Origin of the sequence: Rhizobium sp. Root483D2 (assembly GCF_001426685.1) — a bacterium.
Classification (GTDB): domain Bacteria; phylum Pseudomonadota; class Alphaproteobacteria; order Rhizobiales; family Rhizobiaceae; genus Pararhizobium; species Pararhizobium qamdonense.
Genome location: NZ_LMFB01000009.1, coordinates 431140 through 477139 on the forward strand (window position 1 = coordinate 431140; position 46000 = coordinate 477139).

The following is a 46000-nucleotide window of genomic DNA, read 5'->3' on the forward strand; positions in this document are numbered from 1 at the left end:
ATTACAAGCCTGCGAAACCTGGTCTTTGGGGCATGCAATCCCTGCTCTCGATGGGGATCACGGCGATTATTCTGAGCGTTATCGGTGTCTTCGTTGCCCGCCAGATTGCCCGTCCCTTGCGCAGTCTCGCCATTTCGGCAGAAGCGCTGGGCCGCGGCGAGGCCATTCAGCTGTCTCCGCCGCGTGCACCAGAAGATATAAGGCAGCTTTACGAGGCCTTTGACGGCATGCAGATGAGGCTGCGCCGTTTTGTCGATGATCGCACGAAGATGCTGGCAGCCATCGGCCATGATCTGCGCACTCCGCTCACCACCCTTCGCCTTCGGGCCGAATTCGTCAGCGATCCGGAATTGCAGAGCAAGATCCTAGCGACTGTCGACGAGATGCAGGCCATGACGGAGGCAACGCTGTCCTTTGCCAAAAGCGAAGCGACGGCGGAGGAAACGCGCAAGATCGATATTGCCGCGCTTTTGGGCAGTCTCTGCGATGATCTCGCCGAACTCGGTCATGATGTCACGTTCCAGGAAAGCGAACGGATCAGCTATCGCTGCCGTCCGGATAACCTCAAGCGCGCACTTCGAAACCTGATCGAAAACGCGCTGAGATATGCCGGCAAGGCTTCGCTGAAAGTCAGCAGGCTGCCAGATTCGATCGAGATCCTCGTCGAGGACGATGGGCCGGGTATTCCTGAGGATCAGTTCGAGCAGGTTTTCATGCCGTTTTACCGGTTGGAGACATCGAGAAACCGGGAAACCGGAGGCGTCGGCCTTGGCCTGTCGATCGCCAGAGCGATCGTGCGCCACCATGGCGGAGATATCGTGCTGTCGCCCAACGATCCTGGTTTGCGGGCTGTCGTGGTCTTGCCGGTGGGGTAGGCCCGATAAGCAGCCCGGCTGGAGATGGCTTGCCGGCCTTGTCCGATCTAATGGCTATGATCTCAGCCCGGTCTGAAATCTGGATGTTCCAGTTTCAAAACATGCTGTGCGGTTTGAATATTCGTTCTAGTGACAACCGCCCTTATCTCCTATGCTTTTCGCATGGATTCGAAATTAGCGCCAAAGCTTGCCCCGCCGATCGCTACGCCCGTCATCCCCGGCTGGGTCAAGCCTTCCGGCGATATGAGCGATGCCGATGTCGCGTTCATGTCCGGGGCAGCGCTGAGCAGCTTGGATCAGCTGGTGCGGTCGGAGCCTGTCTGGTCCGGCGCCTGGCGCCAGCGTCTTGCGCTGAAATGTGCGGCCGCTGCCGTGCGGCTCAGCGGGAGAACGGAAGACGACGCAGCGCTGCGCGATGCCGTTCTGTTGCGTGCACCAGGGGGCGATGCGGGACCGGCCGGCAATATCTTCTTGGCCTATAGAAGACTATCGGCGCATCCCGCACAGGATGCCGGACTGCTTGACGAAAAAACGCTGCGCGATCTCGCGGATCTCTTCGCGATGAAGTGGGACGATACACTTGCACAGTTCTCCGGATTTGCATGCGAATTGGGACAGAATGCGCAGGCGGCACCGTTTGCCGTTGCCGGGCTGGTCACGACCGTGTGCCGTCTTCGGCCGGATGCAGAAATCCTGGCCTGGTGGCTGGCGGACTTGGTTCTGGCGAAAAAGCTCAATTGGCAAAGGCCCGTTCCTCTTTTGATGGCGCAACGATACGACGCAGCCTTTCGGATGACGGCGGGAAGAGGGCGCATCAAACCCGATGACGAGGCGTTTCCCCGGGCGGTTTGCCTCGCTCTGATCCAGGGCGTCCGGGAGGCCTTGCGCCAGGCGGTTGAAACCGAACGCCGTGCCGCGCAGTTTTTGGCCGTCGCGCCCAAAGTGCGGACCAAGGGCGCGCAAACGGTCTTCCGGCAATTGCTGGCTGAGGATGCGCTGTCGGCTTCTGCGGCCAACGGCAATCTTTCCCGCTGGGCGAGCCGCCGGTTGTTCGAGCGCTTGGAAACGCTGGGCGGCGTGCGCGAACTGTCGGGACGCTCCACCTTCCGGATTTACGGCTTGTGACCATGTCCGGATCCGATATTGCCAGCAGCGGCGGACGCAGAAAAAAGGGCGCAGGGCAGGACGCGGTGCTGTTTGATCGCGACCTGTCTTCCCTGCCGCCGGCGTTGCGCTGGCGGGAGTGGATGAACCGCATCGAGGCAGTGATTTTCGCCTCCGCCACGCCCGTTGATCGCGCCACGCTTGCCCGAGTCGTTGGTCCGGAATGCAATATCGACCTGGTCATCGATGACATTCGCGAGGAGTTGCGCGGGCGGCCCTACGATCTGGTCGCCGTCGCGGGCGGTTGGCACCATAGGACGAGATCCGCCTATGCAACGGCGATCCGGGCCTCTGGCGCGGCAACCCAGCCGATGGCAGGGTTCAGCCAGCAGGAAGCCATGATCCTGATTGCGATTGGCTATTACCAGCCGGTGACGCGCAGCGAGTTATCGACGATGTTCGGCAAGGAAGTCAGCCGCGACACGATCGCTGGCCTGCGCCAGGCAAAACTCATTACGTCCGGCCCCCGCAGCCCGACGCCCGGCGCGCCCTATACCTATGTGACCACACCTTCCTTCTTGTCCGCGTTCGGCTTCGATACGCTGCGTGATCTACCAGACATTGAAATGTTGGAGGATAGCGGACTGCTCAACCGCAAGAAAGTCGCCGATGACCTCGATATGATGGAGCCGCGGCTGGACGAAGACGATGAGGATGATTGACGTTCAGCTCTTTGCCTCGGACGCAGGTTCACAATCAGCGGCGGCCATCGCAAGGGGCCGATCGTAAGCAGGCCATTTAGGATGACAATGAAGCGCAAATTTAAGAGCACCCTGAAGCCGATCCTGTTCCTGAACTTGTTGATGGGCGGCGTTGTCCTGTTGCCGGATATGGGAAAAGCGGAATGGCAGGCGATCGAAAATGTGCAGGCCTATCCGGTTACTGGTAAGACCGGCGCCGAACTCTATGCCTCGATTGGCGAACGTGGCCCGAAAGCGGGTATCGGCCGTGCCATCGCCTTTACCAATTTCAAGCTGACCTGGACCCGGAAATACGAACCGCAGGGCAATGCCTGTGTTCTGACCGTCGCGCGGCCAAAGCTCATCATAACCTATAGGCTGCCAAAGCCTGCCGAGCGCCTGCCGGCACCTGTCCAAAAAAGCTGGGACACGTTCATCTCGGGCGTACGCCAGCACGAACGCGTGCACGGCGATCTCATCAAGGATATGGTGAAGAAGATCGAGGCGGTCTCCGTTGGCCTGACGGCCGCCGATGATCCCCAATGCCGGAAAATCCGTGTGGACCTCACCGCACGTCTCGGCGAACTGTCCCGCGCCCAGAGGCAGCAGAGCCGGGATTTCGACCGGGCCGAACTCAGCAACGGCGGCAATGTTCACCAGCTCGTCCTGGCGCTGGTCAACGGACAATAGAGGCTGCTGAAGAGCAGGCCGGTCCTTCTCCACACGCTGTCACTGACATGACAGACGGTAAATCTCGCCGCAGGTGCTCTTCGGCGCGGGCTCAAACGTGCCTTCAACTCAAGTATATTGCGGCTGCGGTTGGATCTGATCTTTTTGTGAAAGCGTGCCGCTCATCAATCACCATGAAAATCAATTTCATGAAAATGGTAATTTTGCTGATTTCGGTTGACGGTTTTGAAAATCTGCCTCAGTCTAAGAAAATAAATTACGACAATAACGGGGAACACCGGAATATGAAAGTGGGCATTATCGGGCTCGGATTCCGTCTGGGCTATCTGGGTTATGTTTTCAAAGCCATGGATGAGAGCTTCGAGATCGCCGGTTATGTCGATCCGAACCCTGCGGGTTTGCCTGGCCTGTTTGAAAAAAACATTTCTGCCGGCACGGCTTACGCGACCCCCGAAGAGCTCATTGCCAATGAGAAGCTTGATCTCCTGATGATCGGCTCGCCCAATCACCTGCATCTCGATCATATCCGTACCGGCCTTGAATCCGGCCTGAAGGTCTTCAGTGAGAAGCCGGTTGTCACCACGGTCGAGGAAAGTATCGAACTTGCCCGCCTGATGGCGAAATACGGTCATGAACGGCTGATGGTCGGTCTCGTGCTGCGCTATGCGCCGATGTACCGGGACCTGCGTGCAGCGCAGGCGGCGGGAACGCTTGGGCATATCGTCTCGATCGAGGCGTCCGAGCATATCGAGCCCTATCACGGTGCCTTCTTCATGCGCGACTGGCGCCGCTACGAACGCTATTCCGGCAGTTTCATGCTGGAAAAATGCTGCCACGATCTTGATCTTTACAATGGCATTATCGGCGCGCGGCCCGAGCGGGTGGCAAGCTTCGGCGGCCGCAAGAGCTTCATTCCCGAAAACGATCCGGCCCGCGAGGGGATCAACGATCTCGAACTTTTCCATCGCAAGCCGAGCGGCTGGATGGGCTCCGACAAGGTGTTCGACAGCGATGGCGATATCATCGATTACCAAGTGGCAATTGTCGAATATGCCAATGGCGTCGGCATGAATTTCCATACCAATCTGAATGTCCCCGATCAGTTCCGCCGTTTTTGCATCATGGGATCGCGCGGCATGGCCGAAGGAGATTTCATCCGGGGTTATTTCGATGTCCACGAGATGCTGACCGGGCAAAAAGTCGTCGAAAACAAATATGCGGCAACAGCGCTGTCACAGCATTACGGCGCTGACGAACAGATGGCCACCGACATTATCCGCCATGTCCGCGATGGGCGGGCGCTGCCAGTCTCCACGATCGATGCACTGGAGGCGGGAATCCTGGCGCTGTCCATGGACGAGGCGCGCCGCAAGCGCACCGTCGTCGATCTGCGGCCGGTCTGGGATCGCTTTGACGAGGCGCTCCACGCGCGTGCAGCATAAGGAGGGCGCGAGATGAACGTTCAACGCAGCACTCTCATCTTCGCCTGGATCCTGTTGCTGCCAGCCGTTCTCTACGTCGTCGTCATCGTTGCCTATCCGCTGGTGGACACGTTCGTCCTGTCGTTCACCGACGCCTCGTTGAAGAAAACCACCAACTGGGTTGGCTGGATCAACTACGAGAAGATCTTCAACACCACCTTTGCCGAGGTCATCATCCGCACCTTCGTGTGGACCTTCTTTTCAGTCGCGCTCAAGATGATCATCGGCGTCTTCGGCGCCTGCATGCTGAATGCCGCCGTTCCCGGCCGGGCGTTGTTTCGCGTCTTGACCATGCCGCCCTGGATCGTGCCGATGGCCATCGGCATCTTCATGTGGGGCTGGATGTATAATGGTCAGTTCGGCATGATTTCCGGTGTGCTGCAGAACTGGGGCATTATCGACGGCCCCATCGCTTTCCTCGCCCGTGGCTCGACGGCATTCTGGGCGACCATCATCACTGACGTATGGATCGGCGTGCCACTGGTGACGCTCTATATGCTGGCGGCCATGCAGGCCGTGCCGCAGGACCTTTACGAAGCCGCATGGACGGATGGGGCAGGACGGTTCTACCGCTTCCGCCGCATTACCCTGCCGCTGCTCATCCCATCGCTGATCACCATGTCAATGCTGTCGCTGATCGCCACGTTCAATTCGTTCGACATTATCTGGATCCTGACGCAGGGCGGTCCGAATGGCGAAACGACAACGATGATCATCGATACCTATCGCACAGCGATCGGTTCGAAAAAGTATGGCGAGGGTGCAGCCCGCGCGGTCTTGATCTGCATCTTCCTCTCGATTTTCTGCCTGGCCTATTTCCGGGTGACCAGCCGGCTTTCTGCGGGAGAAACCAACCGATGAGCACGCAACCTGCCATGATCAACCGTTACCGCTGGTATGAGCTGATCGCCATCTATGCCGGTATCCTGCTGTTTCTGACATTCATTCTGGCGCCGTTTGTCGAAGGGTTTCTGGTCTCGCTGAAACCTTTGGGATTGTTGTTTTCCTCGCCCTACAGGTTCTGGCCGGAAAACGGCTCGTTTGCCGCCTATCGGACGATGTGGGCCAGCGTTCCCGGCTTTGCCCGCTATATCTTCAATTCGTTCTTCATCTCGATCATCGTCACTGCGATTGTCCTCGTCCTGGTCATCCCGGCCTCCTATGCATTTGCCCGGTTCCAGTTTCGCGGCAGCGGGCTTCTGCTCGGCGCGTTTCTGGCGGTCAACATGTTTTCCGGTGCCGTCCTGCTCATCCCGCTGTTTCGCCTGATGCGCAGCTTCGGTGTGCTGAACACCTATTTCGCCATGATCGTGCCGGGGGTCGCCTTCCTGATCCCGTCGGCGATCTGGCTGCTGCGCACCTACATGATGCGCATCCCCCGCGAGCTGGACGAAGCGGCCTTTGTCGATGGTGCCAGCCATTTGTATACGCTTCGCCGGGTCATCCTCCCCATTGCCATGCCCGGCATCACCGTTGTTGCGATCACGACCTTCATCGGGTCCTACGCGCAGCAGTTCATCTTCGCGCTGACCTTCAACTCGAAGAGCGAATATATGCCGCTGCCGGTTGGGCTGTTTGCCTATTTCGGCCGGCAGGAAGTGATCTGGAACGAACTGATGGCGGCGAGCTTCGTCGGCATCGCCCCGGCCATCATCGTGATCTTCTTCCTACAGCGCTATCTCGTCAGCGGGCTGACCGCTGGCGCGGTGAAACAATAAAAGCAATCAACCACCAGAGAAACGGGAGCTTCAAACGTGTCCATTCATGTCAAGACAGGGATACTCGCCCTGGCGTTGCTCGGCTCGACCGCGCTTGGCGCCATGACCGCCCATGCGGCCGATCAGGAAATCAGCTGGATCTATTGCGGCGACGTGATGGACCCGGTCCACGAGAAATATATCAAGCAGTGGGAAGAGAAAAATCCTGGCTGGAAAGTCACACCGGAAGTCGTCGGCTGGGCCCAGTGCCAGGACAAGGCAACGACGCTTGCCGTTGCCGGAACGCCCGTCGCCATGGCCTATGTCGGCTCGCGCACGCTGAAGGAATTCGCCCAGAACGACCTGATCGTTCCCGTGCCGATGACCGAAGAGGAGAAAAAGAGCTACTATCCTCACATCGCCGACACCGTCACCTTCGACGATAACCAGTGGGGCGTGCCGGTCGCATTTTCGACCAAGGCACTCTACTGGAACAAGGACCTGTTCAAGCAGGCCGGTCTTGATCCCGAAACCCCGCCGAAGACTTGGGCCGAAGAGATCGCATTTGCCAAGCAGATCAAGGAAAAGACCGGCATTGCCGGCTACGGTCTTCCGGCCAAGACGTTCGACAATACCATGCATCAATTCATGCACTGGGTTTACACCAACAATGGCAAGGTCATCGACGGCGACAAGATAGTCATCGACAGCCCCGAGGTTCTTGCAGCCCTCCAGGCCTACAAGGACATCACGCCCTATTCGGTCGAAGGCGCCACGGCCTACGAGCAGAACGAGATGCGTGCCATCTTCCTCGATGGCAAGATCGGCATGCTCCAGGCCGGCTCGGGCGCTGCCGTCCGTCTCAAGGACACCAAGGTCAATTGGGGCGTTGCGCCTCTGCCGCTTGGCCCATCGGCCAAGGGTGAAGGCACATTGCTGATCACCGACAGCCTTGCCATCTTCAAGGGGTCCGGTGTCGAGGAAAAAGCCATCGAGTTTGCGAAATTCATCACCTCGCCAGGTCCGCAGGGTGAATACGAGTTGCAGGGCGGCGCCGGCCTGACGCCGCTGCGGCCGTCGCCGATGGTCGATGAGTTCGTCAAGAAGGATCCCTATTGGAAGCCCTTCATCGACGGCATCACGTACGGTGGTCCCGAGCCGCTTTTCACCGACTATAAGGGCTTCCAGAACGTCATCATCGAAATGGTTCAAGCTGTCGTCACAGATAAAGCTGAACCGGCGGATGCCCTGAAAAAGGCAGCTGCCGATCTCGAACAGTACAAATAAGATCATCGGACCGCGAACCGCAATAAAGTTTGCGGTCCATTCCTTTTCTGCCACGAATGGGCCGCTTTTCGCAGGCGGCCGGAGACAGTGTCTTGGGACAGCTCAATCTCAACAGGGTTCAGAAATTCTACGGAACGTTCGAGGTGCTGAAAGGCATCGAACTGGAGGTCCGCAATGGCGAATTCGTCGTCTTCGTCGGCCCCTCCGGGTGTGGTAAATCGACATTGCTGCGCATGATCGCCGGTCTCGACGAGACGAGTTCAGGTGATATCATGATCGACGGCAAGCGCGTCAACGACCTGCCGCCGGTCAAGCGTGGCATCGCCATGGTGTTCCAGAGCTATGCGCTCTATCCGCACATGACCGTGTTCGAGAACATCGCTTTTCCGCTGCGCGTCGAGAAGATGCCGGAGGACAAGCTGAAGGCAAAGGTCGAGAATGCCGCGCGCATTCTGCATCTGGACCAGCGGCTCCAGCAGAAACCCGGCCTCCTGTCCGGCGGCCAGCGCCAGCGCGTGGCAATCGGCCGGGCGATCGTACGCGAGCCGAAGATCTTTCTGTTCGATGAACCTCTGTCCAATCTCGACGCGGCGCTGCGCGCCGATATGCGGATCGAACTGGCCAAACTGCACAAGCAGTTGAAGGCGACGATGATCTACGTCACGCATGACCAGGTCGAAGCGATGACGATGGCAGACCGCATCGTCGTGCTCAATGCTGGCGAGATCTCCCAGACCGGCGCGCCGCTCGAACTCTATCACAAGCCCGCCAACATGTTTGTCGCCGGCTTTATCGGCAACCCGCGAATGAACATGCTGCCGGTGACCTGCAAAGGTGTCAGCGATGCCGGTGTCGAGGTGGATTTCAGGGGACAATCGGCGACAATACCGGTTACCGGCCGGGCCGATCTCGTAGGGCAGCCTCTGACGCTTGGTATTCGCCCCGAACACATTCAGTTCGGCAAGGCCGATCTGTCGATGACCTTGACCCCATCGGTGATCGAACGGCTCGGCGCCCAGACGGTGGCTTATGCGTCGCTGGATGGCGAGAGCGAGAATTTCTGCGCCATGCTGCCGGGCAGCGCCCCAATCCGCACCGATGAAACGGTTTCGATCGGTATCGGCGCTACGGATTGCCACCTGTTTGACGCGTCCGGGATCGCGCTTGAGCGCCGGGTGGAACTGACGGATATCGATGCCGGCCTCATGAAGATCGCCGGCGGCTGATGCTGCGCGACATTGTTGGATTCATGGAAAGCGAAAGGGCATGCGTGAATTTGCATGCCTTTTTTGTTTGTTCCGGCAGCTGACGCCCGGTTGAAGGCGCCATCCGGCCAAGCCGCTTACCGCTCGAGATCGTGCGGGTTCTCCACCATCGGCCAGATATCGCGCGGTGCCCGGCGATACGCTGTGCGGGCGGGATTGTTTGGATACGGGGTTCCGGCCGAGCAATAGAGGATATCCGCCGCGATCCGGGCAAAGGATGCGTAGAAGTGATTGGTCGATTTGATGACCAGGATTTTTTTCGATTGAGGCTCGATGCCCATGACGGAGAACAGGCTCGGGTCGAAGCTTTGCGCGCGGGTGGAGTTCAGGATGATATCGATGCAGTCGAGATGGATATGGGCGGCGTCGCCGAAGGGTGCGTAGCTTTCGCCAAAGCGCATTTCCGCGTTGCGCACCAGCTTCACGACCTTGACGATGCCGTCGATCGGATTGCCGGTTCCTGCCGCCGATTTTGCGCCAAAGCGTAGCTTGATCTCGGCACCTTCCCCGGCTGCCATGCAGATCTGCACTGCCATCGGATCCCAGATGGTGCCGACGGCCGTATCCTTGGCGCCTTGCGCCAGGAGCTCGGCCAGAAGGACAGTCGCATCACCCGCCGTACCGCCGCCGGGATTGTCCCAGACATCGGCGATCACCACGGGTCCGCTGGATGCATTGAGCGCGCGGGAAACGGCCTCTTTTTCATCGATCTGCGGCATGATGAATGTGCCGCGCTTGGCGAAGAGCTCAAGGCCCAGTGCGCGGGCAAGGGCTTCGCCCTTTTCTGGTTTATCATCGGTGACGACAAGCATTTTCGTTCCCATTTCCGGAACGTCGCCAGCCATGAAACCATGGATCACGGAGATGGACAGGATCTCCGGGTCTTCAGCTTCCATCCGCATGATCTTGTCGACGAACGAACGCATCGGCTCGCGCGAGGTCGGGTAGACGTCGATCATCCGGCAATCGAAGACCGACATCACCGGCTTGACGCGGCCGGTCAACTTGCCGAGCGCAATGCGCCAGAGATCTTCGGCGCGATCGACAAAGTCCGTGTGCGGGAATTCCTTGAAGTAGACGAAGAAATCCGCGGCCTCCCGGCGCCTGGCAGTGAGGTGGCTATGTGGATCAAGCCCGGCGCAGACGAGAATATCGGGGCCGACAATGTTGCGTACGCGCGCGAGAATATCGCCCTCGGTATCCTCGTAGCCATCGGCGACCATGGCGCCATGAAGACCAAGCACCACGGCATCCACCGGCAGTGCAGCGCAGAGTTGATCGAGAATTTCATCGCGCAGGCTTTCATAAGTGGCGCGATTGACGAGCCCGGCCGGATCGGCCCAGGTGGCCGTCCCCTCGATCAGTGTGAAACCCTCTTCTGCGGCCAGCCGGCGGCCGACGGTGATCGGCGCGGAACAGAGCGTCGGCGTTTGCGGATGCTCGCCGGGGCGGGCATAGAGCGACGCTTCGAAGGCGCGGCGATCGACGCAGATCGGTGAGAAAGTATTGGTCTCGGTCGCCAGGACGGCGGTGAAAATGCGCAATGCCTCTGCCTCGTTCTTGCCGCTTAAGCCCCACCCATCGGATTGGGCAGATATCCCGTGAAGCCGCAGATTTTCCACCGTCCCTGCTGCAGACGGCAGTAATATAAGGTCTGCCACTGGAGGCGATCGACGCTGCCATCCGCCTTCGTCAGGCTGCCGTCAAATTTCTTGCGGACAAGGGCCGTTCCGCCTTCGATCTCGATATCCTCAAGCGTCGTGGTGGTAAAAATGGCATTGCGGGTATCTTCGGCGAACGACTGCCTGGCAAAATCCTCCGCCTGGCGCAGCCATTCGGCGCGATAGGCCGCTAAGTTGGGGAAGGCCAGGCGCCATTTGTCGGGGCTTATCTCCCGTTTGGCATCGATCCCGATAAAGCCCTCCTCGATAAAATCACCAGCGACCTTGGACCAGTCGGCGGCAAGAAAAGCATCGATGTCGCGCTCGACCAGCATCTGCCAGATCGCGTGACGGGCAGTGTCGGTGGATGGAAAGGGGTTGCGGAAGGGATCGCGCACGATTGCTCCGTTTATTGAAATTCTTTTCATAAATAGTGTTTTTCTCTGGTCAAATTCCGCTTTCTATGGTCATTTGTCAACGGATCAAGAAAATAATTTGCAAGGACGGGACAAATGTCCATTACACGTTATGGCGCCGTGCAGGCCGGGGCAGGCGGCAAGCCACTGCCGTTTGCGCGCGCGGTAGAGGCCAATGGCTGGCTCTATGTGTCAGGCCAGGTTGCCATGGAAAATGGCGAGATCATCGAAGGCGGGATCATCCCACAGACGCACAGGACGATCGCCAATCTGCTGGCCATCCTGGCCGAAGCCGGTTACGGGCCGGAACACATCGTCCGCGTCGGCGTCTGGCTGGACGATCCGCGCGACTTCTGGACGTTCAACACGATTTATCAGGACTATTTCGGTGAACATCCACCGGCACGGGCCTGCGTTCAGGCATCGATGATGGTCGATTGCAAGGTCGAGATCGACTGCGTCGCCTATAAGGAAAAGACGCCCTGAGCGTCAGGCAATTTTGGAACGGGTGGACATCAGGTGAGAATCGTGTGCCGGATCGCAGCATTGCCGCGGTTTCAGGAAGCCTCTATCGGGCAGCCTGGCGATTTTATTGAAGGTGCTCACTGATGGATATTTTCTCCACGCTCCAGGACGAAAAAGGCAAGCTTTCGCAGGCCGAAAGCCGCATTGCCGAGATATTGCTGACGGATTTCGAATTTGCGGTGAATGCCTCGATCATCGAGCTGGCCGGCAAGGCTGATGTTTCTCCGCCGACCGTCACCCGCTTCTGCCGGAGGCTCGGCTGTGACAGCTTTTCAGATTTCAAGGTCCAGCTGGCGCGCACGGCCTATGTCGGCATGCGCTACCTCAAGCCTGAGCCGAAGAGCCAGGAGCCGGCCGACGTGGCGCAGGATATCGTGTCAAAGGCGCAGAATGCGCTGTTCATGCTGCATCGGAGCCTTGATCTCGTGGCGATCGAGCAGGCGACGGAAAAGCTGGCCGGTGCGGACATGATCTATGCGTTCGGTTCCGGCGGCAACTCCTCGATGATCGCCAGCGAATTGCAAAACCGTCTGTTCCGCCTTGGGCTGCGCATCACGGCAAGCTCCGATCACAGCATGCAGATGATGATGGCGGCGGCGGCACGGCCGGGCGACGTCGTCATCGGATCGTCCTTCTCCGGCCGCAATGCCGAACTTGTCCGGTCCTTCATGCTTGCCCGCGACCAGAAGATAACGACGATCGCACTGACGCAGAGCGGTAGCCCGGTTGCGCGTGCTGCGGATATCACCGTGCCTGTCGATCTGCCCGAGGGGACCAATATCTATCGACCAACCTCGACCCGCATCGCTTATCTCGCGCTCCTCGATATCCTCGCCAGTCTCGTTGCCTACCATATTCAGCCCCAGGCGATCGTGACGCTGCGGCGCATCAAGCAGCAGCTTGTCGCCCATCGCGACGGCGACGACCGCCAGCTTTTGGGGGATTGATTTCACAATGTTCACAAGGGACCCGTCATGACTTCATCTGTCGCAATCGTCACGGGGGCCGCAGGCGATATCGGCCGGGCGATTGCCCGCCGTCTTGGCGAAGACCATGATGTCGTGCTGATGCCGGATCTGGATGGTGACGCCATTGAACGTGCCGCAGCGAGCCTCGGCAATCCCGAAAAGTTCATTGCGATCACCTGTGATATTACCAATGTGGCGAGCGTCGCGCAGATGGCAGCGCGCGCGGCGGAGCTTGGCGTGGTGCGCACATTGGTCAACAATGCGGGTGCGGCGCGCGCTGTCAGCCTGCACGATACGACGCCGGAAATCTGGCGCATGGACAGTGTTCTCAATCTGGAGGCTGCTTTCCTCTGCTTTCGCGCCGTCGAGGATGCGTTGAAAGTAAGCCAGGGCTCGGTGGTCAACATCGCCTCGGTCAACGGCACCAATGTGTTCGGCCATCCCGCCTATAGCGCCGCCAAGGCCGGGCTGCTGCACCTGACGAAGCTGATTGCGGTGGAGTACGGCAAATACGGCATTCGCGCCAATGCGGTGTCGCCGGGCACGGTGCGCACGCAGGCATGGGAAGAGCGTGCGGCGGCCAATCCGAATGTGTTCGAGGACGCCCGCCGCTGGTATCCGTTGCAGCGCATCGCCAGCCCGGATGACGTGGCCAACGCCGTTGGCTTCCTGGCAAGCCCGCTGGCGCTGGCCATCACCGGCGTCTGCCTGCCGGTCGATTGCGGCCTGACCGCGGGGCAGGCGGAACTGGCCCGCACCTTTTCCCAATCCGAAAACTATTAAGCATTGAAGGAACGGACATGAAACCGGCGTCCTATCGTCTCGAAAGCGCGTGGCATCCTGAGGGTGGTCCAAATGGCCGCTTCACATTCAGTTTGTTCAATCTCTCGGATGCGCCGATCGATGGATTTACCCTCGTCTACACCTCGCTGACCCGGGTGATCGACAAGGCCGCCTGCGATAACGCCGTCTTCGTCAAGCGCGATGCCAACTATCATGAATTTGCGCCGCCGGCTGGCTTTGTGCTCGCACCCGGCGCTTCCTGGGAGTTTACGGTCAGCGGCCTGCACCGCAAGGCCGTGCATTGCACCGATGGGGCAAAATCGGCCTATGTGACGCTTGCCGATGGGCGCCATCTTGCGGTTTCCGTGTCTGATCTGCTGCTGGAGGGTCGCGTCAGTGAGCCGCCGCCGGTGCTGTTGCCGGAGGGCAGGCTCGACTTGCCATTTGCACTGCAGCCATGGCCGCGCCAGATCGATGCGATCCCGGGCAATGCCTTCCCCGTTTGTCTTTACCCGGTTGGCGCGTCGCTGGAAGACTTACAGGCGATAGATACCGTGATCGCCCTGTGCCGCCGTCTGTTTGAAGCCGGCCATGCGCCGATCAGCCTGGCACCGAACAGCCAGGGCAGGGCATTGCACTTGAAGCAGGACGCGGCGATGGCTTCGGAAGCCTATGCACTGTCCTTCTCGCTGGAGGCTGTGACGCTCAGCTATGGCGGTGCGGCGGGACGGCAATATGGATTGACGTCGCTTGCCCAGCTTGTGAACGGCGCCCGCAGCGATCCGGGCAAATTCCGGTTTCCGGTCTCCGGCACGATTTCGGATGAGCCGCGCTACAGCTGGCGCGGTTGCCATCTCGATGTCTCCCGCCAATTCTACCCGGTGGCCGATGTCGCGCGGCTCATCGATATTCTTGCCTGGTTCAAGCTCAATATCTTCCACTGGCATTTGACCGACGACGAAGCCTGGCGGCTTGAGATCAAGGCCTATCCGGAACTCACCACCACCGGCGTTGTCCGCAGTCCGGACGGTCCTTTGCTGCCGCAGCTCGGCAATGGCGCAGAGCCGGTCGGTGGTTTCTACAGTCAGGACGATGTCCGCGTGCTCGTTGCGCATGCGCTGGCGCTGAATGTGGAAGTCGTTCCGGAGATCGATATTCCCGGTCACAACGCGGCAACGCTGGTGGCGCTGCCGGATCTGACCGATGGCCAGGAAGCGCCGGACAGTTATCATTCGGTGCAGGGCTATCCCAACAATGCGCTCAATCCGGCCTTAGCCTTCACCTATGAATTCCTGGGCAAGGTTCTCGATGAAATGGTCGCGCTTTTCCCGTCCGCCTATATCCATATCGGCGGCGACGAGGTGGCGAACGGGGCCTGGCTTGCCTCGCCGCTCGCCCGCAAGCTCATGGAGAAAGAAGGCATTGAAGGCACGTTCGCGCTACAATCCTATTTCCTGAAGCTGGTCAAGGCGATGTTGACCGAGCGCGGCAAGAAGCTTGCCGGCTGGAACGAGGTCGCCCATGGCGGCGGCGTCGATACGGCCGAAACGCTGCTGATGGCCTGGGAGACGCCCGACGTCGGCATCGAGCTTGCAAGACGCGGCTTTGATGTGGTGATGACGCCGGGACAGGCCTATTATCTCGACATGGTGCAGGGTGAAGAATGGCAGGAGCCGGGCGCCAGCTGGGCAGGCACGGTGCCACCGGCCCATACCTATGCTTACGAGGCGGAAGGCACGTTTCCCGATGAGCTGAAACACCGGTTGAAGGGCGTTCAGGCCTGCATCTGGAGCGAACATTACCTGTCGCGTGGCTACTTCAACCGGCTGATCTTCCCCCGCCTTCCGGCCATCGCCGAGGCGGCGTGGACGCCGAAAGATCAGAAGGATTGGCTGCGGTTTGCAGCCATCGTGCCGCTCAGCCCGAAGCTCTAGAAAAACCGCTGGCAAGGGAAAAACAATGCGCATCGCCGTTGGTGGGATTCATACCGAATGCAGCACCTATTCACCGGTCCTGATGACGGTCGAGGATTTTCGCGTGTTGCGCGGTGCCGGCCTGCTGAATGCCGAATATTTCAATTTCCTCGATGCGGACGGGATCGCGCATGTGCCGTTGCTGCATGCGCGCGCCGTGCCGGGCGGACCGGTATCGCGCTTTGCCTATGAGGCGTTCAAGGCAGAGTTTCTCGAAAAACTGCAGGCGGCGCTGCCGATTGACGGGCTTTATCTCGCCATGCATGGCGCCATCAATGTCGAGGGCATGGACGATGCGGAGGGTGACTGGATTTCGGCTGCCCGCGCAGCCGTTGGGCCGGATTGCCCGATCGCGGCAAGCTATGATCTCCATGGCAATGTCAGCCAGCGGATCATCGATCAGCTCGACATTTTCGCAGCCTACCGCACCGCGCCGCATATCGATGTGCGGGAAACCATGGTGCGCGCCTGGTCGATGCTGGTCGAGACACTGAGGACAGGCAACCGCCCGGGCATCGCTTTTGCCAAGGTGCCGCTGCTGCTTTCGGGCGAATGCACCTCCACGGACGATGAGCCGGCCAGGTCCATCTATCTCGGCCTTCCGGCATTCGACACGAAGCCGGGCATTCTCGATGCCAATCTGATGATCGGTTATGTCTGGGCCGATGAACCACGGGCAACGGCCTGTGCCGTCGTGACCGGAACCGACAGGCAGGCCGCATTGCAAGCCGCCGAAGCGATTGCACAGCAGTATTGGAACGCCCGTGACAATTTTAAATTCGGGCCCGTCACGGGACCGCTGGACGAGATGCTCGATCGTGCCGCAGCTGCCGAAACATCCCCGGTCATCCTTGCCGATTCCGCCGATAATCCGACCGGTGGCGGGGTTGGCGACCGCGCCGATGTGCTGCGTGCGCTGATTGCCCGCAATTGGCAAGGCGCGCTTGTCGCCGGTATTACCGATCGCCCGGCTGTCGAGGCCTGTTTTGTAGCCGGGAAGGGCGCCACGGTGGTGCTTCGGATCGGCGCCAGTCTCGATCCGTCAAGCCTTCCCGCGCAGGTGACGGCGGTGGTGCTGCGGCTTGACGGCGGCGATGCGGCGGCGGACCGTCAGGCCGTTATTGGCATCGATGGCATCGAGGTCGTGCTTGCAGCGCGCCGGCGTCCCTACCACAATCTTGAGGACTTCCGGCGGCTGGGGCTCGATCCCAAGACCGTCCGGCTGCTGGTGGTCAAGTCCGGCTATCTTTCTCCGGAACTGGCCCCGATCGCCAATCCCAACCTGATGGCTTTGACCGATGGTGTCGTCAATAAGGATATCGCCAATCTCACAAGCCATCGCAGGACAAGGCCGGTCTTTCCCTTCGACCGCGATTTCGCCTTCGCGCCTGAAGCGGCACTCTCGGCGCGCTGGCGGGAGTGACGCCGGTCTAGCCAATCCGGTGCCCGCATTCCTGTCCGGATGTGCGGGTCGCCTTTAACCCTCTTTTCCGGTGCTCTCAATGACATCCACGCTGTCGATCGCCTTCCGCCACCCGGTGGTCCGGCTCAGTATGATCGCGATCTTCCTGTTCGGGTTCACCGGGGCTGCGACGGCGCCCTATCAGTCGGTGATCGGCATCACCGAGCTCGGCTTGAGCAATGGTATCTATTCGATCATGATTTTTGCCGCCGCCGCTGTCAACGTCATTGTCAGCCTCTGGGTCGGCATTCTTGCCGACCGTATCGGCAATTACCGCATCCTGCTGATGACGGTCATGTCGTTCGGTATTCTCGGTTATGGCCTTGTCTATGCGGTCCCGGTTCCCGCCAGCTTTGTCTTCTGCACGCTGGTGATGCTGCCTGTCTATAACGCGATGACTTCGCTGCTCTTTGCCAATGTCCGCGCCATTGCCAATATGGAAGGTGGCCGCGACGCGGCGGCGATCAATTCCGGTGTGCGGGCCGCAATCTCTGTCGCCTGGGTGCTGGTACCCGGCTTGGTCGCTCTGGTTCTGGCCGGACGGGGCAGCATGCTGCCGGCCTATCTGCTTGCCTGTCTCGGCTGTATCGCCAATCTGGCTCTGGTCTTCTTCAAGCTGCCTGCAACGGATGGCCCGCCACCGGCAAAAAACCACCGCCATTCCTTCGTTGCATCCTTTGGCGAAGTACTCGCGCCAAACGTCTTTGCCCGGCTGATGGCTGTCTCGCTGATCACCTCGACGCTGCATGTCAACGCGGCGGTCCAGCCGCTGATCATTACCGGGGCTGCCGGCGGCACGTTGACGGATATCGGCGTGGTCGTCGGCATCGTCGCATTTCTTGAGGTCGTGTTCATCTTCATCTGGGCCCGCATCCAGGTTCACATGCGCGCGGTGACGGCGCTCGCAATCAGCGCAGGGCTCTATGCTGTCTACCTGACACTGCTGGGTCTCGCTTCGGCTCCCTGGCATGTCTATGCCCTGACGCTGCTCAGCGCATTCGCCGCTTCCGCCCTGATCAGCATTCCCATCACCTATATCCAGGACCTCATTTCCGATCGTCCGGGCCTTGGCAGTTCGCTGATCTCGGTGAACCTGTTTTTGAGCGGCGGGATAAGCGCCATCCTGTTTGCGATCGGCACCCGCTTTTCCGATTATTCCGGCACGTCCATGCTCGGTGCGCTCGCCGGCGTGACCGGCCTTGGCCTGATGCTCTTTCTCGACGGCCGCAACGGAGGTGTACATCGGCATCGATGATGAAATGAGAAAGGGAGGATCGGCTGCCTGTCTGGTCAGAATGTCGGCGGCGTGCAGGCGCTGATGATGTCGCATGGCACCGGGCCGACGCAACGGAACCGGTGGGGGCGGCGGCTTTCGAAATAATAGGCATCCCCCGGTCCAAGGATCCGGCGCTCATCATCGACGGTGACCTCCAGCCGCCCGGACAGAACAATCCCGCCTTCCTCGCCATCATGCACCAGCGGCACTTTTCCAGTGTCTGCGCCGGGCTGGTAACATTCCTTCAGGATCTGCAGGCTGCGGCCGAAAAGATTGTCGCCGATCTGGCGGTAGGAAATCGGCCCCTTGCCGATCTCGACCAGTTCATCGGACCGGTAAAACGCTTTCTTCGGCCGATCGGGCTCGAAGGCAAAAAACTCCGCAAGGCCGATTGGAATACCGTCGAGAATGCGCTTCAGCGCGCCGACGGACGGGTTGGACGAATTGGACTCGATCAGCGAAATCGTCGAGTTGGTTACGCCGGCCCGCTTGGCCAATTCCCGCTGTGAAAGATTGTTGAGAATGCGCACATGGCGCAACCGGTTTCCGATATCCACCGACATGAGGCGATCCCGTGTTTTGCATGTTCGAAATATCGAAACATTTACAATTCAGGTCGTGCGTTTTCAATAGCTTATATCCTATCAGAAAAGGACTTGTTTCGGCATTCGAAATCATGGCGTCATCGCGACTTCACAGGAGGTCGCCATGAACCAGCACAGCAAACCAAACACCCCGGTACTCGACAGCTACTGGATGCCGTTTACCGCCAACCGGCAATTCAAGGCGGCGCCGCGCCTTCTCGCCTCGGCGGAGGGCATGTACTATACCAGCGTCGATGGGCGCAGGATCCTCGATGGGACCGCAGGTCTCTGGTGCGTCAATGCCGGCCATGGCCGCCGACAGATCGCGTCCGCCGTCGAGCGCCAATTGCTGACCCTGGATTTTGCGCCGTCTTTCCAGATGGGCCATCCCATCGCCTTCGATTTTGCCGAGCGGCTGGCGGAGATCGCGCCCGGTGGTCCCGATGAAAAACTCGATCGCGTCTTCTTCACCGGCTCCGGCTCGGAATCGGTCGATACTGCGCTGAAGATTGCCGTCGCGTATCAGCGGTCGATCGGCCAGGGCACTCGCACGCGCCTTATCGGCCGCGAGCGCGGCTATCACGGCGTCGGCTTCGGTGGTATTTCCGTTGGCGGCCTTGTCAATAACCGCCGGGTTTTCCCGCTGATCCCCGGCACGGACCATCTGCGCCACACCCATGACCCTGCGAGGAACGCCTTCGTCAAAGGACAGCCGGAGCACGGCGCGGAGCTGGCCGACGATCTCGAAAGGCTTGTCGCGCTGCATGGCGCCGAAACCATCGCGGCCTGCATTGTCGAGCCGGTGGCCGGATCGACCGGCGTGCTGGTTCCGCCGAAAGGTTATCTTGAGCGGCTGCGCAAGATCTGCACCACCCATGGCATCCTGCTGATTTTCGATGAAGTGATCACCGGTTTCGGCCGTCTCGGCGCGCCATTTGCCACCGACTATTTTGGCGTGACGCCCGATCTCGTCACCACCGCGAAGGGACTGACCAATGGCGCGATCCCGATGGGTGCCGTCTTTGCCAGCCGCAAGGTGCACGATGCGCTGATGCACGGGCCGGAGGGTCAGATCGAGCTCTTCCACGGTTACACCTATTCCGGCCATCCGGCAGCCTGCGCCGCCGGTATCGCGACGCTCGACATCTACCGCGACGAAGGCCTTTTGACGCGCGCAGCCGATCTTGAGCACGATTGGCATGAGGCGATGCATTCGCTGAAGGGACTGCCGCATATCACCGACATCCGCACGATCGGCCTGATCGCCGGCATCGAGCTTGCCTCCCGCGACGAGGCTCCCGGCGCGCGCGCCTATGATGTGTTCGTCGATTGCTTCGAACGGGGCCTGCTCATCCGCGTGACCGGCGATATCATCGCCTTCTCGCCGCCGCTGATCGCCGAGACATCCCATATCGAGGATATCATCTCGATTCTCGGAGATGCCCTGAAGCGGGTGAAATAACCTTACCTTCGATATACACCGGGCGCCTTCATCTTGAGGCGCCCGGTGCCTCCACTTGAGGCGCCCGGTGCCTTTATCTTGAGGCGCCCGGCTGTTCGTCGTAAACATGCCGGGCGTTTGATTTTCGAAAGGAGACGCACATGGATCGATTGACCGGCGGTTGTGTGTGCGGCGATGTCCGCATCGTGGCGTCCGGCGCGCCCTATCGGGTCGGGTTGTGTCATTGTCTCGATTGCCGCAAGCATCACGGCGCTCTTTTCCATGCGTCCGCCATTTACCCCGAAGATGCGGTGACGATTGAGGGCGAGACGCGCGACTATGCCGGGCGGTTTTTCTGTCCCCGCTGCGGCTCTCCTGTTTTTGGACGCAGCGGCGACGAAGTCGAAGTGAACCTTGGATCGCTCGATGCCCCAAACCAGCTGGTTCCGACCTACGAACTTTGGACCGTGCGCCGCGAAGCCTGGTTGCCGCCGTTTCCGGTGTTGAACCAATATGACCACGACCGGGATGCCACAAGCCGTTTCGAGACATAGGTCGGGCGGCCGATGCGAAAGCATCGCTACGCGGTGACAGAGATGGTTTCAGACGTCACGCAGGCAATGTGCGATCAGAGGGCGTCGCGCTCGGTGCGAAGATTGGCGACGACACGGCGGTTTTGTACCTTGCAGGACCGGTCCGTACAGTCGCGGACTTCGCGGTCCTTGCCATAACCCTTGGCCCACATGCGCTTGGTGTCCACACCTTTGGAGGCGAGATAGGCCATCGCCGCATCGGCACGCTTCTGCGACAGCGCTTCCATCGCAGATGCCGATCCGGAATCATCGGCAAATCCCTGCAGCTTGACCAGCCAGCGCGGATTGCTGTTCAGCCAGGCTGCCTGGTTGTCCAGCGTTGCCTTGGCAACGGAATCCAGCGCTGCCGAATCTTGGGTAAAATAGACCCGCCGGCCGACATTGAGGATGAAATCCTGCTCGCTGCCGACAGACACGGTTTCGAAACCGGGGGCCGGGTCGTTGGTCTGGCCTGTCATTGGGACGGCGGCAGGCTCCTCGACGGAGGCGATCTCGGTGGTGTTGCACGCGGTAAGCGTCAGAAGCATCGCTGCCGCGAAAAAGTGCCGCATATATCCGGTCTGATCAGGTATCAAGGCATATTCCTCATTCGACCGGAGTTGCGTCGCTGACCTCGGGGGCCTGATCGGCAATATGCGGCAGGACCTGCACGGCTGTGCCGATCGGGCAGCGCTGGTAGAGGTCGATGGCGTCCTCGTTGAACATACGGATGCAGCCGCTGGAAGCGTCCTTGCCGATACTGCCCGGTTCGAGCGTGCCATGAAAACGATAGCCGGTATCGACGCCATCGCGATGTAGATACATCGCGCGGGGCCCGAGCGGGTTTTTCGGCGAGCCGCCAGCGACGAATTCCGGCAGTTCGGGATGCCGTTTGCGCATGTCGGCTGGCGACGTCCAGCGCGGCCAGAGCGATTTCTGATCGACCGTAGCGCGGCCAAACCACTTGAAACCATCGCGGCCGACGCCGACGCCATAGCGGATGGCTGTCTTGTTCTCCATGATCAGATAGAGAAAATGATTTCTCGTATCGACGACAACGGTGCCGATCGGCTCGCTACTGAAATATTTGACGACCTGGCGGCGCCATCGCTTGTCGATCATGGCAAAATTGGTGGCGCGGAACGTGACGCCATTATCAATGGCCGTGCCGGCAAAATAAGACGCCGCTGCGGCGAATACCGGGTTGGACACCGTCCCGGCGCCAAGCAACGCCAGTCCACCAAGCAACACGTCTCTGCGCTTCGACACCATCGGCAATATCCCCCAAAGCCAATCTGCGAAATATTAGTAGATCATATTTTTAGATTGCCACAACAGGAAAAAAACGGTGGCCCGGCGCTTCGCCATCCGGTTTCTTGCTGGCTTACAGTCTGGAGCCGATCGAATAGCGGATCCGTGCCCGGCGATAGGCGTCCGGAATCGATAGCGCCCAGATAAACAACCCGCCCGCATGCCGTCCGATAAAGGATTGTTCCGGTGTGGTGGTCATATAGGTGAGGAATGAAAACAAAAGCACGAACAGTGCGAATGCCAGCCCACGGCGGGCTTCACCGATGGCGACGTGACCGGCCCCCGGCAGGAGGATCGCCAGAAGCAGAACGACATAAGGATTTACCGGCTTCGACATATTCGGTCCTCAAGCAACTTTTGCGACAAGGGGCATCTCTGCTTCGCAAAAGACCGTACTCAGGCCTGCGGCCAGCGCAATGGCCTGCACGATGGTTGCGGCCGGAACCGTCTCAACGGAAAACCGTGCCTGCCGCAGAAACATATGCGCCGCCCGCTCGCCTTGCGCGGCCTGATAGATCAGCCGGGTTGCCTTCGCTGTGATCACGGCTTCCTTGACCTTTGGATCGGCAAACAGTCCTTGAAAATGCCGGCCGGCATCGGCCTCCTGTCGCGCGGTGGCATGCCCGTCGCCGCGCATCAGCAGAGACATGCCGATTTCGGGCGGTTTCATCCATTCCGGAAAACTGTGAACGAGCGAATAATATTCGGAGCCGGTCGGCCGGGCGAGCGCGCCGAGCGACGGGCAGTCGCGCCTATCGCCTTCGAACAACGTCACCTTCAGCCAGAGTTGCGGCAGGCGGCGTGTCACCATCGTATCGGCGATCAGTTCAAGCCTTACCTGCCGGCCGTCGCTGGTCTGCCCGGTGACGACCGGAAACTGATCCGGCGCCAGGCTTATGCCGGGCTCAATCAGCAGCCCATGTGCTTCATCGAGCAACCGGCCGCGCTGTTGCATGGCGTCCCGGTGTCCGCGTATGGCCGCACGTATGAACCAGATGACGGCAAGGGCTGCAAAGGCGCTGAGCAGATAGGTGATCGTCAACCCGGTTCCCTCCATAATGTGGACCTGCAGCCGTTTTAAAGGCTGCAGGCTGCGTTCCTCAATACCCTTCCGGCCGGGGCCAGGGCATGGTGAACTGATCGCCACGGCGCACGAACCGGTAGCGCCGGAAGTGGAACCACAAGGATGCGATGATGTAGAAACTGACCATGGCGATCAGCTGTGTGCCATATCCGAGAAACACGGCGACATAGGCTGTAGCGCAGAGGATCAACAGCACAATCGTCGGCAGGGGATGCATCGGATGCACATAGCCGCGCTTGATCGTATCGAGCGGCCATTTCCTGCGGAACATCACCATGTTGAAGGTCATGAATGTGTAGCCCAGCAGTCCCGACAGGATCGAGAAGGTGACGACCTGATCGAGCGGCGCGCCGAGCGCGAAGATCAGGGCGATCGGCACGAGGAAGATGATCGAGCGGTAGGGTGTGCGGTAGACCGGATGCACCGCACCGAACCAGATCGGCAGATAGCGGTCACGGCCCATGGAAAACCAGGCGCGCGAGGCATCGTTGATGCAGCCGTTTGCCGAGGCAAGCGTCGAAAACATTGTGCCGATGAACAGGAGAACCATTAGCCCGCGATTGCCGGTGACGCGGGCCGCGTCAAACAGCGGTGTTCCGGCCTGGCCGAGATATTCCCACGGGATGAGCCCCGAGCAGACATACCAGGTCATGGTTGCCGCAATCAGCAGCGTCATGATGCCGGCCATGGTTCCATAGGGCAGAGAGCGGGCGGGTGAACGCACTTCTTCAGCCGCCTGGCAGGTGCCTTCGATGCCGAGATAATACCAGAGGCCGAAATGCAGCGAGGCGAGGATGCCGATCCATCCGTAGGGCATGGGGTCGGTGGTGACAGCCGAGAAATCAAGCGGCACGCTCGACACGCCGAACTGGACCGAGAGGAAGAGCGTGATGATGGCCATGAAGGCGATGGCGGTGATGACGAGATTGAATGTCAGCGTTGCCAGCACGCCGCGATAGTTCAGCCAGGCGAGGAACATCACGCAGAGCACGATGAACGGTTGCTGGTGCAGGCCGGTATGGCCCTGCATTGCGGCCACCGTATCGAGCAGGAAACCGATGGTGATGGCGTTGGCAGCCTCCAGCATCGTATAGGCCATGACCAGGAACAGACCGACGTTGAAGGCCATCAGCGGGCCGACGATATGCTTGGCCTGCGCATACTGGCCGCCGGCTGCGGCGACCGTCGATGTCACCTCGGAATCGATCATCGCCACGCAGGTATAAAGCAGGCCGGCCACCCAGCAGGCGATCAGGCCGGCAATCATGCCGCCTTTGCCGACGGCGAAATTCCAGCCCATATATTCGCCGACGAGAACGATGCCGACGCCGAGCGCCCAGATATGGGCGGGGCCAAGCACGCGCAGCAATTGCAGCCGTTCCGGCTGGGCGGTGGTGGTTTTCGTATCTACCATGATCGGCCCCTCACAGCGTGTGGCGTTCGGCTGCAGCCTCGATCTCGCCTTCGCGGGATGAGGTCAGCAGGTCGTTGTCATAGGTCGTATCGATTCGCACCATGTCGGAGAGCATCAGAACGGCAAACAGCGCCGAAAGGGCCCAGGCCGCGTATTCCAGAACAGTCCACATATCCATTGGTGCCCCCACTATTTCTTCTTGACGCCGAAGCGTTCAGCGATAACGTCGCGATATTCCCGGTCAGACAGGCGCACCACCAGCACGAAATATCCGATGACCAGGAGGGCCATGACCACAAGCGCCATCCAACTAAACGAATAGTCGAAACGGGCCGTGATGATGTCGTTTGCAGCCGCCGGATCGGTAATGCCAAGGGCTGCCCATTGCTGCTGCTCGGTGGCATTCTGGCCGAGCGCTTCCCATGTCGGGTTGTCGATGGGCGCAGGCGTCTTGGCCGCCCCTGCAAGGCCAAGATAGAGAGGCAGATAGAGCGCACCGACGGTCAGGACCAAAAGGGTGATGACGTCGAAGATCTGTCCGGCAAAGCTTTGTTTCGGTGGTTTGTAAGCCATGGTCCCCTCCTAGCGCCGCCGCCGGCGCATCTCGTCGAGATGCTTGAGGTCGAGCCCGTAAATGAAATGCTTGTCTTCGCTATAGTGCCGCAGCATCGCGATGATGGCCGCAGTGTTGAAGACCAGAACCAGGGCGCAGGCAGTGGTCAGGATGATCCGGATGGCGGGCACGGAAATATAGGGCCAGATCGTCACCAGCGCGAAAACCATCGTGCACCATAGCACCGTGATGAAGATGATCAGGCCTGCCCTGTCGCGGGAATGCATCTTGTCGATGCGCGTCGCAAGGTGCGCGTCGGCACCTGCCTCGTGGATTATCATGCGTTCCTCCCAGAATACGCTTTCAAGTCCGATATTGCCTTAAAGGCAAATTATTTTCCTCCAACGAATATTCCGACCCGGTGCTTTGGTCAAGCAGCCATGTGCCAAAATGCCGCATTTGCACAAAAAGAAGTCAACAAGGAAGTGTTCGCATGATTATGCGAAATGCAGATGATTTTTTCTTCGGCAGTTTAAGCAAACTCTCAAACGGGGTGGCATTGCGTAAAGGCCGTACTTGCCGTCGCGTCAGACGCTGTGCAGGTAGCTGGCATATTCCAGATCTGAAATATCGCGGTTGAACACGGCGAGTTCCTGGCGTTTGCAGGTCGAGAACATCTCGATGAGCTTCGGCTGAAAAATCCGTTTGACGATGTCGCTTTGCTCGAAAAGATCAAGCGCCGACGGCCATGTGGCGGGCAGCGATTTGGCGTCGCTGGCATAGGTGTTGCCGGCAGTTGGCAATGGCGGTTCTGCGCGCCTTGTGATGCCGTCAATGGCTGCGCCGAGAATGGCTGCAATCACCAGATATGGATTGGCATCGATCCCCGCGACGCGGTGTTCGATGCGGCGCGCGGCAGCGGGGCCACCGGGAATACGAATGGCGGCCGTGCGGTTTTCATAGCCCCAGGCCGCTGTGGTGGGCGCCAGGCTCTCCGGGCAAAGCCTGCGAAACGAATTCAGATGCGGCGCAAACAAAGCGGTGCAGCCGGGCATGGCTTCGATCAGTCCGGCTACGGCCTGGCGCATCAAGACAGTGCCCTCCGGACCGCCATTGTCGAACACATTGCGGCCTTGCGCATCGACGATGCTGAAATGCACATGCAACCCGCTGCCGGAATGTGCCGGATAGGGCTTGGCCATGAAGGTTGCGGCAAACCCGTGTTTGCGGGCCATATTGCGGACGATCTGCTTGAAAAAGACGGTATTGTCGGCCACCTCCAGCGCATCGGGACCATGCACGAGATTGAACTCGAACTGGCTCGGGCCGCTCTCCGAGGTCGCGGCATCGACGGCGACACCGCAGGCGGCGGCCATGGCATAGACATCGTCGAGGAAAGGGCCGACTTCGGCCAACTCCTCCAGGGAGTAGATCGTATCCTTTGCATCCGCATGGCCGGTCGGCATCCTAGTCAAGGGCTTTGCCCGTGGCGATTTGGGATCGATCAGATAGAACTCCACTTCGGTCGCGACGACCGGGGTGAGTTGCACGGCGCGGAACCGGTCGAGGATATCGGCGAGCGTCCGGCGGGGATCGCCAAAAAACGGTTCGCCGGTCTCGGCGCGCATCCACATCGGCACGAATTGCGCCTGCGTCGCCGACCAGGCCAACGGGATCGGTCCGCGCTCCGTCGGCTCGCAAATGCCATCCAGATCGCCCTGATCGAGCGTCAGGGAATTTGCGAACACATCGGTGCCCCAGATATCGACGCCGATGGAGGACATCGGCATGCGGATGCCGTTCTTCAGGATCTTGTCGAGCGATGCGGCCTCAACCCGTTTGCCGCGAAAGCAGCCGTTGAGGTCGCAGGTGGCCGCCAGAACATAGGCGCCACGTCCCTCGTTCTGTCCAGCCAAGAGACCCTTTGTATCGTTCGTCATGATCTACTCCGTAAGGGTTTGGCATCGCATGGTTGGGTGTCCTATCCAGTGCCCATCAAGCAGTTAAGTGTTGCAGGCGTCAACAAAAATACCGGGGCGGCCCTCCTTAGCCGCTGCGTCTCTCGCAAAGCGGCTTGACTCGGGGCGGGGTTTCGCCCAATCGAACGGCATGATGTCGCATATCGTGATCCACCTTCGGCGAGAGTCTAAACTCTCGAAAACCGGCACCTAGCCCGAACGTTGAAGAAGCCCTGGCTTGACGTTCGGGACGGCCAGGTTTCCGACATGATCCACTCCACCGCTTTGCGCCTGTTACAGGTTTCCGGGATTTCGATAGCCACCCGCATTTGATCGCGCTGCGCAGCTGACAGGCTGCACGGCAGCAGTCGATACGGTGTGGTTCAGCGCAGCGGCAAAACGTCCGGTATAATTCATCTTGGCTCGACAGGCATCTGACACCGGTGCGCGCGCAACCATTTGCCGTGCCCTTTCCAAACTTGGCTATTGTTCCCGCACACAGGCCGAAAAGCTGGTCACTGAGCGGCGCGTCACGCTTGGCGGGCGGGTGGTGAGCGACATCCTGACCTGGGCGGATATTCGCACCGACATCATTGCGGTCGATGGCATCCGGCTTGTTGCCCAGTCCAGCGTCTATCTCATGCTCAACAAACCACGCGGCATGGTGACGACGAGGGTCGATCCGGAGGGGCGGCCGACGGTCTTTGATTGTCTTGCGCAGATGGACAATCCCTTCCTCTCTCCCGTTGGCCGGTTGGACAAGGCAAGCGAGGGATTGCTGTTGTTTACCAACGATACGGTGCTTGCCCAGCGCCTGCTCGATCCCGTGACCAATGTCGGCAAAATCTATCATGTCCAGGTCAAAGGCATCGCGACTGACAGCGTGATCGCCCATATGCAGCGCGGCGTCTGCGAGGGTGGCGAGATGCTCAAAGCATCATCTGTTCGGATGTTACGCTCAGGTGGCAGAAACACCTGGCTTGAAGTGGAGCTGCGCGAGGGCCGCTACCGGCAGATCCGGCGAATGCTCAAAGGGCTGGACATGGAATGCCTTCGCCTGGTCCGGGTTGCTATCGACGATATCAAACTGGGCGACCTGGCAAAAGGATCGGCCCGTCCGCTGGACCGGCAGGAGATCGAGACATTGCGGCGGCGGACGCAGACCACGGCTTGAACAGGCGTCGCGGCGATTGAAATGACCAAAAAAAAGGGCCTCCGGTAAAGGGAGACCCCGAGTTTTGAAGGATCAACCTCCAGAGGGAACGGTTGAAGGCGATGGCCCGGGAGGAGAGGGATCGGAAACTTCAACCGTCGCCATTATGCTGACCGCGACGGCGAAGAACAACGAACGGCATCCTGCCGCTGCCTGGAAATTAAACAAATTGCCCAAAGTCCGATCCCAAGCCGCATTTTTTTACCCGTGGTGAAACAATCTTTCTAACGTTTACCCGTGCGGCGACCGGGAGATGCCTACCGTGTGGCGGTCTTGGTGCCACGCCGCGGCTCATGCCGGGCGGAAGGTTGACCACTTAAGTTGCCAGACGCGTTTTTCCCTCTGCTCCATGACCGTCAGCCTCGAATTTCCGCAACGGCGGTCACGAATAGTTTGCGGTTTCTTTTGTCTACTCGTTTTATAGACAATAATGCTCCCTCGGCCCTGACCGACTGTTCAAGGGATTTCGCACTGCGATGTGAGGACATGATGAGCCTGCTGAGACATTTCGACCGCCTTCAAAACATGAGGGATCAACTGGAAGCAAAATTGGATCTGAATGATGCAGGTTTATGCGGAATGGGCTACCGCGAGCGGCGTGATCTGCGCGCGCGCATCTCCGAAATTTCGGACGAAATCTCCGCGTTGGAGCGGTCACGCTCTTTCCAGAGCTGACGGTGGTGCGCGGTGAGGAGCAATGACATGATGCCTACCCTGATCTTGCCCGGATTGAACGGCTCCGATGACGGACATTGGCAGCGATATTGGCTGAAGGACGATGCGCAAAGCCGTTTGGTCGAGCAGGACGACTGGAAAGCCCCAAGGGTTGAGGCGTGGACGCAGCGCCTAGAAGAGGTGCTTGTTCAGGAAGGGCCGGCCTATATCGTTGCCCATAGCCTTGGCTGTCTGCTGGCCGCCAAATGCGTCGACCGGCCGGCGGCAAAGCTGATCAAGGGCGCCTTGCTGGTTGCACCCTGCGATCTCTCCACCACCGAAAATCTCCATCCCGGCGCCATCCACTTCGGCCGGATGCCAACCCGCGTTCTGCCTTTTCCAACAATCACGGTCGGAAGCCTGAACGATATCTATATGCCGCTCGAAAGCCTGTCACTTTACGGCCGTCTGTGGAAGACGCAGGTCAGAAATCTTGGCCCGGCCGGGCATATCAATATTGAAAGCGGGTTTGGCCGATGGACCGGAGGCTACGAATTGCTCTCGCTGTTGAAAATGAAAACCAAGGCGCGCAGACAGTATGATATTTCACAGTCTCAAGGCGGCGAAGCGCTTGCGGTCGAGGCGATTAAATCCGGCATGACGCACTGAGGCGTGTTGTTATATCTCCTGCCACGCTTGGTGCCGCAATCCCCCATTTCAGTTTCGGCTCAACGCCCGCAATTTACCCGGCCCTGGCAGGTCTTTGGCCGATAGAGCCGTTTGTAATTTCCCTCCTCAAACCGGATTCTTTGCTTGCGTTGATGTTCGAGTAGTTGGGCGGATGGTGCATGGGACTTTCCGGACACGGCCGGCCTGTCTGTCGAGCAACCCGTGGCGACAAATCCCATCGCGGCAACGATTGCAAAGGCCCGGCAGATCATCATCGTTTTTTGCATGCTTTTCCTCCCGCATTCCTCATGGTTGTAGAAAAGTGACGCCGCGTTTCATGAGCGCGGTCTGGACGAAATGCGTGCCATAGTTTTGCCTTCGAACGGCACGCTTTCCGTCGTGTTTGCTTAAAAGTTTATTAATCAGGCGTTCTTAGACATAGACCTTTGCTAAATGACTTCTAGATGAACGCAGTGCTCATCAAAGGTTCAGATCAGCACCCCTATTTCTAAGGCGAAGCAGTCGCTTCGTTTTCAACACCGAGGAAATCACATGAAGGCTATCGGTATCTTATTCGCATCCCTGTTCGTTGCCTCCACGGCGTATGCAGACGACATCTCCCTTGGCGTTCCAGGCTATGGCGGTAGCGGCTGCCCCTCAGACAGCGTGTCGGCGACAATCAGCCCGGATGGAAAAGCGCTCAGCCTGCTGTTTGACAACTATGTCGTTGAAGCCGGTGGCGAGACGGGCAAATCGTTCGATCGCAAGACCTGCAATGTCGCTATTCCCGTGCATGTCCCGCAAGGCCGCAGCGTCTCGGTCCTGGCGATCGACTACCGCGGGTTCAATCAGCTGCCACGCGGCGCACGTTCGCAATTCAACGTCGAATATTTCTTTGCCGGTACCCGCGGCCCGTCCTTTGCCCAGACATTCACCGGCCCGAAGGAAAAGGATTACCTGATCTCCAACAAGCTGGTGGCCGATTCGCTGATCTGGTCGGCTTGCGGCGAGGACGTGAACCTGCGGACGAATTCCAGCATTCGCGTCAACACCTCGAAAAACCAGGAGGCCATGGCAACTGTCGATACGCAGGACGTGAAAGCTGCCATCGTCTATCAGCTGCAGTGGCGCACCTGCCGCTAATACGAGGCGGATCGGGGCAGCAGCTTGATGCTGCCCCCCTGTTTTTATGAGGGTTAATTGTCATGCGTCCCCCCGTTTATCTGACTGTAAACTTGTTTGCCCTTGCACTTTTGAACGCTGCTGGCAGTCAGGCGCATGCGGCGAATGGCTGCGCTGATGGCACGTTTTCGAGTGTGACGTCGCCGGATGGCAATGCGACCAGTTTCCTGTTCGATGATTTCTCCGCAGCAGCGGGCGGCTCTTCGGGAACAACGCGGGCAACGAGCACCTGCAATCTGAGCGTTCCCGTCACCAAACCTGGCGGCTATTCCGTCTATCAGGTCGATTATCGCGGCTTTGTCACCACGCAGGATGGGCAGACAGCCACTATCGTCGCGCAACAGGATGGCAAGACGGTCCTGAACCATCAGATCACCGGTCCGCTGGAGGATGACGTTTCCGTGGGCAATCGCGTCGGCGTGTCGGGCTCGGATACGCTGGAATTATCGGTGGTCGTCGGTGCAACCGGACCGCTGGATGCGGCGGATCTTGAGGCAGGTCTCTTTCTCGATACGATCGATTTCGCCAGGCTCGGGTTCACCACCGCGCAGTCGGTGACAAATTCGGTGGATCAGCTGGCGCGCCAGAGGCAGTCGATCATGCTGGATTTGATGGACACCGCGCAAAACCTGCTCGGCCAGTCGCAGCGGTTTGACAGCGACAGCTACCTCAGCGCCTTTGGCAGCTCGGATGCCGCGGCCGGCTTCAACGGACGCTGGAACGCCGGCAATGGTGTGAGCCTTCTCGGTGGTGCCGCGATCGTGAACCCGAACAGGACAGATGTTTCCATCGATACGCTCGCCCTTCTGGCGGGCGCGGCGCGTTATACCACCCCGGAAGCACAATGGCGTGCGTTTGGCGAGGTCGGCGCGTGGGGTTCGCCAAAAGTATCGGCCAACCTGTCGCGCAGTTACCTCAACAACGATGACATGGTGTTTGCCGGAAGTGCGGTGTCCGGATCGCTGTTCAGTGCCTACGGCCGTGTCGGCGCGATCTATGCGCCCGACGATGCCAACGAAATCGCCTTTTCTGCCCGAGTGACCCGGTCCTGGCTTGATTTGGACGGTTACCGCGAAACGGCGACCGGCGATAATCTGTTTGCAGCCACGGTGAAGGGCGGCCGTTCCAAGGCCGACACCGTCAGCGCCGAAATTGCCTGGAGCCACGATACCGGAGGGCAGCTGGACTATACAGTCTCAGGCGCGATCGGCAGGACGTTTGCAAGCAAGAACGGAGCCAAGGCCTCGGTCGATTGGGTCGGCGATGTCTCGGGCAGCGCTGACGATCAGAACTTCGCAACGATCGGCGGCCGTGTCGGCTGGAAGCTCGACGATGTCTGGAAGGTCGAAACGTCGCTGTCGGCAACATTTCGCGAGCAGGACAAGCCCGATTGGAATGTCGGCGGCCAGTTGAAGGCGTCGTTCTGACGATCAATGGAGTACCGGCGTCCGCACGCGGCGGTATAGCCTGCCGCGTACGTTGCCCACGATCGTGGATTATTTGACGTCCGTGACCGTGAGTTTGCCGTCGATCCGCTCGGCGACAAATTCCACGTTTGTGCCTTCCTTGAGCTTGCCGAACAGCGCGTCGTCCTTGACGCGGAACACCATTGTCATCGCCGGCATGGCGAGCACTTTCAGCTCCTCATGGATGAGCGTCACCTTCTTTGCCTTGATGTCGATTTTCTTGACCGTGCCCCTGGTGAATTCCGCAGCGAATGCGTCTGATGTCAGGGTTGCGGCGAGCATGGCCGCTGCCGTGATTTTGAGAATGGATTTCATCGTCATTCCTCCTTGAACGCAGGTCATTTCCTGGAAACAGTCACATTGCCATGCATGCCGGCATCGTAATGACCCGGAACGAGGCAGGCGATCGTGAACGTGCCGTCATTGGTGAACTTCCAGATGATCTCGCCGGATGTTCCAGCGGCAAGCCGGATTGCGTTGGGGTCGTCATGTTCCATGTCCGGGAATTTTTCCATCATGGCCTTGTGCTCCATGACCTTGTCTTCCTGATCGAGCACGAATTCGTGGTCGAGCTTGCCGGCGTTTCTGATGGAAAAGACGATGGTCTGACCTTGCCGGACATTAAAATGGTCCGGCGTGAAGATCATCCGGCCGTCGTCCGTCTCCTTCATGGTGACACGGATCGTCTGGGTGGCCTGCGCTTTCGCACCGGGCTCGCCAACAGCCATGGTGTCGCTGTGGCCACCGGCATGCGAACCGGAGCCGAGGGCCGGAGAAGCAAGCGCTGCGAGAAACAGCGCGATGATTGCGGTTTTCATGATGTCGTCCTTTGATCGATTGCAGACATGCGTTTCAGCCATGCTTCATGGGTTTGGGGGTGACCTTTGTTTTGGCATCCCTCGCCTTGGGCGCGCCGGGAAGTTCGCCGGTCCACTCGAAGGCCTGCGTCCCCGGCGGATTTTCGTACCAGCCGGGATCGCTGTAATCGTCGGCAGCAATGCCCTCGCGGACCTTGACGACGGAGAACATGCCGCCCATCTCGATCGGGCCATGCGGACCCCATCCGGTCATCATCGCAATGGTGTTTTCCGGAATTTCCATCTCCATCTGCCCCATATCGGCCATGCCTGCGGTTCCCATCGGCATGTATTCCGGGCGGATTTTCCTGATCTTTTCCGCCACCTGTTTCTTATCGACGCCAATGAAGGTGGGAATGTCGTGGCCCATCGCGTTCATCGTGTGATGCGATTTGTGGCAATGGATCGCCCAGTCACCCGGATATTTGGCGTCAAACTCGAAGGCACGCATCGCACCCACGGGGATGTCGATGCTGACCTCGGGCCAGCGGGCCTCGGGCCGGACCCAGCCACCGTCCGTTCCGGTCACCTCGACGTCATATCCGTGCATATGGATGGGGTGGTTCGTCATGGTAAGGTTACCGGCACGCACGCGAACCCGGTCGTCCTTGGCAACCACAAGCGGATCGATCCCCGGGAAGATGCGGCTGTTCCAGGTCCATAGATTGAAGTCGGTCATTTCCATGACGCGCGGAACGTAGCTGCCGGGATCGATGTCATAGGCGCTGAGCAGGAACACGAAATCCCGATCGACGCGCATGAATGTTTCGTCCCTGGGATGGATGACGAACATCCCCATCATGCCCATCGCCATCTGGACCATTTCATCCGAATGCGGGTGGTACATGAAGGTGCCGGATTTGACGAGGTCGAACTCGTAGACAAAGGTCTTGCCGGCGGGAATATGCGGTTGCGATAAACCACCGACCCCGTCCATGCCGGATGGCAGGATCATGCCATGCCAGTGCACTGTCGTGTGTTCGGGCAGCTTGTTGGTGACGAAGATGCGGACGCGGTCTCCCTCGACAGCTTCGATCGTCGGGCCCGGGGACTGGCCGTTATAGCCCCAGAGGCGTGCCGTCATGCCCTCAGCCATTTCACGCTCGACGGGTTCGGCAACCAGGTGGAATTCCTTGACACCGTTGTCCATCCGATGGGGAAGCGTCCAGCCATTCAGCGTCACGACCGGGGTGTAATCCGGTCCTGAGGCGGGACGCACCGCTGTCTGTGTTTGCGCGGTTTCCATCATGGCAGCGTCCGGCAGCCCCATGTTGGCGGTTTTCGCCCATGCGGCACTCGATACCAGGGCAGCACCGGCGCCCAGCATTTGTCGTCTGTTGAACATATCGTCGTCCTTTCTCAGTGACCGCCGCTGCCTTCAGCGGTAGCTGCCAAATCCGGTCCGCCGCCCGCTGCCCCTACACCGCCGCCGTAAATGGCAGGCGCGAGGTTGGCTTCGGCCAACCAGAAATCACGTTTCGCGTTGACAGCGAGCAGGGCCGAACTGATCGTCTCGCGGCTGTCGGTGAGCAGTTCGAATGTGTTGGTGATCATGCCGTTATAGGTCAGCAGAGATTCCTCCTCGATATCAGCGCGGAGCGGTAAGACGCTGTTGCGATAGTGCCGGGCGATATCATAGTTCGCGCGGTAAGCCTGGTAGGCGGACCTTGCTTCGGAGCGGACGTTCACGGCCTTTTCCGCAAGCAGATTGGCGGCGCGCATATAGGCCAGTTCCGCCTTGCGCATACGCGCCTTGCCGGTGTCAAAGATCGGAATTGTAAATTCCAGCTCGATATTTCCCGTCGTATCGGCATTTTTCACGCCGTCCTCCGGTTCGCGCTCTGTCTCGAAACCGGTCAAAATTTCCAGGTCGGTGACATACCGCGTTGCTTCGGTCAGCTTGTACGACTGTGCCGTGGCATCGAGATCGAGCCTGGCCATCTGCAGATCGACCCGGCGTTGCAAGGCTTGCGCCTCGATCTGATCCTGCGTCATCAGCCCCTTGGGAAGCTGCGCAAGCCGGTTGGGAAGCTGGTAATCGATGTCCGGTCCCCAGAGCCCCATGAGCCGTGTCAGTTCCTCCTTGGCCAGACGCGCGTCAAGGCGGGCTTTGGCGGTCTGTCCGGCCAGTTCGGCATAAAAGACATGATGCCGCGCCTGAGCGCTCTTCGTCAGCGCACCCGTTTCGCCGAGCTTCTTGGCAAGTTCCGATGCCGCATCGGCTGTATCCTGCGCCTTGGAAAGCTGGGCGGCCGTTTCGCGGGCCGCCACTGCCGCGATCCACGCCCGCCTCGTATTGGCGGCAAGCTGCAAGGTTTGCAGAGCCGCGCCAAGCTGAGCTCTCCTAAATCCGGTGCCAGCACTATCAATCGCTTTCTTCCGGGTAGCGAGCGCGACGATATTGGTGGCGATCACTCCTTCCACGGACCTAAACACCGCCAATCCCGGCGTGCCGATGCCGGTCAGTCCTACACCCACGATCGGGTTGGCAAACATGGTCGATTGCCATGCATCCGCAGCCGCCTCGCCGAGACCGGCATAGGCCGCCTGAAGACCCTTGTTGTTGAGGAGAGCGATCTGCACCGCCGTCTCGGCGTCGATGCTTTTCTTGGCCAGCAGCACCTTGACCTGTTTTGCGGCTGCCTGGGCATCGTACCGGTTCTGAATCCAGACGGTATGTTTGCCCGTCGCGTCAGCCGTTGTCGTGGACACCGACGAAAATCCGGCATTGCCGTGCGAATATTGTGCCGCCTGGACGCATCCACTCAGAATGAGCGGCAAGAGAAGAACTGCCGTTATTTTCTGCTTGGTCATGGCACGTCTCCCTGCGGAGCCTGTGCCTCATTCTGGTCGCGCCATGGCTTGGGATCGGCGGGGCTTTGATGTGTATAGCCGGAGACGGGGCTGGTGTAGGTCAGCGGACGAATATGCGCCGGCGAGCTGGCGGGATCGTCCGCAGCACCGACATCGGGAGGTGACGTGGCAGCGCAACCGCTCGCAAGGAGCGGCAGGGCGACCACCAGAAATTTTCGTTTCATGGTGTAATCCGAACAGGAGATATCTGCTGCGCTGCCGGCAGTGAAGCACGTCAGCGCGTTGAGGCCCGTGAGGACGGGCGGCCCAGTTCAGAGACTTGGAGGGCGGTACAGGGAATGGATTTCACCGAACCATGGCTGGTCATCGGTGAATTCACGGATCGGCGATAATACCGGTGCACCTAAGGTGTTGGTTGAGGCGATGATGGCGAGACCGATGCAAAAGCCCTTGCAGCATTCCTGTTCGGCCGATTTCGAGGCGTCGTCGTCGGCAGAGGCTGTTTCACGATGATCGTGCGCGCTCATTTGGGCGACGTCACCATGCTGCATGACGTGAGGCATCTGCGCCGATGCGCCAGCAGATGAGTGGCCATGCATCGCCGCCGTTGCTGTCGATAACGAATATCCGGCAAGCGACAGGACGATCGCCAGTCTGATCAGAATCAGCAATGTCCTGCATAGGATTCGATACATCGCGTCCAAGCTTCACGGCTGCTTGCCGCAGCTGTCTCGACCAAAGTTTCCCCGGGAAAAGCCTTGCCCGAATAAGCGTGGCAGGCGTTTTCCGATTCGTCCCATTGGTAAAGGTTCCAACACTGGCAAGGTCAAGAGCCGTCGTCGATCAAAGTTGAAGCGGGCCAACGACTGGGCGTATGGCTATAGCAATTTCAGTTGTAGTGCGCACCGATTTCTGCCTTTTCCAAACGCCATGTCGCTGTCCGTGAACTGAGCTTCCGTCACATACCCCTAAAATTTCACTGAAAAGATGCTTGACAATCATCCGGTATAGAGATCAATTCCTATTTACCGGATACAGAATACGATATACCGGACAAAGGCTGGGAGGCCTGTCTTAACAGATTTATGAATGACCGCGCACGAATGTGGCTGATGCGAAGCCGTGTTCAAAAGCGCAAGCAATTCCGGATTGAAGACTCGAGACAAGTTCAAATCAAAAAAGGGGAACTTAAATGAGTGACAAGTTGACGACGACCCGCAGAAATGCGTTGAAACTGTTTGGTGCCGGCGCAGCTGTTCTTGCAGCGCCTTATATTATCCGTCCGCGCGCTGCCTGGGCTGAAAACGGCATCTTGAACGTAACCACTTACGACAAGTTCCTGCCGCAGGAATTTCTGGAGAAGTTTCAAAAGGACACCGGTATCGAAGTCAGAATCCGCCTGACCGACGACCAGGGAAAACAGTACAATCTGCTGACGGCTGAAGGTGCCAATCCCTCAACCGACATCGTGACGGTTGCCGGCCACCGCTATTCGCAGTTCATCAATTCAAAGCTGCTGCAGCCGCTCGACACCGGCAAGATTTCAAACTGGAAAAACCTCAACACCGCCTATCAGGACGCCCCCTGGGCGCGCATCGACGGCAACCTTTGGGGCCTGCCGATCCTGGCCGGATATGAGGGCCTTGCCCGCAACGTCGATTATGTCAAGGAAGCGCCGAGCTGGGAGATTATGTTCGACCCGGAATATAAGGGCCAGACATCCTACATCGTCAGCGATTTCATGACGATTGCCATGCAGTATCTCGGACATGACGGCGACTTCGTCACCTATGCCGACAAGCCGGACATCGCCCAGAAGGCCACCAACGAAGCCCGCGACTTGCTGATCAAGCACAAGGACATGGTTCGCAAATATTACGATGCCGGCTCCGAAGTGCAGCAGATGTTCATCAACGAGGATATCTATCTTGCGCATTCGTGGTCCGGTCCGGCTGCCAAGCTCATCATGGACGGCCACCCGATTCAATTGTCGGTTCCGAAGGAAGGCACGTTCGGCTTCTGCTACACGCTGAACGTCGTCAACAACGCACCGAATGCCGAGAATGCCTATAAGTTGCTCGACGCAATCCTGGCGAGCCCGGATGTCGGCGCGGCGATGACCCGCCAGTCGGGCTACAGCTCGACAATGAATGGCGTTGGCGACCTGCTCAACGACCGTGAAAAGCTCGCGTCCACGCTGCCGCAGGAAGAGGTCGATCGCATCATCTTCTTCTCGTCGGTCAACCGTGACATGAAGAACGAGATGATTGACCGCGCGACTGCAGAGGTCAAGGCGGCCTAATCAGGCAAAGCCTCTATCGGCCCCACCCTGTTCCGGAGCACTCGCGTGATCTCCGGGCAGGGGTGGCCACCGGCCTCCAACAACGCGCAATGACTGACCGCCGGCAAGACGGCGGTACAGGCCGATCTGCGCCAACCGAGATTGTTTGATGGTGAATAGCAACACGATAGCCGGGGATGCGGCAGGGCGCGGTGCGTCCATACCCAAATATTCGACCCGCATAGCGCAGATCGTCAATTCCGCACTGTACCGGCATACGCTGGGCGCTGCGGTCGAGTCGCGGGTCGGCCGCGTCATCCTTCTGGCCGGCGTGCCGCTGATCTGGTTGATCATGCTGCATATCGGCCCGATCTATCAGATGCTGAAGATCAGTCTTCTCTCCCATTACCCGATCCAGCCGGGCGTGGAATCGCATTTTACCCTGGCCAACTATGCAATCTTCTTCCGGGAATCGCTTTATTTCACGCCCTTGATCAAAAGCTTCGTCTTTGCAACGGCTGCAACGGCCATCACATTGGTCGTCGTCTACCCGGTCGCCTATTACGTTGCCAAGATCGTCAAGCCGGAAGGCCGGTCAAAAGCGCTGTTGCTGCTTCTGGTACCGTTCTGGGCCGGCGAACTGATCCGCACGTTTTCGGTGATCATGCTTTTGGCCAATCGCGGCGCCGTCAACGTGCTCTTGCGTGAGATTGGCCTGATCGACCGGCCCATTCCGATGCTCTACACATCGTTCTCGCTCGGCTTCGGTTTGGTCTATCTGATCTGCCTTTATATGCTTTTGCCGCTGTATTCGGCGATTGAAAAAATCCCCACCCAGTATCTGGACGCAGCTTCCGACCTCGGGGCCGGACCGTTCACGCGCTTTCGCAGGATCATCCTGCCTCTGTCCAAGGACGGCATCGTGTCGGGCTGTTCGCTGGTGTTCCTGACCTGCATCGGCGTCTTTGCAACCCCGATGCTGCTCGGCGGTCCGAACACCGTATTGTTTCCCGAAACGATCAGCGGCTTCTTCCATGGCGCCAGTGACAAATGGCCGGTTGGTGCGGCCTTCGCGCTGATCATGCTGGTGACGGCCCTGATTGCGGCCGGGATCTTCATGCGCCTTGTCGGCGGCAAGAAAAGGAGTGCGTTCTGATGCGCAACATGGTTTCCGACGCGCCGCGCACGACGCTGACGGCGTTCTACTGGGCCTTCATTCTCTATTTGCTCCTGCCGCTTACCCTGATGATGGCGATGAGCTTCAAGGATGCCAATTTCGTCGCCTTTCCGATCGGCGATTGGACATTCGATTGGTATGTGAAGGTGATGCAGGACAAGCAGTTCCTGGAGGCCTGCCTTTACTCGATCATGATCGCAGCCGCCGCAACGCTTGCCGCAACCACGCTCGGCACATGGATTGCCATGCTGATCGTCGCCGACGGCATACGCGGCCGGACGATCATCTTTGCTCTCGCCTGCCTGCCGGCCGTCGTGCCAGGGATGATTTCGGCGATTTCGTTGCGCATCTTCATCTCGACGATCGATATGCCGACGGGAACGGCGGCTATCATCCTTGGCCATACCGTCCATGCGGTGCCGTTCGTCGTGGTGATGGCACTCACACGCCTTCGCTCCATGCCCGGCAATCTGGTCGATGCGGCGCGGGATCTGGGAGCCGACAATATCGTTGCCTTCTTCCGCGTCACACTTCCTTATCTGGGGCCGGCGCTGTTTGGCGGCATGATCTTTTGCGTCCTCCTGTCGATCGACGATTTCGTCCGCACGTTTTTCCTTGGCGGCTATCGTCCCACGCTGCCCATGCTGATCTTTGCCAAGGTGCAAGGCGGCATGTCTCCTGAAATCAACGCAATGGCGACGATTGTCCTGGTGGTTACGGCCGCCGTCGGATTGTACGCCGAATTTATCACCCGCCGCGCGAGGACCCGCTGATGGAACCCGTCGTCCAATTCGACAATGTCAACAAGAGCTACGGCAAGCATGTCGCCGTCGATAACCTGAACCTCAGCATCGAGGCCGGCAAGTTCGTCACGCTGCTCGGACCCTCCGGCTGCGGAAAGTCCACCTCGCTGCGCATGCTCGGCGGCTTCGAGACGCCGACATCCGGCCGCATCATGCTGAGCGGCAAGGATGTGACCCGGGTCCCGCCCAACAAGCGCAACGTGAACATCGTGTTCCAGGATTACGCGCTGTTTCCGCATATGAGCGTCGCCAAGAACATCGCCTTCGGCCTCGAACTGAAAGGCTTCGACAACCAGCGCATCCATCGCCGGGTGTCGGAATTGCTCGAACTCGTGCAGCTGCAGGATTATGCCCATCGCCTGCCGGCGGAACTGTCCGGCGGCCAGCGCCAGCGTGTTGCGCTCATGCGCGCTTTGGCACCGGATCCGGACGTTTTGCTTCTCGATGAGCCGCTGTCTGCACTCGATGCCAAGCTGCGCCAGCAAATGCAGATCGAGCTCAAGGCGATCCAGGAGCAGACCGGCAAGACCTTCATGTTCGTGACGCACGATCAGGAAGAAGCGCTGACAATGTCCGACACGATCGTGGTGATGAACAAGGGCCGCATCGAGCAGATGGGTGATCCCAACACGCTCTACGGCCGGCCGGGCTCCGTCTTCGTGGCCAATTTCATCGGCGAGACCAACCTGTTGCGCAGCACGGTGATTAGCTCCGAGGGTGATGTCGCCGCTCTCGATTGGAACGGCGTCACCATTACGGCCAATCCCGGCGGTCTTGCGCCCCGGCATGGCGAACATCTCTATGTGGTTCTGCGGCCGGAGGCGATCCACTGCTCGGCGGGCGAGCCCACAAGCGGCAACCGCATCAAGGGCAAGATCCGCCAGCGCGTGTTCAAGGGCAATCACACCTCGATGACGGTCGAGGTTGCCGGTGGCGCCTTGCTCAATACGCTGGTTCATCCCAGCGATGTCGCCCAACTGAGCGGTGAAGACATCTGGCTGGGCTGGAAGCCCGAAACCACGACGGTCATTCCGGACCGGCACGCTCAGAATTGAGCAATGGCGGCCCGCATCGCTTCCGGTGCGGGTCTCAAGGCAGGAAGGCGGCCGCTGCGAACCATGGGTTCCATCGGCAGCGGAGGTGAGACCCATGTCCTATAATGTACAGACACCGCTCCAGTCTGCGGCTAAGAGCCTGCAGGAACTGGAACAGCGTGTGCGCGACGATCTTGCCTGCCTGTGCTATCCGCCGGCAAACTGGGTTGTGCCGACGGCCGCTGATGGCGGGGAGACGGTTCACGATGTCGTCGTCATCGGTGGCGGCATGTGCGGTCTGGTCGCCAGTTTCGCGCTGATCGGTGCCGGCATCCAGAATATCCGCATCTTCGACCGCAATCAGCCGGGCCTTGAGGGCCCATGGCTGACCTATGCCCGCATGGAAACTCTGCGCTCGCCCAAGCAACTGACCGGGCCCGCCTATGGCATGGCGTCGCTGACCTTTCGCGCCTGGTACATTGCCCAGTTCGGCAACGAGGCCTGGGCCAGCCTTGATAAGATTCCGCGCCCGATGTGGATGGATTATCTGCGCTGGTACCGCAAGGTGCTCGCCCTGCCGGTTGAAAATGGCGTCGAGGTCAAGACGATCCTCCCGGAAGGCGAGCTGATGCGCCTGACGCTTACGGGCGAAGGCACCACGGAAACATCGGTGCTTGCCCGCAAGGTCGTCATGGCGACCGGCCGTGACGGAATGGGCCATCCGAGCATTCCGGACTTCGTCAAAGACCTGCCGCAAAAATACTGGGCGCATTCCGCGCATGATATCGATTTTGCGGCCCTGCGCGGCAAGCGGGTCGTGGTTGTCGGCGTCGGCGCCTCTGCCGTCGATAACGCCGCCGAGGCGCTTGAGGCGGGAGCGGCGGAGGTGCGCCATCTTATCCGGCGCAAGGAAATGCCCTGCGTCAACAAACTGATGGGTATCGGCTCGTTCGGCTTTACCGCTGCCTTTCCGCAACTGGATGACGCCAGGCGCTGGCAGATCATGAACTATTCGCTGCGCACCCAGACACCGGCCCCCAGGGGATCGACGATGCGCGTCAGCCGGCATCCAAACGCCTCGTTCCATTTTGACGCGGCCGTCGAAACGACGGAACTCGATGGCGACGAAATTGTCATCAACACATCGCAGGGCAAGGCGGTCCGCGCCGATTTTCTCATTCTCGGGACTGGCTTCGGCGTCGATCCGCTGGCGCGCAAGGAGCTTGACGGTTATGCCGGCAAGATCCTGTTATGGCAGGACCGTTACACCCCGCCGGTGGGCGAAGAGAACGCGTATCTCGGCAAATTCCCCTATCTCGCCGATGATTTCACCTTTCTTGAGCGCGAGCCCGGACAGGCGCCCTGGCTTGCCAATATCCACAGCTTCAATTCCGGTGCGGCTGCAAGTCTCGGCAAGGTCAGTGGCGACATTCCCGGCATCAGTGAAGGGGCGGCGTGGCTGGCGCGTGAGATTGCAGCCAAGCTCTACACCGAGAATTTCGACCAATATTGGCAGCGGCTGCTCGATTACGACACGCCCGAATTGCGCGGCGATGAATGGACAGCCTCGCCTCTGCCGGACGCGCCGGCCTCGCTGCCCGCAAGCAGGCTTAGGAGATCATGAAAATGGTAGAAAATGAGGACGTGGTTGCCGCGATCGCCGGCATCGAGCCCGGCAGCGCCTTGGCAAACGTGGTGGCGGGCAGGGCCGATATCATGGGCTTGACGCAACAGACGCATGACGGCGCCCTGACACCGGAACATCCCGGCGGGTTGTCGCATGCCGAGCGCGCAGCGCTGGCCTTGCGCATCGCAAAGATCAATGACCACAAGGCCTTTGAGGACCATTTCGAAGCGATGCTCGACAAGGCGGGCGCGCCTGATGCCGCCGCCCGTCTGGCCGACATCTGGTTCGACGGCGGCAGCGATCTGCGGGCGAAAGCGCTCATCCGGCATGTCGATCTGGTGGCACATGCGCCGAAGAACGCAACGCGCCGGGATATCGAATTGCTGCAGGAGGCGGGCATTGCAGATGCCGATATCGTACGGCTGTCGGAGCTTGTCGCTTTCGTCAGCTATCAGATCAGGGTCGCCGTTGGCCTGCAATTGATGCGGGGGCTGGTATGAGCAACATCGTGCACGACTTCACCACCGAGATCCCGGTCTGGAAGCCCTATGTGGCCCCGCTCGATCTTGCTGAGGCGAGCGCCGAGCAGCTGGATGCGCTGAAGATCACGCCGTCCAACACCAAGGTTTCGGATTACGTTCTGGTTCTTGCCCATGACGTCGAAACCCTGAAACACAGATCGCCGCTGTTCAACGCGGTCATGTACAATCGTGGTGGCCTGTCGCGCGCCGAACGTGAAATCGGCGCGGTCGGCGCGTCCATCGTCAATCGCTGCATCTATTGCGCGGCAGTTCACGCCAGCCGCTACAATCAGCTGACCAAGGATGAGGATGTCATCGCTGCTATCTTTTTAGACGGTGTGGATGCCGAGATCGATCCGCGCCTGAAGGCGATCCTGTCCTTTGCGGTCAAACTTTCCAAATGCCCTCCCGAGGCAAATGCAGCCGATATGGCAGCGCTCGTGGAGGCCGGGCTGGGAGAGGACGAAATCCTCGATCTCATCCTGTCCACATCTCTGTTCGGATGGGCCAACCGGCTCATGCACACACTTGGCGAGCCGGTCAAAGATTGATTGGCACGGCGCGTACTGGTTCGGCAAAGGGGGAAGAAGCATGCTGTCCATCAATCCGCCCGAAATCGGGCCACGCCTGCAAGCCTATCGGAAAGAGTTGAATCTGACGCTTGCGGAGCTTGCGGCAATGTCGGGTGTTTCTCGCTCGATGCTGTCGGAAATTGAACGCGGTAATGCCAATCCGACCTATGGAACGCTCTGGCATCTGACCCGGGCGCTTAAGATCGATCTCAACAGCCTGATCGGTGGCGCCAGCGAGGAGCGCGGCGGTGGATCGATCATCGATCTGCAGCCCGGCAATCTGACGCCGACCATCCGCAGCGCCGATGGAACCTGCACGCTGCAGATCCTGTCACCGGCCAACATGGTTTCGCTGATCGAATGGTATCTCCTGAGTTTCGAAGCCGAAGGCGAGCTGGCAAGCGACCCTCACGGGGCAGGAACCATCGAGCATCTGCATTGCACCAAGGGCGAAATCGTCGTGCGCAGTGCAGGCAGCACGATGATCGTGCGGGCAGGCGAGACGGCACGCTACGCCGCCGACGTCCCCCATTCGCTGAAAAGCGTTGGGCCGATCGGCGCCGGGGCATTTCTGGTGGTGGCATCCGGAGATGTCGCGCCCAATACGCAGCGGACATCGATACGTCCAAAATAATGACCGGGTTTTGGCCGGTTCGACAGAGTGAGCAGAAAAGGAAGTTATGATGCGGGTAGGTATTGTTGGTGCGGGTTCGATCGCCTTTGGAACGGCCGTCCTGGTCGAGCAGCAGGGACACAAGGTCACCTTGTGGTCGCCATCGGGCGAGCGCACAAAAGCCCTTTCAGCCGGCGAGCCACTGATCGCAGAGGGCGCAATCCAGGGCACGTTCCACCCCGCCGTCGCGGCCACTGCCGCCGAACTCGTTGCCTCCGCCGAAGCGCTGGTCATCGCGCTGCCGGCCTATGGTCACAAGACCGTGCTTGACGCCATCGCGCCTTACGTGACGCAGGAGCAAACGGTCATCTTCAGCTCGCATGCCTCCTTTGGCGCGCTTTATCTGTCGCGCCTTCTCGCCGAGCGCGGCATCGTTGCCACGATCGTTGCCTGGGGAACGACGGCAGTGTCCGGACGGCAGCGCAGTCCGACATCGGTCAATGTGAACACGGTGCGAAAACAGGTCGATATCGCAACCGTGCCGGCCTCGCGCAGCACGGCGGGTCTCGCCGTTTGCAAAGATCTGTTCGGCGACCGTTTTCTCGATCGCGGCAGCCTAATGGCGATTGCGTTGTCCAACCTCAATCCGCAAAATCACATGGGCATCGCGCTTGGCAATATGACGCGCATGGAGCGGGGCGAAAGCTGGAGCCAAGGGCAGAATGTCACGCCCAATGTCGGGCGACTGCTGGAAGAGCTCGACCAGGAACGGATCGCGATCGCCAGCAAGCTCGGCCTTGATGTGCGCAACATCTTCCAGCATTTCCATCTGTCGTTCCATGTGCCGGTCAGCTCCATTTCGCAGATGAACCAGGAGATGCACGACGCCGGCAATGGCGGCAGCGGTCCGACAACGGCCGACAGCCGCTACGTGACAGAGGATGTCCCCTTCGGCCTGGTGATGACGGCTAAGATCGGACGCCTGGCTGGCTATCCGGCAGAGCTGCACGAAGCAGGCGTGCGGATTTTCTCGGCCATGTATGGCCGCGATTTTACCGCCGAGAACGATCTTCTGAATGCCCTCGATCTGGATGCAATGTCGTTGGAAGCATTGAAGGACCTCTGCCAAAACGGCTTTGCCGCGGCTGCCTGATTGTCGTTTCGGCAGCACAGGGCCGAAGACTGGCGATGATGGGGGGAGAGTGACGCTCCATCATCGCACATGATCACATTCCCAAAGCTGGTGCGTGACAAGCGTTACCGGCGCAAACAAGGCTGCATCTGTAATGAGCAACGCATTTTTGTCCCATCTCTCCACCGAACTTTCCGGGTTAAAATCCTCCGGTCTTTACAAGACCGAGCGGGTGATCGTGTCGATGCAGGCGGGGGAGATCGAG

The 46000-nt window shown here is 59.5% G+C and carries 49 protein-coding genes (1 of these 49 cut by a window edge); 31 read left to right on the forward strand and 18 right to left on the reverse strand.

Annotated features, from left to right (window positions below; translation table 11 throughout):
- From ASD32_RS08555 to ugpC, 9 genes are all read left to right on the forward strand, one after another.
- Positions 1-875: the 3' portion of an ATP-binding protein gene (locus ASD32_RS08555; RefSeq protein WP_244490131.1), read on the forward strand. Its footprint begins 487 nt before the window's first position; the window shows 875 of its 1362 coding nt (coding positions 488-1362); the start codon falls outside the window, past its left edge; its stop codon occupies positions 873-875.
- Positions 876-1037: 162 nt separating this feature from the next.
- Positions 1038-2000: a DUF1403 family protein gene (locus ASD32_RS08560; RefSeq protein ID WP_060637659.1), complete on the forward strand. Its 963-nt coding sequence runs from the start codon at positions 1038-1040 to the stop codon at positions 1998-2000.
- Positions 2001-2002: 2 nt separating this feature from the next.
- Positions 2003-2701, forward strand: a complete 699-nt coding sequence (locus ASD32_RS08565) for an SMC-Scp complex subunit ScpB (RefSeq protein WP_060637568.1) — start codon at positions 2003-2005, stop codon at positions 2699-2701.
- A gap of 141 nt (positions 2702-2842) precedes the next feature.
- A complete protein-coding gene (locus tag ASD32_RS08570; protein ID WP_060637660.1) occupies positions 2843-3409 on the forward strand; it encodes a DUF922 domain-containing protein in 567 nt (188 codons plus the stop codon).
- 284 nt (positions 3410-3693) lie between these two features.
- Complete coding sequence (locus tag ASD32_RS08575; RefSeq protein WP_060637661.1) at positions 3694-4851, forward strand: Gfo/Idh/MocA family oxidoreductase; 1158 nt, start codon at positions 3694-3696, stop codon at positions 4849-4851.
- 12 nt (positions 4852-4863) lie between these two features.
- On the forward strand, positions 4864-5751 hold the full coding sequence (locus ASD32_RS08580) for a sugar ABC transporter permease (RefSeq protein ID WP_060637569.1): 888 nt from the start codon (positions 4864-4866) through the stop codon (positions 5749-5751).
- Positions 5748-6608, forward strand: a complete 861-nt coding sequence (locus tag ASD32_RS08585) for a carbohydrate ABC transporter permease (RefSeq protein WP_060637570.1) — start codon at positions 5748-5750, stop codon at positions 6606-6608. Before ASD32_RS08580 ends, ASD32_RS08585 begins: the two co-directional genes overlap by 4 nt.
- A gap of 36 nt (positions 6609-6644) precedes the next feature.
- A complete protein-coding gene (locus ASD32_RS08590) occupies positions 6645-7874 on the forward strand; it encodes an extracellular solute-binding protein (RefSeq protein ID WP_060637571.1) in 1230 nt (409 codons plus the stop codon).
- Between the two features lie 92 nt (positions 7875-7966).
- The gene (ugpC, locus tag ASD32_RS08595; protein ID WP_060637662.1) at positions 7967-9100 is read left to right on the forward strand and encodes a sn-glycerol-3-phosphate ABC transporter ATP-binding protein UgpC; all 1134 of its coding nucleotides are present in this window, start codon (positions 7967-7969) and stop codon (positions 9098-9100) included.
- Between the two features lie 116 nt (positions 9101-9216).
- Here the strand turns inward: ugpC and ASD32_RS08600 are convergent, their stop codons facing one another.
- Complete coding sequence (locus ASD32_RS08600; RefSeq protein WP_060637572.1) at positions 9217-10683, reverse strand: M81 family metallopeptidase; 1467 nt, start codon at positions 10681-10683, stop codon at positions 9217-9219.
- 23 nt (positions 10684-10706) lie between these two features.
- Positions 10707-11198: a hypothetical protein gene (locus tag ASD32_RS08605; protein WP_060637573.1), complete on the reverse strand. Its 492-nt coding sequence runs from the start codon at positions 11196-11198 to the stop codon at positions 10707-10709.
- 114 nt (positions 11199-11312) lie between these two features.
- Here ASD32_RS08605 and ASD32_RS08610 point away from each other — a divergent pair, with 114 nt between their 5' ends.
- From ASD32_RS08610 to ASD32_RS08635, 6 genes are all read left to right on the forward strand, one after another.
- Positions 11313-11702, forward strand: coding sequence for a RidA family protein (locus ASD32_RS08610; protein ID WP_060637574.1), 390 nt, complete (start codon positions 11313-11315; stop codon positions 11700-11702).
- A gap of 122 nt (positions 11703-11824) precedes the next feature.
- Positions 11825-12688: a MurR/RpiR family transcriptional regulator gene (locus ASD32_RS08615; protein WP_060637575.1), complete on the forward strand. Its 864-nt coding sequence runs from the start codon at positions 11825-11827 to the stop codon at positions 12686-12688.
- Between the two features lie 27 nt (positions 12689-12715).
- Positions 12716-13492 carry an SDR family oxidoreductase gene (locus tag ASD32_RS08620; protein ID WP_060637576.1) on the forward strand — a complete coding sequence of 259 codons (777 nt, stop codon included), beginning with the start codon at positions 12716-12718 and terminating at the stop codon, positions 13490-13492.
- Positions 13493-13509: 17 nt separating this feature from the next.
- Positions 13510-15426, forward strand: a complete 1917-nt coding sequence (locus ASD32_RS08625) for a beta-N-acetylhexosaminidase (protein ID WP_060637577.1) — start codon at positions 13510-13512, stop codon at positions 15424-15426.
- A 25-nt stretch (positions 15427-15451) separates the two neighbouring features.
- Complete coding sequence (locus ASD32_RS08630) at positions 15452-16888, forward strand: M81 family metallopeptidase (RefSeq protein WP_060637578.1); 1437 nt, start codon at positions 15452-15454, stop codon at positions 16886-16888.
- 79 nt (positions 16889-16967) lie between these two features.
- Positions 16968-18182 (forward strand): MFS transporter, encoded by a 1215-nt coding sequence (locus ASD32_RS08635; RefSeq protein WP_060637579.1) that lies wholly within the window; start codon positions 16968-16970, stop codon positions 18180-18182.
- A 35-nt stretch (positions 18183-18217) separates the two neighbouring features.
- Here ASD32_RS08635 and ASD32_RS08640 read toward each other — a convergent pair whose 3' ends face one another.
- The gene (locus tag ASD32_RS08640; RefSeq protein ID WP_060637580.1) at positions 18218-18766 is read right to left on the reverse strand and encodes a cupin domain-containing protein; all 549 of its coding nucleotides are present in this window, start codon (positions 18764-18766) and stop codon (positions 18218-18220) included.
- A gap of 145 nt (positions 18767-18911) precedes the next feature.
- Between ASD32_RS08640 and ASD32_RS08645 the strand changes: the two genes are divergently transcribed.
- Positions 18912-20249 carry an aspartate aminotransferase family protein gene (locus ASD32_RS08645; RefSeq protein ID WP_060637581.1) on the forward strand — a complete coding sequence of 446 codons (1338 nt, stop codon included), beginning with the start codon at positions 18912-18914 and terminating at the stop codon, positions 20247-20249.
- Between the two features lie 140 nt (positions 20250-20389).
- A complete protein-coding gene (locus ASD32_RS08650) occupies positions 20390-20782 on the forward strand; it encodes a GFA family protein (protein ID WP_060637582.1) in 393 nt (130 codons plus the stop codon).
- Between the two features lie 74 nt (positions 20783-20856).
- Here ASD32_RS08650 and ASD32_RS08655 read toward each other — a convergent pair whose 3' ends face one another.
- The 9 genes from ASD32_RS08655 to ASD32_RS08690 all read right to left on the reverse strand — a co-directional run bounded on the left by ASD32_RS08655 (position 20857) and on the right by ASD32_RS08690 (position 27102).
- Positions 20857-21372 (reverse strand): OmpA family protein, encoded by a 516-nt coding sequence (locus tag ASD32_RS08655; protein WP_060637583.1) that lies wholly within the window; start codon positions 21370-21372, stop codon positions 20857-20859.
- A gap of 34 nt (positions 21373-21406) precedes the next feature.
- Positions 21407-22072, reverse strand: coding sequence for a L,D-transpeptidase (locus ASD32_RS08660; protein ID WP_060637584.1), 666 nt, complete (start codon positions 22070-22072; stop codon positions 21407-21409).
- 112 nt (positions 22073-22184) lie between these two features.
- On the reverse strand, positions 22185-22448 hold the full coding sequence (locus tag ASD32_RS08665) for a hypothetical protein (protein WP_060637585.1): 264 nt from the start codon (positions 22446-22448) through the stop codon (positions 22185-22187).
- Between the two features lie 9 nt (positions 22449-22457).
- Positions 22458-23153 carry a hypothetical protein gene (locus ASD32_RS08670; RefSeq protein WP_156383101.1) on the reverse strand — a complete coding sequence of 232 codons (696 nt, stop codon included), beginning with the start codon at positions 23151-23153 and terminating at the stop codon, positions 22458-22460.
- A 58-nt stretch (positions 23154-23211) separates the two neighbouring features.
- Positions 23212-24609 carry an amino acid permease gene (locus ASD32_RS08675; protein ID WP_060637587.1) on the reverse strand — a complete coding sequence of 466 codons (1398 nt, stop codon included), beginning with the start codon at positions 24607-24609 and terminating at the stop codon, positions 23212-23214.
- Between the two features lie 10 nt (positions 24610-24619).
- Complete coding sequence (locus ASD32_RS29470; RefSeq protein ID WP_162252644.1) at positions 24620-24787, reverse strand: hypothetical protein; 168 nt, start codon at positions 24785-24787, stop codon at positions 24620-24622.
- An 11-nt stretch (positions 24788-24798) separates the two neighbouring features.
- Entirely contained in the window at positions 24799-25182 is a 384-nt protein-coding gene (locus ASD32_RS08680) for a hypothetical protein (RefSeq protein ID WP_060637588.1), read from the reverse strand.
- Positions 25183-25191: 9 nt separating this feature from the next.
- Entirely contained in the window at positions 25192-25503 is a 312-nt protein-coding gene (locus tag ASD32_RS08685) for a hypothetical protein (protein WP_060637589.1), read from the reverse strand.
- Between the two features lie 246 nt (positions 25504-25749).
- Complete coding sequence (locus tag ASD32_RS08690) at positions 25750-27102, reverse strand: glutamine synthetase family protein (RefSeq protein ID WP_060637590.1); 1353 nt, start codon at positions 27100-27102, stop codon at positions 25750-25752.
- Positions 27103-27538: 436 nt separating this feature from the next.
- On the opposite strand from ASD32_RS08690, the gene ASD32_RS08695 reads away from it, so the two are divergent.
- The 5 genes from ASD32_RS08695 (at position 27539) to ASD32_RS08715 (ending at position 32265) form a co-directional block, all read left to right on the forward strand.
- Positions 27539-28294, forward strand: a complete 756-nt coding sequence (locus ASD32_RS08695; protein WP_060637591.1) for a pseudouridine synthase — start codon at positions 27539-27541, stop codon at positions 28292-28294.
- Between the two features lie 525 nt (positions 28295-28819).
- Positions 28820-29008 (forward strand): hypothetical protein, encoded by a 189-nt coding sequence (locus ASD32_RS08700; RefSeq protein WP_244490132.1) that lies wholly within the window; start codon positions 28820-28822, stop codon positions 29006-29008.
- A 27-nt stretch (positions 29009-29035) separates the two neighbouring features.
- Entirely contained in the window at positions 29036-29656 is a 621-nt protein-coding gene (locus tag ASD32_RS08705) for an alpha/beta fold hydrolase (protein WP_060637593.1), read from the forward strand.
- 552 nt (positions 29657-30208) lie between these two features.
- Complete coding sequence (locus ASD32_RS08710) at positions 30209-30799, forward strand: DUF4360 domain-containing protein (RefSeq protein ID WP_060637594.1); 591 nt, start codon at positions 30209-30211, stop codon at positions 30797-30799.
- A 62-nt stretch (positions 30800-30861) separates the two neighbouring features.
- The gene (locus ASD32_RS08715) at positions 30862-32265 is read left to right on the forward strand and encodes a DUF4360 domain-containing protein (RefSeq protein WP_060637595.1); all 1404 of its coding nucleotides are present in this window, start codon (positions 30862-30864) and stop codon (positions 32263-32265) included.
- A 69-nt stretch (positions 32266-32334) separates the two neighbouring features.
- On the opposite strand, the gene ASD32_RS08720 is transcribed toward ASD32_RS08715, so the two are convergent.
- The 6 genes from ASD32_RS08720 to ASD32_RS08745 all read right to left on the reverse strand — a co-directional run bounded on the left by ASD32_RS08720 (position 32335) and on the right by ASD32_RS08745 (position 36646).
- On the reverse strand, positions 32335-32619 hold the full coding sequence (locus ASD32_RS08720) for a copper-binding protein (protein WP_060637596.1): 285 nt from the start codon (positions 32617-32619) through the stop codon (positions 32335-32337).
- A 23-nt stretch (positions 32620-32642) separates the two neighbouring features.
- Positions 32643-33122, reverse strand: coding sequence for a plastocyanin/azurin family copper-binding protein (locus ASD32_RS08725; RefSeq protein WP_060637663.1), 480 nt, complete (start codon positions 33120-33122; stop codon positions 32643-32645).
- 34 nt (positions 33123-33156) lie between these two features.
- A complete protein-coding gene (locus ASD32_RS08730) occupies positions 33157-34506 on the reverse strand; it encodes a copper oxidase (protein ID WP_060637597.1) in 1350 nt (449 codons plus the stop codon).
- A 14-nt stretch (positions 34507-34520) separates the two neighbouring features.
- Positions 34521-35975 (reverse strand): TolC family protein, encoded by a 1455-nt coding sequence (locus tag ASD32_RS08735; RefSeq protein ID WP_060637598.1) that lies wholly within the window; start codon positions 35973-35975, stop codon positions 34521-34523.
- Positions 35972-36199 (reverse strand): hypothetical protein, encoded by a 228-nt coding sequence (locus tag ASD32_RS08740; RefSeq protein ID WP_060637599.1) that lies wholly within the window; start codon positions 36197-36199, stop codon positions 35972-35974. Before ASD32_RS08740 ends, ASD32_RS08735 begins: the two co-directional genes overlap by 4 nt.
- 87 nt (positions 36200-36286) lie before the next feature.
- On the reverse strand, positions 36287-36646 hold the full coding sequence (locus ASD32_RS08745; RefSeq protein WP_244490133.1) for a hypothetical protein: 360 nt from the start codon (positions 36644-36646) through the stop codon (positions 36287-36289).
- A gap of 521 nt (positions 36647-37167) precedes the next feature.
- Here ASD32_RS08745 and ASD32_RS08750 point away from each other — a divergent pair.
- The 9 genes from ASD32_RS08750 to ASD32_RS08790 all read left to right on the forward strand — a co-directional run bounded on the left by ASD32_RS08750 (position 37168) and on the right by ASD32_RS08790 (position 45756).
- On the forward strand, positions 37168-38277 hold the full coding sequence (locus ASD32_RS08750) for an extracellular solute-binding protein (protein ID WP_060637601.1): 1110 nt from the start codon (positions 37168-37170) through the stop codon (positions 38275-38277).
- Positions 38278-38425: 148 nt separating this feature from the next.
- The gene (locus ASD32_RS08755; protein ID WP_060637602.1) at positions 38426-39412 is read left to right on the forward strand and encodes an ABC transporter permease; all 987 of its coding nucleotides are present in this window, start codon (positions 38426-38428) and stop codon (positions 39410-39412) included.
- On the forward strand, positions 39412-40206 hold the full coding sequence (locus ASD32_RS08760) for an ABC transporter permease (protein ID WP_060637603.1): 795 nt from the start codon (positions 39412-39414) through the stop codon (positions 40204-40206). The genes ASD32_RS08755 and ASD32_RS08760 overlap by 1 nt, the downstream gene beginning before the upstream one ends.
- On the forward strand, positions 40206-41291 hold the full coding sequence (locus ASD32_RS08765; protein WP_060637604.1) for an ABC transporter ATP-binding protein: 1086 nt from the start codon (positions 40206-40208) through the stop codon (positions 41289-41291). Before ASD32_RS08760 ends, ASD32_RS08765 begins: the two co-directional genes overlap by 1 nt.
- 94 nt (positions 41292-41385) lie before the next feature.
- The gene (locus ASD32_RS08770; protein ID WP_060637605.1) at positions 41386-42894 is read left to right on the forward strand and encodes an NAD(P)/FAD-dependent oxidoreductase; all 1509 of its coding nucleotides are present in this window, start codon (positions 41386-41388) and stop codon (positions 42892-42894) included.
- Positions 42891-43397 carry a hypothetical protein gene (locus tag ASD32_RS08775; protein ID WP_060637606.1) on the forward strand — a complete coding sequence of 169 codons (507 nt, stop codon included), beginning with the start codon at positions 42891-42893 and terminating at the stop codon, positions 43395-43397. Before ASD32_RS08770 ends, ASD32_RS08775 begins: the two co-directional genes overlap by 4 nt.
- Positions 43394-43969: a peroxidase-related enzyme gene (locus ASD32_RS08780; protein WP_060637607.1), complete on the forward strand. Its 576-nt coding sequence runs from the start codon at positions 43394-43396 to the stop codon at positions 43967-43969. The genes ASD32_RS08775 and ASD32_RS08780 overlap by 4 nt, the downstream gene beginning before the upstream one ends.
- 40 nt (positions 43970-44009) lie before the next feature.
- Entirely contained in the window at positions 44010-44624 is a 615-nt protein-coding gene (locus ASD32_RS08785) for an XRE family transcriptional regulator (RefSeq protein ID WP_082546701.1), read from the forward strand.
- Positions 44625-44673: 49 nt separating this feature from the next.
- Complete coding sequence (locus ASD32_RS08790; RefSeq protein WP_082546705.1) at positions 44674-45756, forward strand: NAD/NADP-dependent octopine/nopaline dehydrogenase family protein; 1083 nt, start codon at positions 44674-44676, stop codon at positions 45754-45756.
- Positions 45757-46000: the final 244 nt, after the last annotated feature.

Excerpts from the sequence above, each read along its gene's own strand:
- ASD32_RS08560 (WP_060637659.1), top strand. The coding sequence starts at position 1,038 with ATGGATTCGAAATTAGCGCCAAAGCTTGCCCCGCCGATCGCTACGCCC.
- ASD32_RS08565 (WP_060637568.1), top strand. The coding sequence starts at position 2,003 with ATGTCCGGATCCGATATTGCCAGCAGCGGCGGACGCAGAAAAAAGGGC.
- ASD32_RS08570 (WP_060637660.1), top strand. The coding sequence starts at position 2,843 with ATGGGCGGCGTTGTCCTGTTGCCGGATATGGGAAAAGCGGAATGGCAG.
- ASD32_RS08575 (WP_060637661.1), top strand. The coding sequence starts at position 3,694 with ATGAAAGTGGGCATTATCGGGCTCGGATTCCGTCTGGGCTATCTGGGT.
- ASD32_RS08580 (WP_060637569.1), top strand. The coding sequence starts at position 4,864 with ATGAACGTTCAACGCAGCACTCTCATCTTCGCCTGGATCCTGTTGCTG.
- ASD32_RS08585 (WP_060637570.1), top strand. The coding sequence starts at position 5,748 with ATGAGCACGCAACCTGCCATGATCAACCGTTACCGCTGGTATGAGCTG.
- ASD32_RS08610 (WP_060637574.1), top strand. The coding sequence starts at position 11,313 with ATGTCCATTACACGTTATGGCGCCGTGCAGGCCGGGGCAGGCGGCAAG.
- ASD32_RS08615 (WP_060637575.1), top strand. The coding sequence starts at position 11,825 with ATGGATATTTTCTCCACGCTCCAGGACGAAAAAGGCAAGCTTTCGCAG.
- ASD32_RS08620 (WP_060637576.1), top strand. The coding sequence starts at position 12,716 with ATGACTTCATCTGTCGCAATCGTCACGGGGGCCGCAGGCGATATCGGC.
- ASD32_RS08625 (WP_060637577.1), top strand. The coding sequence starts at position 13,510 with ATGAAACCGGCGTCCTATCGTCTCGAAAGCGCGTGGCATCCTGAGGGT.
- ASD32_RS08630 (WP_060637578.1), top strand. The coding sequence starts at position 15,452 with ATGCGCATCGCCGTTGGTGGGATTCATACCGAATGCAGCACCTATTCA.
- ASD32_RS08635 (WP_060637579.1), top strand. The coding sequence starts at position 16,968 with ATGACATCCACGCTGTCGATCGCCTTCCGCCACCCGGTGGTCCGGCTC.
- ASD32_RS08640 (WP_060637580.1), bottom strand. The coding sequence starts at position 18,766 with ATGTCGGTGGATATCGGAAACCGGTTGCGCCATGTGCGCATTCTCAAC.
- ASD32_RS08645 (WP_060637581.1), top strand. The coding sequence starts at position 18,912 with ATGAACCAGCACAGCAAACCAAACACCCCGGTACTCGACAGCTACTGG.
- ASD32_RS08650 (WP_060637582.1), top strand. The coding sequence starts at position 20,390 with ATGGATCGATTGACCGGCGGTTGTGTGTGCGGCGATGTCCGCATCGTG.
- ASD32_RS08655 (WP_060637583.1), bottom strand. The coding sequence starts at position 21,372 with ATGCGGCACTTTTTCGCGGCAGCGATGCTTCTGACGCTTACCGCGTGC.
- ASD32_RS08660 (WP_060637584.1), bottom strand. The coding sequence starts at position 22,072 with ATGGTGTCGAAGCGCAGAGACGTGTTGCTTGGTGGACTGGCGTTGCTT.
- ASD32_RS08665 (WP_060637585.1), bottom strand. The coding sequence starts at position 22,448 with ATGTCGAAGCCGGTAAATCCTTATGTCGTTCTGCTTCTGGCGATCCTC.
- ASD32_RS08675 (WP_060637587.1), bottom strand. The coding sequence starts at position 24,609 with ATGGTAGATACGAAAACCACCACCGCCCAGCCGGAACGGCTGCAATTG.
- ASD32_RS29470 (WP_162252644.1), bottom strand. The coding sequence starts at position 24,787 with ATGGATATGTGGACTGTTCTGGAATACGCGGCCTGGGCCCTTTCGGCG.
- ASD32_RS08680 (WP_060637588.1), bottom strand. The coding sequence starts at position 25,182 with ATGGCTTACAAACCACCGAAACAAAGCTTTGCCGGACAGATCTTCGAC.
- ASD32_RS08685 (WP_060637589.1), bottom strand. The coding sequence starts at position 25,503 with ATGATAATCCACGAGGCAGGTGCCGACGCGCACCTTGCGACGCGCATC.
- ASD32_RS08690 (WP_060637590.1), bottom strand. The coding sequence starts at position 27,102 with ATGACGAACGATACAAAGGGTCTCTTGGCTGGACAGAACGAGGGACGT.
- ASD32_RS08700 (WP_244490132.1), top strand. The coding sequence starts at position 28,820 with ATGATGAGCCTGCTGAGACATTTCGACCGCCTTCAAAACATGAGGGAT.
- ASD32_RS08705 (WP_060637593.1), top strand. The coding sequence starts at position 29,036 with ATGATGCCTACCCTGATCTTGCCCGGATTGAACGGCTCCGATGACGGA.
- ASD32_RS08710 (WP_060637594.1), top strand. The coding sequence starts at position 30,209 with ATGAAGGCTATCGGTATCTTATTCGCATCCCTGTTCGTTGCCTCCACG.
- ASD32_RS08715 (WP_060637595.1), top strand. The coding sequence starts at position 30,862 with ATGCGTCCCCCCGTTTATCTGACTGTAAACTTGTTTGCCCTTGCACTT.
- ASD32_RS08720 (WP_060637596.1), bottom strand. The coding sequence starts at position 32,619 with ATGAAATCCATTCTCAAAATCACGGCAGCGGCCATGCTCGCCGCAACC.
- ASD32_RS08725 (WP_060637663.1), bottom strand. The coding sequence starts at position 33,122 with ATGAAAACCGCAATCATCGCGCTGTTTCTCGCAGCGCTTGCTTCTCCG.
- ASD32_RS08730 (WP_060637597.1), bottom strand. The coding sequence starts at position 34,506 with ATGTTCAACAGACGACAAATGCTGGGCGCCGGTGCTGCCCTGGTATCG.
- ASD32_RS08735 (WP_060637598.1), bottom strand. The coding sequence starts at position 35,975 with ATGACCAAGCAGAAAATAACGGCAGTTCTTCTCTTGCCGCTCATTCTG.
- ASD32_RS08740 (WP_060637599.1), bottom strand. The coding sequence starts at position 36,199 with ATGAAACGAAAATTTCTGGTGGTCGCCCTGCCGCTCCTTGCGAGCGGT.
- ASD32_RS08750 (WP_060637601.1), top strand. The coding sequence starts at position 37,168 with ATGAGTGACAAGTTGACGACGACCCGCAGAAATGCGTTGAAACTGTTT.
- ASD32_RS08755 (WP_060637602.1), top strand. The coding sequence starts at position 38,426 with ATGGTGAATAGCAACACGATAGCCGGGGATGCGGCAGGGCGCGGTGCG.
- ASD32_RS08760 (WP_060637603.1), top strand. The coding sequence starts at position 39,412 with ATGCGCAACATGGTTTCCGACGCGCCGCGCACGACGCTGACGGCGTTC.
- ASD32_RS08765 (WP_060637604.1), top strand. The coding sequence starts at position 40,206 with ATGGAACCCGTCGTCCAATTCGACAATGTCAACAAGAGCTACGGCAAG.
- ASD32_RS08770 (WP_060637605.1), top strand. The coding sequence starts at position 41,386 with ATGTCCTATAATGTACAGACACCGCTCCAGTCTGCGGCTAAGAGCCTG.
- ASD32_RS08775 (WP_060637606.1), top strand. The coding sequence starts at position 42,891 with ATGAAAATGGTAGAAAATGAGGACGTGGTTGCCGCGATCGCCGGCATC.
- ASD32_RS08780 (WP_060637607.1), top strand. The coding sequence starts at position 43,394 with ATGAGCAACATCGTGCACGACTTCACCACCGAGATCCCGGTCTGGAAG.
- ASD32_RS08785 (WP_082546701.1), top strand. The coding sequence starts at position 44,010 with ATGCTGTCCATCAATCCGCCCGAAATCGGGCCACGCCTGCAAGCCTAT.
- ASD32_RS08790 (WP_082546705.1), top strand. The coding sequence starts at position 44,674 with ATGCGGGTAGGTATTGTTGGTGCGGGTTCGATCGCCTTTGGAACGGCC.